Source organism: Pectobacterium wasabiae CFBP 3304 (assembly GCF_001742185.1).
GTDB lineage: Bacteria > Pseudomonadota > Gammaproteobacteria > Enterobacterales > Enterobacteriaceae > Pectobacterium > Pectobacterium wasabiae.
Map to the genome: position 1 here is coordinate 4,838,363 of NZ_CP015750.1, position 57,671 is coordinate 4,896,033.

Sequence of the window (57,671 nt, forward strand, 5' to 3'; positions counted from 1 at the left end):
AACTGGCTACTAAACTGAGCTACCCAGTGATGCCAGATCTGGACGTTTATACCCGTCTGGGCGGTTTGGTATGGCGCGCTGACAGCCACGCTGACAGAAGCGGCACTCATCTCAACAACGATGACACTGGCGTTTCTCCGCTGGCTGCTGTGGGTATTGAGTACGCTATCGACAAAAACTGGGCTACCCGTGTTGACTACCAGTGGGTAAGCAACATTGGTGACGCTGGTACCGTTGGTGCCCGTCCAGACAACCTGCTGATGAGCGTTGGCCTGTCTTACCGTTTCGGCCAAGATGACCGTGTTGCACCCGTTGTTGCTCCGGCTCCAACCCCAGCACCCGCTCCAGTTGTTGAAACCAAGCGTTTCACCCTGAAATCTGACGTTCTGTTCAACTTCAACAAAGCAACGCTGAAAGCAGAAGGCCAGCAATCACTGGATCAACTGTACACTCAACTGAGCTCTCTGGATCCGAAAGACGGTTCTGTTGTTGTTCTGGGCTTCACTGACCGTTTAGGTTCAGAGCAATACAACCAAGCTCTGTCTGAAAAACGTGCACAGAGCGTAGTGGATTACCTGGTTTCTAAAGGTATCCCTGCGAATAAAGTCTCTGCTCGTGGCTTGGGTAAATCTCAACCAGTTACCGGTTCTACCTGTGACAACGTGAAACCTCGTGCTGCGCTGATTGACTGCCTGGCACCGGATCGTCGCGTAGAGATCGAAGTTAAAGGCATCAAAGATGTTGTAACTCAGCCTCAGGCTTAAGTTATTAATAAAAAAAACCTCGCTCCGGCGAGGTTTTTTTATGAAGGTCATCCTTGTCCATCATACTGCGGGCCGTTGCTACGCAACGTTGAAAAATGCTCCCTGCGTTTTTTTATGCCTGTTTCTTTGCCAGATAGATGCCGCTCACTTTTCGTCTTTGTTCAGAATGGCTTTAAGATCCTGCTTGAGCAGCGACATCTGGCTGGCATATTTCTCTTTATGCTCGGCATCTTCAATTAACTGTACAATCGTTTCTGACAAGGTCACCCCACGCCTCTGAGCGAGAGCCGCAAGGCGCTGCCAGACTAAATATTCTAAATCGATTGATTTCTTGCGCGTATGTTGGTGCTCCGCATTAAAATGGCGTTTACGCCGTGCGCGGATCGTCTGCTTCATCCGATTTTCTAAGGTGGGATTCATACATTGCGCAATCCACTCCAACACTTTCACTGGCTGGTTTTCCATTTTCAGCAATGCCTGCACAGCATCATCCGCCGCACTTTGCTCCAGAAAACGCGTAACCGCTTCTCCCTCGCGATGCTTTTTCACCAGATATTTCCATTTCCACCCGCACTCAAGATTTTCTAGTTGTTGATATTTCATATTAAATTCTTCAGTGACCGCGTAACGTTACTTTCAGCATAACAGTTTTCCCTGATTTTGGCCGCTTTCTGGCAGTCCTCTCGCTGTTTTTAAGATGATTAGCCAAACATGATCCAACTTCAACGTGTGAAAGATGACGGAGAGATGACTCTCCTTATGCGTAGTCCGCATTATTCTTGTATAATCACGCTTTTCCTTTAGACGATTACATTGATACTTTGACCAGTAACCGACTCTCATGGCAGCATTTACTGCCTAATAATACGCCTTATCAAACGCTATTCACTCAGGCAGCTCAGCTTGCTCCTGCTGAATTCTCCGCTATTCAGTCGCGTCTGGCAGATAGCCTGACGCTCTTTTGCCACCCTCGTTCCCCTTCCCGCTTTATGCTGTTGAAAGCGCAAGAGAACGATGAATACATGGCATTGATCGCCCGGGCGCTGAGCGCCATCAGGCCAGACTCCGGGGCGATACATGGCAGTAAATACATCATTGAGGATCGTTATATCCGGGTCGAACCCGCCACACAGCCTGCGGATAATTTTGCCGCACAGCAATCCTGTGGCTATCAGGAATGGATCGAACCCGAACAACTCTTCGGCTGTCTGCGCAATTTCCACGATGAAATCACGCTGCATCCTGGACTGATTCATCAAGTTAATGGCGGCACGTTGATCCTGTCAGCCAGAGCATTGCTGGCCCAGCCTTTAATGTGGCTGCGTCTAAAGCAGGTTATGGCTGAGGGGCTCTATCGCTGGCAATCGCCAGACGAGCGCAAACCACTTCCCGTTGATGTGCCTCCGATCCCACTTGATATTCGTCTGATTATTCTCGGTGACCGGGAAAGTCTGGCGGATATTCATGATATGGAGCCAGAATTAGGCGAGCACGCAATTTACGGTGAGTTCGAAGCACAACTACAGTTGATTGAGACAGATGACATGGCGCGCTGGTGTACTTACATCAATGCGTTATGCAACGAAAATCAACTGCCGCTGCTGGATGCAGATGCCTGGCCGGCATTCGTGAACAGTGCAGTGCGTTACAGTGGCGATCAGGGCAATTTGCCATTATGCCCGCGCTGGCTAATCAGCCAGTTAAAATATGCGTCTCTGTACGCCAGAGATGGTCAGATTACAGAGCAGGCACTGGTCGATGCTATTGCCGCACGCCAATGGCGTGAGGGCTACCTGCGTGAACGTATGCAGGATGAAATAGAACTTGGCCAGATTTTGATCGAAACAGAAGGCGAAGTTGTCGGCCAGATTAACGGGCTCTCCGTATTGGAATTCCCCGGCTACCCCATTGCCTTTGGCGAACCGACACGTATCACCTGTGTCGTTCACGCCGGCGACGGTGAGTTCACTGATGTCGAACGCAAAGCCGAACTTGCTGGCAATTTACACGCTAAAGGCATGATGATCATGCAGGCGTTCCTGATTACCGAACTGGAACTTGATCAACAACTTCCTTTCTCAGCATCCATAGTCTTTGAGCAATCGTACAGCGAAGTTGATGGTGACAGTGCCTCACTGGCAGAGCTGTGTGCTCTGATCAGCGCCCTATCTTTACAACCAATCAATCAGCAGTTCGCCGTTACCGGTTCCGTCGATCAATTTGGTCATGTGCAACCAATTGGTGGCGTGAATGAGAAAATAGAAGGGTTCTTTGAGGTTTGCCAGCGTCGTGGATTAACGGGAACTCAAGGCGTGATTTTACCTGCGGCTAACCTACGCCATCTCTGTTTACAGGAGGATGTGGTTGAGGCGGTACGCGAAGGGAAATTCCATTTGTTCCCCGTAGAAACTGCACCGGAAGCGGTGACATTACTGACCAATTTAGCCTATGACGATGAGCAGCAGCCAAGTCTGTTAGCGGCGATCCGTGAGCGAATTGGACAACTTTTACCGCAGGAACGTAGACGTTTTCCTTGGTTTTTCCGTTAAACCAACTGGTTCAACCAGACGCAACAGACTTGCCCAGCGTACAGGTGTACGCTAACCTGCGTGCTTCATTAAAACAAGGCTTACAGAGACCATGGTAGATAAACGCGAATCCTATACAAAAGAAGACCTCCTTGCCTCCAGTCGTGGTGAACTGTTCGGTCCGCAAGGCCCCCAGTTGCCCGCCCCTAACATGCTAATGATGGACCGTGTCGTTAAAATGACGGAAGACGGCGGTAAATATGGCAAAGGCTATGTGGAAGCCGAATTGGATATCACGCCTGACCTGTGGTTCTTCGGTTGCCATTTCATCGGCGATCCGGTCATGCCAGGCTGCCTCGGTCTGGATGCTATGTGGCAACTGGTCGGCTTCTATCTGGGCTGGTTGGGTGGCGAAGGCAAAGGCCGCGCACTTGGCGTAGGTGAAGTTAAATTCACAGGACAAGTTCTGCCAACAGCGAAAAAAGTCACTTACCGCATTCACTTCAAACGCGTAATTAATCGCCGTTTAGTGATGGGAATTGCTGATGGCGAAGTGCTGGTTGATGGTCAGCAGATTTATACCGCTGACGAACTGAAAGTCGGTCTGTTTAAAGATACTAGTTCTTTCTAAGCGTCAGATAATATCGCGGGCGAAAAACTTTTCGCCCGCGATATCTCGTTCATATCTCCGATTGCATCCAAGCGTAACCTAAAGCACTCGACTTAGCATGATGGATTTTTAAGTTCGCTGGTAATCGACTGCCGCACGTCTTGTGGTATCTTCAACTCGGTTGCTAACGCATCCAGATAGCTTTTCTCCATGAAGTGATCGATATCAATGACCGCACAACTCAGGAAGTAGATCTCAAGCGCCTCTTCTTCATTCTTCACATCTTTCGCCAGCAAAATCGGGTCGAGCGGGTGTTCTATGGCTTCCTGTACCCAGCGATGCGCCTCGCTGCCTAATTGCAGTTGCTGAATATTCTCATCAATGCGCTGTTTCTCAGTGGCATCAATGTGTCCATCGCTCTTAGCAGCAAAAACCAGAGCCTGAATCAAACGTCGGGCACGAATATTATCAGTCGAGAATTGGGTACCAAACTGTGGATCGTCCTGATGCGTGTCACGAACACGTTTCTTATACTGGTTCCATAGCACCACACCCGCTGCTGCACTGCCACCAATGATCAGGGCATTTTTACCCAATGAACCTATGATTTTCCGAGTGGATTTATTTGACAATAAGACACCAGCCAAACCGCCCAGCGCGGCGGGCTTCAGCAGGTCGCCCAAATTACCGTTTTTCCCCCCTTGATGATGATTCCCCTGCTTGCTACCGGAGTTCAATAAGCCCTGAATCTGCTGCAGCCAATTATTCATTCTCATTCCTCAAGGAAAAGTGATATCGCGGATGGTGTTATCACTCATAGTAATGGTGCGGAAGGCGTTTGTTTGTCAGATTGAGTATAACAATGAAAAGTATGGAGCGCGTTTCTACGCCGCAGCACGATGAGACAGTCCGGCGTTGGTACGTTGATCATTCCGGTTGTCTTTACGTTGTTATGGCTCTCCGTTTTCGGCAACCGTGCGCTTTATCTGGCGATCAACGGCAATAGGGAAGCGCCGAGCAATACACTCACCTTCTCTGGCACAGGCCCCCATCGCCTATAAGGCTGAAATAAATGGCTGTTTTTCAAATAGTTAATACAGCATAATTTGTTTTTCCTTCATCGTATTTTTCCCAAATTTATGGGCTGTGCCGCATTCTTTGCTTCCACGATTTGCGCTTTATTTTTGAAACGGTATACTGCACACATCAAATTGAAATACAGTTTTAAAAAATGTATTTGTCCGCCACAGAAAAGGAACGAACATGAAAATTGCACTGATTAACGAGAACAGCCAGGCTGCCAAAAACGCCATCATCGCCGAGTCTCTGACCAAAGCGGTTGCACCATTGGGTCACACTGTACACAACTACGGCCAATATGCCGTTGAAGATGCAGCGCAACTGACTTACATCCAGAACGGTATTCTGGCAGCTATCCTGCTGAACTCTGGCGCGGCTGATTTCGTTGTGACCGGTTGCGGTACTGGCCAAGGCGCAATGCTGGCTTGTAACTCCTTCCCTGGCGTAATCTGCGGTCTGGTTGTTGACCCATCTGATGCTTACCTGTTCTCCCAGATCAACAACGGTAATGCAGTATCTCTTCCTTACGCTAAAGGCTTTGGCTGGGGCGCTGAACTGAACCTGGAAAATCTGTTTACCCAACTGTTCAAAGAAGAAGGCGGCAGAGGCTATCCGAGCGATCGCGTTGCTCCTCAACAGCGTAACAAGAAAATTTTGGATGCCGTAAAAGCTGTGACCTACAACGATCTGATCACCATCCTGAAAGGTCTTGATCAGGATCTGGTTAAAGGTGCCATTGCAGGTCCTAAATTCCAAGAATACTTCTTCGCTAACAGCAAAGACGAAGCATTGACCAGCTTTATCAAAACACTGCTGGCGTAATCGTCCAATCGCTGACAAAAAACCACAGACCATAAAGGGCTGTGGTTTTTTTATGCCAATTCCTCACTCATTTTGCCTGTATTTTGACAGTGCCGTTACACGGACTATCAGTTACCGTTCAATGCTTAGCCAGACGCACCGATAGCGCTAAATACTGCTTGACCGAAGCTGAGTGACTCCCTATAGTAGCGCCCCGTTGCCCCTTGTAGGCAACCCCCGGTGAGGTGTCCGAGAGGCTGAAGGAGCACGCCTGGAAAGTGTGTATACGTGAAAACGTATCAAGGGTTCGAATCCCTTCCTCACCGCCATACAATTAACAAAATCAATAAATTATCTATTATATTTGGTTTTGTCCTGCATAAAGTAATGCATAAAAGTTCGCTCCGGCGGACTTTTTTACTTTTTGGGATCCAACATTCCTTTCATGAGGCTGATGTTTTCCTGCACCAACTTCCCAACAGACAGATAAAGAAAAGCTCAGGGTATGGCTATAACCCTCTTCCTTCATTAGGTTTGACAACATCACTGTCTGGCGAATACTCCGCTCCTCGGTATGGGATGATTGACTACAATTCCCCACAGGAGACCTTAGGGACGGTTTTTCAGGAAAAAGTAAGCTTCTCCCCCTCACCTGTAGACACGGGCATAACCTTTAGATACATACGTAAGAGCTTTCCAGAATTATCACGAGAGTGATGATAATATTTACCCGTTATTTGTTCATTTGGTTAATTTATTAACTTTACTGAGACAGGAGTCAGCAATGATAGTAAGAACATGGCATGGCTGTGTGCCATTGCAGCATGCAGAAGGTTTTGCAACTCATCTTCAATTAACCGGTGTCAAACATTCGCAAGGCATAACAGGTAATCAGGGCGCTTTTGTTAAGCGAGTCACTCAGGGGAACTGGGAACATTTTTTCCTTGCGACTTATTGGACTGACATTGATGCAATTAAGGCTTTTGCTGGTGAAGATTATCATATCGCCGTAACCTACCCTGAAGATGATAAATTTTGCCTTTTATCTGATCCTTATGTTTTTCAACATGAAGTTCAGGCTATACAGTCGTTGTAAATTTAGTGATAAGCCACATAGGAAAAAATAACATCGCCTGATGCGGCAATGGTCGGCTGATGTTCTGGACGCTAATAGCAACAATATGGTTAGGCCGTTTGAGTTTGCACAGAAGGGATAAAATTAAGCTAAGGTCATGGATGACTGATACCATCAAGGTGATAATAACTGTTAGAACATAAAAGCAGTAAAAACATCAGACCACTCAAAGCACCTATCGTAAGTTATTATTGATTTTGATAATGAAACTCATTATCATGAAAATCAAAGATTATAAGATAAAAACACCTACACACCTTCAATCAGGCAAGGAGTTGCTGTTATGGAATTGAAACTTCGTTCATTTTTAAGTAACGAGAGTGGCGCTACTGCAATTGAATACGGCATTTTGGCAGCGTTGATAGCTACAGCAATGAGTTTTATCTTTGGTGATAGTGGTATTTTTATTAATGCGCTTAATGAGAAATTTGATGATACTCATCAAATTATCAGGTCATGTGGAAAAGATAAACCGAGTGTTTCCTGCTTCGCAGTCGAAAAGTGAGCTGAATGATAATATCACGGATGAATGAATTTATAATGGCATTCTCCGTGATATACGATTAATTAGCATTCCATTCAATAACGGTGACTTATTTCACACAACTAATTCCTAATATTTCCATAGATTGGCAGATAAATTTCAGAATCATTTGTGATTAAACCATAAAATTTTAAATTCATCCTTTGTATAATTAACCACTCTAATTCCTTAGAGTTAGTCGATTTTTCTCTAATACCCAAACGGCCAGTCCTATCATCAAAAAAAACAATGGATATTTATCATCGGATATCCCCCCTAATGATGGTAAAATATTTTCGAAATTATAATTTCTTCCTTCACAGGATTTTTTTAAAAAAATAAAAATGTCACTATCCGCATGAAGAGTCACATAGGGCCGAGAATTGACCATAATACCCGCTTTATCTGGGGGATTACCCGGACACGGCTGGCTGCTTCATTTTTGGTGAGCCAAATGGGTTCCAGTATCGCTAAAAGATCGGTTTTTGTTATTTCGCTAACGGCTTTTTGAGCGATGAACGGATAAGCATAGGTTTCCAGTGTTGAACGCCACTGTGCAATGTATTTTTTGTTCTTTAACTCACTGGCTTTGATTGCCAAAACATCTTCCTCACCGCCATAAAAGAAAACGCCCCTGACTTGCGTCAAGGGCATTTCCTTTTATGGCGATAGCACAGGAACATTCATTCCCATGCCACACCGACATCAGCCATAGGCATGGAGCGTGCGTTGACACAGCGCCGAGCGCACGCAGTCCTCTTTACCGAAAGAGACCACGCCAATCATGTCATCCTCAACAAAACGCTCCAGTGCGTCTCGCAGGCCGGATTTAACGCCAGCAGGCAAGTCGCACTGCGTCACATCGCCATTAACGATAACCGTGACATTCTCGCCTAAACGCGTCAGGAACATTTTCATTTGGTTCACCGTCACGTTTTGCGCTTCGTCCAAAATCACAACCGCATTTTCAAACGTCCGTCCACGCATATAGGCAAAAGGCGCAATTTCGACTTTGCCGATTTCCGGTCGTAAACAATACTGCATAAAGGACGATCCAAGCCGCCGCAAGAGTATGTCGTAAACTGGGCGGAAATAAGGCGCAAACTTCTCCGAAATATCTCCAGGTAAAAAACCAAGATCCTCGTCAGCCTGTAATACTGGCCGCGTGACAATAATGCGCTCAACCTCTTTATGGATTAGTGCCTCCGCCGCTTTCGCAGCGCTCAGATACGTTTTACCGCAGCCAGCTTCGCCTGTGGCAAAAATCAACTGTTTGTTTTCTATCGCAGACAAGTAATGTTCCTGGGCCGCGGTACGAGCTTGAATAACGGAATTATCACGATTCTCACGCGCCATTCCGATTGCTTCAATCCCACCCATCTGTACCAGAGAAGTGACCGATTCTTCCTCACGCTGACGATGGCTACGCGAATCACGGCGGATAACACGTTTTGCTTCACGCCGAGCTTTGATCACTGCTTTTTGTCTTCCCATAGTGGCACCTTACAGTTTGTTTCACTTACCGCACTGCCCTGCAGCGCGTGACGTTTAACTCACTAACGAGGTTAGGCTTCCTTATTAAGCCGATGGTGAACAGAGAATACACATGACCTACCCACGAATAGAATGAAAGACGAGCCGAGCATTCATGGATAGAAGAAGAAAATAAACGGGGAGTTTGGGCAAAAAGAGAGTGGCGCAATATTAAAAATAAGTGGGAGGAACATCCCTCGCATCGGCGAGTCAGAAGGATAGACTTTTGGCATCGACTATATAGTCCCAAAAAGGACATTACCATTCGCGTTCCTCACTGTGACAACAACTATTCCACTGAATAATGATTGCTCGCATCGTAGAACTACTGCTAACCAGTATCTAAAAATTAGTGCCGAATGATTTCAGTAGTATGACAGTGCAATAGTTTTCCCCTGCAATGCAAGCATTTTTTACACTATCATAACATTTACGTATATAGCCGTCATATTTCAAGTGGCATGTACGTTGGCCGCAACTCGACACGCCTCCTCGTCTCGTTGGAGTCGCTACACGCTGCGCTCAAATCGGCCTACTGCAAATTTGTCAGTCACCCGAATCACCTACCTGGGTAAGCTCATCGGGATGAAATGAGAGACACCCTGAAAGTCAAACTATTTAGGGTATAGTCAGTATCTTGCAGTTTGGCGATGTCAGCCTGAAAGCAGACACGCTATAGGCGTTAGAAATGCCGCTGCCAGTTCAGATATTGATCGTATTTTCGCAACGCACTGCGATAAATATTTTGCTCGATATCAGGAAGGTAATCACACACCCGCTGCTGTACCCCATCACGGTGCCCGGAAAAGGTTTCTGTAGGATAATTATTTGCGACCAGTAGCTCATCCAACCGCCGAAGACGAATGACATATTCACGCATCGTGCTATGACGAACTTCAGTTTGTTCGATAAGATATTGTGTGAAAGCTTTTATATCGAAATAGCTAGCATTGGTATTGCATAATATTTCGCTACAAAAGCGGCAAAGTGGGATTAATTCCTGTTGCAAGCTAGACCATATTTCGTCATCGATAAGCCTGTCGATGCTGCCAATCGATTTTTTATTGATAAGCTGGTTACGAAATACCAGTGAAACACGATCAAGCGTTTTATCACACTGGGAACAGTTGGTCTGTCTATGTTTGAAGTCTTTCAGATAACGGCTTAGGAGCTGTTTCTTCCGAATTGATGAGTGCATGAATCCATTCCATGACAATACATAATCTCAACGTGAAGCAATGGCATTTTTCATTACGCCAGAGAATCTGGTGTAATGAAAACAGGTAGTATTCGTCATTCAAATACTGATTTATCAATATTCAAAAATTACCATGATCCCGTAGCTTCAGTGACTGAAGATATATGTTGATAACAATATTCCTACGCGGCGCAATTAAACATCATTCATTAATTTCACGCGCAGGCGCTTTATCGCCTGACTGTGCAACTGACTGACCCTCGACTCTCCGACTTCAAGAACGGCACCGATCTCTTTCAGGTTCAACTCTTCCTGATAGTAGAGCGTCAACACCAACTTCTCACGCTCTGGCAGGCTTTCAATGGCATCCATCACACGATGGCGCAAATTGCCTTCCATCAGTTGGTGCAATGGATTCGCATCTTCATTGCCTTCCAGTAACGCTTCTGCGCTATCACCGTGTTCTTCACGCCATTCATCGTAAGAGAAAAGTTGGGTATTGTTCGTATCCAGCAATATCTGACGATAATCCTCAAGCGTGATATTCAGAGTCTGCGCAACCTCTTGCTCCGTTGGAGTACGACCGAGTTGCTGTTCAGCCTGTTGCATTGCTTGTGCCACTTCCCGCGCATTACGCCGAACGCTGCGTGGAGCCCAATCACGACTGCGTAATTCATCCAGCATTGAGCCACGAATTCGTTGAACCGCATAGGTAGTAAATGCCGTACCTTGCAACGAATCATAGCGTTCGACTGCACTGAGCAAGCCAATACCGCCAGCCTGTAGCAGATCGTCAAGTTCAACGCTCGCGGGGAGACGAACCTGTAAACGCAAGGCTTCATGGCGCACTAATGGAACATAGCGCTTCCAAAGGGAATTTTTATCCATTGTGCCTTCGGCGGTATACAAATCGCTCACAGTGACAAATACCTACGATGATAGTGTTATCGACACTATTATGCTTTTAGGTAGGGTAGCCAATCGCCTGAATAGGGGCGTAAAAGGAGGGTTATTTGGGATATGTGCTGATAGATATGGAAAAGAAGAACTGCCCGCTCAACGCAGGCAGTCAGTATTACGGCAGAAGCAATGCAGTTTTGTGCAGTATTTTTAGTAGCTTATTGAGTATTTCACCCGCTATTGCATCCAAATTACGTTGCCCTTTAAGGTAAATACCGTCAGTGTTTGGCACCCATCCCTGATACAGCGCATCACGTAATAAGGTACGTAATTCCATCGTTGAGCGACTGCCATCCAAATTAGGTAATAAGAAGCGCTCAGCATCATTCAAGGCTAGATTAACGGTTTCATGCCAGAGGTTATGAATTTTGATACCGAGACCTTGCTCATGCCGCTTTGCAACCAGATAAGCCAGAGAGGCTACCAATTTCGGCTTAGCCAAAGCCGCTGTTTTATCATAATGATCGTATGGCCCGGTATCTAATGTATACCGTAGTTGATTAAGACGAAACAGCAACTGCAACGAAGTCAAGACAACCTTCCGCATGTCAATATCATCACCGCTGTGCAGTATCTCTTTTACTTTTATAGTTAATATGTCGATATCTAGTGTAGCAGGCCACACCTCCGTCAGTGACTGAATCACAGCCAGAATCGTTTTGTCGCCAGTGAAAAATTCACTATTGTTGTGGCTCACTAAACGACGCATACCTTCCGGTGTGTTTTCCGTCAGCGGTACTTCTTCAAAGTATCCTGCCCAACGAAGACTCCCCAACAGCTCAAGGTCAGGGCTTATTCGCACCTGTTTTGCTCGCTCTTGATGGACCACAATACTTTTGCGGAAGTTCCGCCCTACAGCGAAATCCAGATATTGTTGGCACAATACGCGAGGTTGCCCTATTGCGACCAAACTATGATGTAGTTGGACATGCGGCCCATAAGTCACCGCTAATTCAGTGTAGGGCTCAGCATCTCCCACATGTTCTAACCCATTTTGCTGTAGCAAATCAGCAAATTCGAGCAGATAGCAGGGAGCGTTGAATGTTTCAAGGTATTCGTGAGTAATATAATGATCAGACTGTGCGCTGAGATGGTTAACAACACCGATTAACGCTGTTGACATAGGATTGTTGCTATCGATCCCTTTAGATAGCAAATTTAATACTGCCTTGGCACTGCTTAAACGAATCTCATCATCCTGCAACCCATGACTATGCAATAACATGGCATCACGAATAATATCTCCCGCCTTCCATCCTGGATAGGTATTGTAACTGACATAAGCGACGCCGTTAGGGGACAAATTTTCGCGCATAACGCGCAACATTCCACTACGCACTTCCGGTGGAATCCAACTAAATACACCATGGGCGATGATATAATCAAACTCACCAAATTCAGGGGTAATATCAGTCAGGCTCATAGTATGCAAATGTAAATTATTTATCCCAAGTGCAGTAACTAGTTCCTGCCCTTGCTCGATCTGCATCACTGATAGATCAACACCAACCACATATGCCTGCGGATACGCCAGTGCAAACGGCAGCAGGTTTCCTCCACCAGCACACCCTAATTCAAGCACTCTTGCCTGAGCCAGCGGAACACTCTCCAACCCAAAAAGCTGAGCAGCGGCGCGCAGGTGACCGGGAGAAGAGAAAGAAAAGGCGCTCGACTCATAAACCTTGCGGTCATAGGATTGTGCAATCGCTTGGTTTTGCAGTTCTACACTATCAGAAGTAAGCTCCACGGAGCTATCCGCTTGTGATATTACATTGCCAGACGGGTCTATTGAAGAATTTGGGATATTCAAATGCGCTCCTGTCGAACAGAGGGTGACGGCAAATTGACACTATACTGCATTTTACGATTATCAAATCACCAAATAATCATGCCAGGTAGGTTCTTTTCTTTACGTAAAAACATGCCTTCATCATATCAGGCGTCTTTAACTATACTCAATAATGGACACCAAAGGCCTTAAAAAGGAGTGTTTATCAGCCCTGTAAGATAAAACCTAGAAACGATAAAGCGAAGCAAAATCTATTGATGATCACGCCCACACAATGCTTTTTTAAGTTAGCAATAAATAATCCCCGAATACGAATATTCGGGGATTATATTATTTACAGGACGAAACAAATAAATACTCTACTTACTTCACCCTGAATTGCTCACTACATTAATCAGAGGATTAACGCAGCAGAGACAGGACGGTCTGTGGAACCTGGTTAGCCTGTGCCAACACAGAAGTACCTGCTTGTTGCAGGATCTGGTTTTTGCTCATGTTAGACACTTCAGTCGCAATATCCGCATCCTGGATACGGCTACGAGCGTTAGTCAGGTTATTTACCGTATTGTTCAGGTTAGTTACTGTGGATTCAAAACGGTTTTGAATCGCACCCAAATCACTACGTAATGAGTCAACTTTTGACAGTGCAGCATCCAGCGCTTTTAACGGATCTACAGTTTTAGCTGCTGCATATGTAGCGGTAGGTGTTGCACCGCCTACTGCTACCGTTGTAGCACCACCAGCCAAGTCTGCTGATTGATAGTTTTTACCTTGGTAAGAAACATATCCAGTAGTGCCATCACCGCCTAATTTCACCAGAGCATCATTCAAGGTAACAGTCGTTGCTCCACCGCCTAATGTATTATCTGTAACAGTAGTGGTACTTTTCACAACGTCTACAGCGCCAGCAGTAACCTTAGCGGCATACACATCGTTACCTACTTTCAGAGCATATTGAGCAGTACCGGCACCGTTGGCATCTAATACGTTATGAAGAGTAACATCCTTAGCTGTAAGCGCTTTATCGCCAGTCAGACCAAGTCCAGTGTTAAGTGAAGCTAGTGCATCAGTAAAATCAGGGGCTGTAGGTGCAGCTGTGCCATCACCAAGTTGAGTGACTGAATTACTTAATTTAGGAGAACTTGCAGATACAGAGAATCCACCCAAACCTAATGTTGAGCTGGTAATTTCCTGAAGATTGATAGTGATAGTTTCGTTATCGTTAGCACCAACCTGGATTTTCAACCCTTGGTCGCTAGCCAATACTTTCACGCCGTTGAACTGCGTTTGTGAAGATACACGGTCAATTTCATCTAAACGCTGTTGGATTTCACCTTGAACTGAATCCAAGTCAACATCTTGGTTAGAACCGTTAGCGGCCTGCACTGCCAGTTCACGGATACGCTGCAAGTTGTTGTTGATTTCGTTCAACGCGCCTTCAGTAGTCTGTGCAACAGAGATACCATCGTTAGCATTACGTGCAGCCTGAGTCAGGCCTTTGATGTTAGCGGTGAAACGGTTAGCGATAGCCTGACCCGCAGCATCGTCTTTAGCACTGTTGATACGGAAGCCAGAAGACAGACGCTCGATAGCTGTACCCAGTGCAGACTGAGATTTATTCAGGTTGTTTTGAGCCGTCAGAGACAGGCTGTTAGTATTGATAACTGCCATAATTATATTCCTTATTATGCATTTAAGTCGATTTCGGGTCGGTTTAAAGTTCGGGCTATTGCCCACGGCTTTTATCACCGTCCTAACCTGTATCGGCGTGCTTGAAAGAAGCTTTAATTATTTTTAGAAATTTCTTCGTAGAATGAAACCATGCGGCAAAGTAAAAATATTGCGTTCTTCATGAGAATCGTATTGCCCCAGTAATACTAAACTTTCTACTACGGCTGCCGATATACAGTTAATGACGTCTGGACCCCATCAAAGGAATTATTATGGCTAATATCAGCTTTACAGGCTCCACCAGCGGTTTTACTGCTGTTCTGGATCAGTTGACCGCATTCGAACAGTCACGCATCACCCCGGTTAACAACCAGAAAAAAACCTACCAAAGCCGTGATACGGCTTTCGATACGCTGAAAACCGCGCTGACCAAGCTGGAATCTGCTAACGAAGCCTTGGCCAAAGCAAATAGCATTAATAAAACGTCAATAACAAGTGGCGAAAGCAAAGCGTTTACCGCAACCACGTCCAGCAGTGCTTCTTCTGGCTCGTACAGCGTTGAAGTGGAAAATCTGGCAACAGCACACTCTTTACTTTCATCCGAATTTTCCAGCAGCAAAGACCCGCTTGGTACAGCCACTGACGGCGGCACACGCACCCTCACTATCAGCCAACCAGGTCAAGAAAAACCGTTGGAAATTCAACTGACGGACAAACAGACCTCATTAGAGGGCATCCGTGATGCGATCAACAAAACAAACGGTAGCGTAAGCGCTAGCATTATCAAAGCCGATGACAACACCTATTATTTAGCGCTTACTGCAAAAGATACGGGGACTCAAGCCAAAATGACCGTTAGTGTCACTGGTGATGCCCTATTAAATAGTAAACTGAACTATACCCCAGACGACGGTGCCGGCTCTGGCGCAATGAAACAGCAAACTGCTGCTGAAAATGCCGTGGTTAAATTAAATGGCATTACTATTACTCGCCAGAGTAATACCGTCACCGATGCCGTTGACGGCGTATCATTGACCCTAAAAGCTGAGAGTGTACCCGGTACAGCAGAAAAACTGACTGTTTCCACCGATACCGCTCCGATGAAGAAAGCGGTTCAAGAGTGGGTCGATGCCTATAATTCACTGCAGACGACTATTGGCAATGTGACACATTTTACAGCTACGGATCCTAATACCGCTACGCCAGACAGTAGCAATGGTGTGCTACTTGGCAACAGTACGGTACGTGGTATTCAGACCGCGTTGAAAACGCAAATCTCTAGCGCACAAAGCGGAATGAGTATCAGCACGCTAAATGAAATGGGTATTAAGCAAAACCCTAAAGATGGTAAGTTAGAAATTGATGCAAACAAATTGCAAACCGCACTGGCCGAAAAATCAAGCAGCGTAACAGAGTTTTTCGTCGGCGATGGTAAAAAAACCGGGTTTGCGACTCAAGTTAATACCTACCTAGATGGCGTCTTAGACACAAGTACGGGCGACAAAAAAGGCGCAATTCAAATCGCCAAAGACGGTATCGCCGATACATTAAAGACGATAGAAAAAACGAGAGTTCGCACCCAACTGAGTATTGATGACACCATCGCTCGCTACAAGAAACAGTTCAGCCAACTAGATAAGCTGGTTTCAGACATGAATAGCACAGGCGACTTCTTAACCAAGCAATTTGCCGCATTAACTAAAAGTCAATAAAAAGGGGGCTCGCGATGTATAGCAGAACCGGCACGCAAGCCTATGCCCAGGTTGGTGTAGAAAGTGCGGTAATGAGTGCAGACCCACACCAACTTATTGTTATGCTGTTTGATGGCGCAAAAAGTTCGATGGTGCGTGCCCGTATTTTACTGGAACAAGGTGACATTCCAGGTAAAGGGGCAGCCTTATCAAAAGCTATCAATATCATTAGCAATGGCCTAAAAGTTGGGCTAGATATGGAGAAGGGCGGCGAATTGTCGGAAAATTTGTCAGCGCTGTATGACTATATGACGCAACGCCTGATAATCGCTAACCTTCACAATGATGTGAAGGTAATAGAGGAAGTTGAAACTTTACTGGAAAACATTGCCAGCGCCTGGCGTCAAATAGGCCCTCATTATCAGCCGCCTCAGGAAAAATAGCATGAGCAGTCTCCATCAACTTTTTAAAGATTATCAGCAACTGCAAACACTAAGCCGTAAAATTCTTGCATTAGCATCAGGTGGTCAATGGGATGAATTGGTTGATCAGGAGATTGTTTACGTTCAATTGGTTGAAAATCTAACTAAAAGACCGCTCCCAACCGATCTTGACAGTGTTATGCAACTGCATTTTCGCCGAATTTTACGTGAAATTCTTGAGAATGAATCTCAAATCAAGGAACTGTTACGTAAAAGAATGGATGACCTCAGTTTGCTAATGAAAAACTCGCTTGCACAGCAAAACATTAATACTGCCTATGGTGAATTTTCCGAGTAACAGCGCCTACCGAGCGATTTAAGTAATCGATAATAATATAAATGCCTGCATGTGCAGGCATTTATATTGATAATGCTTTTTTCGGTAGTGAATCATCTTACACAGACATGTTCATCACTTCCTGGTACGCAGACACCAGTTTATTACGCACCTGAATACCCATCTGCATTGAAATAGATGACTTTTGCAAATCCACCATCACATCATTCAATGCGACACCCGGCACGCCCATGGTGAATTTTTCGCCTTGCGCGCGAGCTACCTGTTGCGTATCGCTAATCTTATTAATCGCCGCTTTCAACTCACTGGCAAAACCAGGTTCTACCGACGGCCTAGCTATTGGCGTACCCGAGGCTTGTAGAGCTTTAACCTGCATTTGTTGTAAAACGCCATCAATACCTTGAATCGACATATTACCTCGCTGAACCCTACTAATTAGGCTTTTTATATACATTTATGACAGCGATACCCTACCATACCCCACTTAGTCTAAATGAGGTAATTAGCGTGAAAAATGCCACCTTATCGACCCATCGATTTTTCTTTTACGGAAAATAATGACATGCCGGTAAACCTAGGCGAAATATTTATTGATTGCGCAATCAGGGAGTTCTGTTTTGTCACGTCACAACGTTAAGTATATCGTTCAACAACCAAGCAGAGATAGAGTATGAACGCCTCATTAACCGGCTCCGCTACCGGTAAAAATAGCTTTGGCGAAATACTCAACCGGTTACGCGCCAATCCGAAAATTCCGCTCTTGATCGCAGCCGCTGCGACAATTGCCATTGTCGTCGCGTTGACTCTATGGGCTAAGGGCCCTGATTATCGGGTTCTTTATAGCAATATAAATGACCGTGATGGCGGTGCGATTGTCAGCGAATTAACAAAGCTGAATATCCCTTATCGCTTTGCGGAGAATGGCGGAGCTATCATGATTCCCGCCGCGAATGTCTATGAGACCCGTCTGCGGCTTGCCCAGTTAGGGCTGCCAAAAGGCGGCGCAGTTGGCTTTGAATTGCTTGATAAGGAAAAGTTTGGCATCAGCCAATTCAGCGAGCAGATTAATTACCAACGTGCGCTGGAAGGTGAGCTATCCAGAACGATAGAAACACTCGGTCCCGTGCAAAATGCACGAGTTCACCTTGCCATACCTAAGCCGTCACTGTTCGTGCGTGAGCAAAAATCGCCCTCCTCTTCTGTCACCCTGACATTACAACCAGGCCGAGCATTAGACGAAGGGCAGATAAATTCTATCGTTTACATGGTCTCTAGCAGCGTTGCTGGCCTCCCGCCGGATAACGTCACTGTCGTCGATCAAACCGGACGCCTGTTAACTCAGGCAGGTGGCAGCGGCCGCGACATGAATGCGGCACAGCTTAAATATAGCAATGAAGTCGAGGCAATGTACCAGCGCCGGATAGAATCCATTATTGCGCCAATGGTCGGTATGGGGAACGTGCATGCTCAGGTCACTGCGCAAATCGATTTTTCCGCTCGTGAACAAACCGACGAGCAGTATCAACCCAATCAGCCACCGGATAAAGCAGCGGTTCGTTCTCAACAAACCAGCCAGAGCGAGCAGAAAGGAGGCCCGAACGTAGGAGGGGTTCCTGGTGCATTGACCAATCAGCCCGCACCAGCGCCGACAGCCCCTATCGCGACGCCGCCAAACAATGCAAACAATCAGGCTGGTACTGCTGGCCAGCAAAACCAGAACAATGCGGGCGGCACACAAGCAAATGCTAATGCCGTTATTCAGACATCAAATGTTCGTAATGATGCAACAACAAATTATGAAGTCGACAAAACGATCCTGCATACCAAACACAGCACTGGTGGTGTAAAACGCTTGTCTGCAGCCGTTATCGTTAATTATCAACCTCCTGGTGAGGATGGCAAACCTGTAGCCCTGACGGAAGAGCAGATCAAACAGATTGAAACGGTCGCGCGTGAAGCGATGGGCTTCTCGACTGAACGTGGTGATACCTTAAATGTTGTTAACACGCCATTTATGGACAGTACCGAAGGCTCTAGTGAACTCCCCTTCTGGCAAAAACAGGCATTTTTCGATCTCCTGATGGAAGCCGGGCGTTGGCTACTTGTTCTGATTGTTGCCTGGATCTTGTGGCGTAAGTTGGTTCGTCCACAGTTGCGGAAAAAAGAACTGCAACAAGAAGCGGCACTGGCTGCAGCCAGCCTGAATAAAGGCAATGATGATGATGTTGTTGTTAACCTCAGTACCTCTGAAATTGAACAACAACGAAAATCTCAGCAACGCGTCAGTGCAGAAATGCAAAGTAACCGCATACGTGAACTGGCGGAGAACGACCCACGCGTTGTCGCTCTGGTGATTCGTCAATGGATGAGTACTGAACTATGACCCTGACAGGAACAGAAAAAAGCGCCATCTTATTGATGACTATTGGCGAAGATCGTGCCGCCGAAGTGTTTACCCATCTTTCAGCCAAAGAGGTACAGCACCTCAGTTTGGCAATGGCCAATATGCGCCAGGTATCACACCAACAGTTGGTAGAGATACTTAAGGAATTTGAGGCTGATGCTGAGCAATACGCGGCGTTAAGTGTGAATGCTGGTGACTATCTTCGTTCAGTGCTTGTCAAAGCCCTCGGTGAAGAACGAGCCTCTAGCCTGCTGGAAGATATTCTTGAAAGCCGCGACACCTCAAGTGGAATGGAAACACTCAACTTTATGGAACCGCAAATTGCCGCGGACCTTATTCGCGACGAACATCCACAGATCATCGCCACAATTTTGGTGCATCTGAAGCGGGCGCAAGCTGCCGATATCCTAGCCCTGTTTGACGAACGCCTGCGACATGACGTCATGCTGCGTATCGCCACCTTCGGTGGTGTCCAGCCTTCCGCACTGGCAGAGTTGACAGACGTTCTGAATGGCTTGTTGGATGGTCAAAACCTTAAACGCAGCAAGATGGGTGGTGTTCGTACTGCGGCCGAGATTATCAACCTGATGAAAACCCAGCAGGAAGAAGCGGTTATCGACGCAGTACGTGAATTCGATGGTGAACTCGCGCAGAAAATCATCGACGAAATGTTCCTGTTCGAAAATCTGGTGGAAGTGGACGATCGCAGCATTCAGCGTCTTCTACAAGAAGTCGAGTCCGAATCTCTGCTGCTGGCACTGAAGGGCGCCGAAGAGCCTTTGCGCGAAAAATTCTTGCGCAATATGTCTCAGCGTGCAGCGGAAATTCTTCGCGACGACCTCACGACTCGCGGTCCTGTACGTATGTCGCAGGTCGAAAACGAACAGAAAGCGATACTGCTTATCGTTCGTCGACTGGCAGACAGCGGCGAGATGATTATCGGTGGCGGCGAGGATGCTTATGTCTAACGCCCCTAAAAACCTGGCCTGGCAACCTTGGCAGCTTAACGATCTGGCTGAGCCAGCGTCAAAGTCCGCCCCAACCTATCAGGTAAATGATGAGCCCGATGTGCCTGAAATGGAGCATTTCAGTGAAGAGAACATCCTCTTTTCCGCAGAGAATGAGATGGAGTCTCTGCGCGAAAGCACAATGCAACAGGCCAGAGAAACAGGCTTTGCACAAGGCCATCAACAAGGGTATGACGCAGGTTATCAGGAAGGTTTAGCTAAAGGGCAACAGCAGGGTTTGCAAAATGCTTTACAGCAACAGCAACCGATCATTGAACAGATGCAAAATATGGTCACTGAATTCCAACAGACGCTGGATACACTTGACAGTGTGATCCCTGCTCGCCTGATGCAACTCGCACTGACTGCAGCCAAACAGATTTTGGGACAACCTCCTGTATGTGATGGTAATGCCCTGCTTGGCCAAATACAGCAATTGATCCAACAAGAACCTATGTTTTCAGGTAAGACACAATTACGCGTTCATCCTTCAGATTTAGAACGCGTTGAACAATATTTGGGCCCAACACTTAGCTTACATGGCTGGAGATTGCTGGCTGATGGTCAACTCCACCCTGGAGGCTGTAAGGTCAGTGCAGAAGAAGGCGATCTGGATGCCAGCCTAGCGACACGTTGGCATGAACTTTGCCGTTTGGCTGCACCGGGAGAGCTATGATGACTTCGCGCCTTGGACGCTGGCTCTCTTCTCTCGATTCATTTGAGAAGCGTATTGATGACACACCATCGGTGCGTCGTTACGGCCGCTTAACCCGGGCAACAGGTTTGGTGTTGGAAGCAACAGGGTTGCATATGCCATTGGGCGCAACCTGCCTTATTGAACGGCAGAACGGTTCCCAGGTTGAAGAAATCGAAAGTGAGGTTGTCGGTTTCAACGGACAAAAACTCTTTCTCATGCCGCTTGAGGAAGTTGAAGGCATTACTCCTGGGGCTCGTGTTTACGCTCGTGTTGGCCAAGACAGTAGTAGCCAAGGAAAGCAATTGCCCTTAGGCCCTGAATTACTGGGGCGAGTGCTGGATGGTAGCGCGAAACCGCTGGATGGTTTACCCGCACCAGATACAGGCTACCGCGCACCGTTGATTACACCACCATTCAACCCATTACAGAGAACACCAATCGAAAGTGTTCTGGATGTAGGAGTTCGAGCCATTAATGCCTTGCTCACTGTGGGTCGAGGACAGCGAATGGGCTTGTTTGCTGGTTCGGGGGTAGGTAAAAGTGTGTTATTGGGTATGATGGCACGCTATACTCAGGCTGACGTCATTGTCGTTGGCCTTATCGGCGAACGTGGCCGGGAAGTAAAAGATTTTATCGAGAACATCCTTGGCACAGAAGGACGAGCGCGTTCTGTCGTTATTGCCGCCCCAGCGGATGTTTCTCCATTGTTGAGAATGCAGGGGGCAGCCTATGCCACACGTATTGCTGAAGATTTTCGCGATCGCGGGCATCACGTTCTGCTAATCATGGACTCGCTCACGCGTTATGCCATGGCACAGCGTGAAATTGCATTAGCTATTGGCGAACCACCGGCAACCAAGGGTTATCCGCCTTCTGTGTTCGCAAAATTACCCGCGCTGGTAGAGCGTGCGGGTAATGGTATTCACGGAGGTGGTTCAGTCACCGCCTTCTATACTGTTCTGACGGAAGGTGACGATCAGCAGGATCCTATCGCCGACTCTGCTCGGGCTATCTTGGACGGGCATATCGTGTTGTCCCGCCAGTTGGCTGAGTCTGGTCATTATCCAGCTATTGATATTGAAGCATCAATTAGCCGTGCGATGACAGCACTGATTGATGAAGGCCACTATGCTTCTGTAAGACAGTTTAAACAGTTATTATCCAGCTACCAACGTAACCGTGATTTAGTCAGCGTTGGGGCCTACGCTGCAGGCAGTGACCCTATGCTTGACAAGGCGATTCGGCTCTATCCTCACTTGGAAGCCTTCTTGCAGCAAGGAATGTTTGAACAAAGTAACTATGATGAATCCTGCCAGGCATTGCACACTATTTTCCCTCGTAACGAGTAGGAGAGCAGATGAAAACCCAGTCACCGCTGGTTACACTACGCGAACTGGCGCAGAAAGACGTTGAGAAAGCGGCAGGCCAGTTAGGTCAGGTGCGTCAAGCACATCAACAAGCCGAACAGCAGCTCAATATGCTGTTAAACTATCTGGATGACTATCGTCAAAAATTGAACTCGACGATGTCCGCAGGTATGGCGAATAATAGTTGGCAAAATTATCAGCAGTTCATCCGAACGTTGGACGGTGCAATTGAGCAACACAGACAACAACTCTCGCAGTGGACATCACGTTTAGATTTAGCGATGAAGAGTTGGCAAGAAAAACAGCAGCGATTGAACGCTTTTGAAAAATTGCAAGATCGTGAACTGACAAAACAGCTTGCTAAAGAAAATAAAATAGAACAAAAACAAATGGATGAATTTGCCCAACGGGCCTCACAGAGGAAAACAGAATCATGAATCTGTCCGCGTTACCTATAGCTACCACTGCCAGTGATACGAGCAGCTCTTCTATTTCTTTGCTGACACAAGGTGGACTGCCAAAAGATTTTGTTGATCTGTTGAGAGCACGTATATCACAAGTAGCCGATACATCGAGTACAAAGACGCTCGATAAAGTGGACGAAGATGTTCTGCTAAGCGCTTTAGGGAAAGATAATGCTTCTCTCAGCCGCGATGACTTAAATGCCCTACTTTCTTCATTTAGTTCTCTGACTGGTGCAAGCGTTACGGCGGGTAAGCAAAATCCAGAAATTGCAGAGCAGGCAAAATTGAAAGGTCTGGATAAAAAAGACAGCGACAATACTGCAGACGATGCAACTACAATGCAGGCACTACTCGCTATGTTGCAAACAGCACCACTGCCGACGGCGCAAACTACCACCGATAGTATCTCAGCGACTGCCGTTAATACGACAGGTCTGAATATTCCGGGACTCATTGAGGCGAAACGCCAGAGTGGATCTCCCGCATCTGCTGTACCAAGCAGTACGAGTGAAAGCGCTAAAAGCACACTGGCAAAACTGTTCGGCACAGCAATGATGCCGGATAACGGTGCTGATGTACCACGCGATCTGCAGCATGTCACCAAGCAAACCTCATCGACTGCGAACGAGTCTGCGGATGATATTGCAAAATTTTCTCTGGCAACACCGCATTCCCTTGCTGGCGATCGCAATGCGCTTGAGTCTGTCAACGGGGCGTCTCAAACAACATCACCAGTAGTTCAGGCTATGCACATTCAACCGGCAACAGTGGGAAGCACCGGCTCAGCACCTCAAGCAACAAGCGCACAACTGAACGCGCCGTTTGGCTCACCACAGTGGCAAGACGCGTTGGGCCAACAGATTGTTATGTTTAGCCGCAATGGTCAGCAGACGGCAGAATTGCGTTTGAATCCACAAGAATTGGGCGCTCTGCACATCAGTCTAAAAATCGACGATAACCAGGCCCAAATTCATTTGGTCTCTGCAAACAGCCAGGTTCGTTCAGCGCTGGAAGCTGCGCTACCACACTTACGTAATGCGATGGCTGAAAGCGGCATTAACCTTGGGCAGAGCAGCGTCGGCAGTGATTCATCAGCCTGGCAGCAGCAAATGGCTAGTAATAACAATGATGGTAATAACCATGGTTCGTCTTACCAGCAACAATTTGATCACTCGCCAGAAAGTACGAATGAATCATTAAACGTTCCAGAACAGCTAAAAGCAATGGCATCATCAGTCAACGGCGTTGATATCTTTGCTTGAAAGTGAAGTAAACGAATAAGTTAGCACGGTTTTCCCTGCCTATTCTCTGTATTGAAGATTGCAATAGGCAGGATAATCATCGACATTACGCATTTATTTATTGTTAATTTCATCCTGCAATAAATATCGATAAGTAACGGGAACTATCTTTGGCTATGTCTGATATGCAAGTTCGACCAGGACGTAAACGGTCTGTTTGGCTAATACTACTGATTATCGTTGCCCTCGCTTCGACTGCTGCTGCGGGCACCGCTTGGTGGCTATTAAGTCAGAAAAATGCGGCAACGGCTGAGCAGGAAGCACCGCCACCGCCAGAGCCTGTTTTCATGCCACTGGATACTTTTACCGTTAATCTCGTCAATGCAGATAATGATCCTGACCGTGTGTTATATGTTGGATTCACACTACGTTTGCCAGATGAAGCAACGCGCACGCGGTTTACGAACTACCTGCCTGAAGTTCGCAGCAGACTGTTATTATTACTTTCTCGTCAGGACGCTATCGCGCTTGCCAATGAGCAAGGCAAACAGAAGCTGATAGAGCAAATTAAGCAAGTGCTAAGCCCGCCATTAGTTCCTGGTCAACCTAACCAGGTCGTTACTGATGTTCTGTTCACGGCCTTTATACTGCGGTAACCATTATGGGCGATAGCATTCTTTCACAAGCAGAAATTGATGCACTATTAAATGGCGACAGCGGCAATAGTGACGCTGACGCAAGTGCTTCATCAAAAACGGATGGGGATGTCAAACCCTATGATCCGAATACTCAACGGCGCGTTATCCGTGAGCGTTTACAAGCATTAGAAATCATTAATGAACGTTTCGCACGCCAGTTCCGCATGGCGCTGTTTAACCTGTTGCGCCGTAGCCCGGATATTACTGTGGGTGGGATCAAGATCCAGCCTTATCACGAGTTTGCCAGGAACCTTCCGGTCCCAACAAACCTGAACTTGATTCACTTAAAGCCACTACGTGGCACCGCGCTATTCGTATTTTCGCCAAGTTTGGTGTTTATCGCCGTAGATAACCTCTTCGGCGGTGATGGCCGTTTTCCGACTAAGGTCGAAGGTCGCGAGTTTACTCATACTGAGCAGCGCGTGGTCAAGCGAATGTTACGCTTGGCTCTTGAGGCCTATGGTGAAGCTTGGAATGCGATTTACAAACTTGATATCGAATACGTGCGTTCAGAAATGCAGGTCAAGTTTACCAATATTACAACGTCTCCTAATGATATTGTCGTAACTACACCGTTTCATGTTGAAATCGGTTCATTAACTGGCGAATTTAATATCTGTATTCCTTTTTCAATGATTGAGCCGCTGCGCGAACTACTCGCAAATCCGCCATTGGAAAATTCACGTCAGGAAGATCAGAGCTGGCGAGATACCTTAGCTAAACAGGTACAACATTCCGAACTGGAATTAGTCGCAAATTTTGTTGATATCCCGCTGAGGCTGTCCAAGATTCTTAAGTTACAACCCGGCGATGTGTTACCGATCGACAAACCTGAAAAAATCGTTGCCCATGTTGACGGCGTGCCAGTACTGACCAGCCAATATGGTACATTGAACGGGCAATATGCTCTACGTGTTGAACATTTGATTAACCCTATATTGAATTCTCTGGATAACGAGGAACAGCCCCATGAGTGACACCAAGAAACCGTCCGACGACAAGGAATCAGTGGACGATCTGTGGGCTGATGCATTTAACGAGCAGCAGGCTGCAGAAAAACCGGCCGCGACAACGGAAGGGATTTTTAAATCGCTAGACGGTCATGACCCGCTGGGTGCTCTACAAGATATCGATCTGATATTGGACATCCCGGTCAAACTCACTGTAGAACTCGGCAGGACCAAAATGACAATAAAAGAACTCCTGCGTCTGACCCAGGGCTCTGTTGTTGCGCTTGATGGCTTAGCGGGTGAACCACTGGATATCCTGATCAACGGCTATTTGATCGCTCAGGGTGAAGTCGTCGTCGTCTCTGACAAGTATGGTGTCCGTATTACCGATATCATGACACCTTCCGAACGTATGCGCCGCCTGAGTCGTTAATGGTAACAGCTTCGGTATCATCTCCTACTTCGGTAGCAAGCCAGCAGTCGACTCTTGCTACCGAACCACCACTTACTGGCAGCATGCTACTGACACAGGTTGGTAGCGTGCTGGCCGGCATTTTATTATTTATTTTATTGATTGCCTGGCTTGCCCGTAAACTCGGTTTTGTGCCGCAAGCCAAGCAAAACAAGTTGCTAAAAGTCGTATCCAGTTGCCCTATCGGGCAACGTGAGCGTGTCGTTATTGTCGAAGTTGATAATACCTGGCTGGTGTTAGGTGTTACAGCTCAACAAATCACACCACTGCATACACTCCCAGTACAACCAATCAATGACAGTTCATCCGCTGGCGATAGCACGCCGGTAGATTTCAACCAACTGTTAAAGAAAATTTTAAAGCGTCCGGAAAAATCGGAATGAGTGCTTTGCCTAAATATTTTCGTATCACTACTTTGCTTCGTGCATTGCGCTACAGTTTAGCCATCAGTTTATTATTCATGGCGCCATCGGTATGGGCACAACTTCCTGGAATTGTGACTCAACCATTACCTAATGGCGGGCAAAGTTGGACGCTACCAGTACAGACGTTGGTTTTCCTCACGTCATTAACGTTTATTCCTGCCGCATTACTGATGATGACCAGTTTCACCCGAATCATCATCGTACTAAGTTTGTTACGTAATGCTTTGGGGACACCCACCGCGCCACCAAACCAAGTGTTGCTAGGATTGACGTTGTTCCTGACATTTTTTGTCATGTCGCCAGTATTAAACCGCGTTTATGACGAAGCCTACCTTCCATTCAGCCAGGATCAAATCAGTATGGAAGTCGCCATTGAACGCGGCGCGGAACCAGTGCGTGAGTTCATGCTGCGGCAAACGCGGGAAACCGATCTAGCACTGTTTACCAGACTGGCAGAAATTCCAGAGATTCAGGGGCCTGAAGCAGTACCTATGCGCGTACTTCTCCCTGCATTTGTAACAAGTGAGCTAAAAACAGCTTTCCAAATTGGTTTTACTGTCTTTATTCCTTTTCTTATCATCGACCTCGTTGTTGCCAGTGTACTGATGGCTCTGGGGATGATGATGGTTCCTCCGGCAACTATTTCTTTACCTTTTAAACTCATGCTTTTCGTATTAGTCGATGGTTGGCAACTGCTACTCGGTTCATTAGCACAAAGTTTTTATAGTTAGGGGATGCGACTATGACACCAGAATCGGTGATGGCACTGGGTTATGAAGCAATGAAAGTCGCATTGGCACTAGCGGCACCTCCCCTGCTAGCAGCGCTGCTCAGCGGGCTGACGATTAGCCTTTTGCAGGCAGCCACCCAAATAAACGAAATGACATTATCGTTTATCCCTAAAATCCTAACCGTATTCTTCACCTTAGTGATCGCAGGGCCTTGGATGTTAAACCTCATGCTGGACTATATGCGTACGCTATTCGGCCAGTTACCTAATATTATTGGGTAAACATGCTGACGTTTAACAGTTGGGACATGGCGAATTGGGTTAGCCAGTTTTTCTGGCCTTTTGTCCGAATTCTCGCACTGATCAGTACCGCACCAGTTTTTAACGAAAGAGCGATCGGTAACCGAGTGAAGATAGGCTTGGGAGTACTGATTACCCTGCTCGTTGCACCCTATTTACCTCTAAATACAACACCTATTTTTTCTGTCGCAGGCGTGTGGCTGCTAATACAGCAAATTCTCATCGGGATAACACTCGGCTTGTCAATGCAGTTGGCATTTGCCGCTATTCGCCATGCGGGTGAACTCATTGGTCTACAGATGGGACTTGCCTTTGCGACTTTTTTTGATCCGACTGGCGGCCCAAATATGCCAGTAATAGCGCGTTTCCTGAATATCCTCGCCATATTACTGTTTTTAACCTTTGATGGGCACCTCTGGTTGATCTCGCTATTGGCAGATAGCTTCCATACTCTGCCCATCAGTACCACTCCAATTAATAGCCATGCATTCCTCGCGCTTGCGCGTGCCGGCGGATTGATTTTTATTAACGGATTGATGCTGGCGCTGCCCATCATAACCCTGTTGCTGACTATCAACCTGGCGTTAGGCATGCTCAACCGTATGGCACCTCAACTTTCAATATTTGTTGTTGGCTTCCCAATTACCCTCACTGTCGGAATCATGACATTAGGTTTATTACTCCCGCTAATCCCACCATTCGCAGAACATTTATTCAGTGAGGTATTTGATTTACTCGCTGATATTCTTAGCCAATTATCAAGTTCCTAACAGCAAGGCGAGTTCAACAAATAACTACTCATCGAGCATGAACTTGAAATAGAGATTGATGGTCACAAAACCATTCCACTCGACGCTACCTTGTAACATCAATGACATACCTACCGTTTCGCATATCAATTCTGATACGGCCCTTTATTACATTTGATTTATTACGATCGTCGTTTTCATCGTCACATGATGAATGGTATGCCAGATCTTAGTCGATGGGGTGAGGAATAAATACATACGAACAGTCTATGTATAAAAGGGAATATAGAGAATAACTCAGAGTGATAGGAAATAAAAAACGGCATGTCACCATTCAGTATAATGAAAGAGTAACATGCCTAAAAAATACGCCCGGTTTAAGCGTATCCAAATTTGAATGCACAGAATATCACTCAGCTTCACCCATTAACGGTTCGTCTGAAACAATGACATGCCCTGCATACTCTGAAACGCGGTATAAGACGCCTGCAAAGAATCCCGTTGCATCATATAAGATGAAATTGCTTCGACCCAATTGGTATCCTGCAACGCTGACAACGTTGATCGGTTAGCCACATCACGATCTTTACCGATGAAATCTAGATTATCGATCTCGTTAAGTTGGATACCCAACTCCGAGCGGACAGCAGAAAAATTATTTATAGCATTGTTTAAACCACGATTGGCCGTTGCCAATTTTGCCTCAACATCAGCTTTTGTTGCATCATCGGCACCGGCAAGCGGTGTTTCGAGTGCTTTAATTGCGATATCCAGCGTTTCAAATAAATCAGACTGAATACTACCATCTGGCTCTTTTTTCGCATCGCCAGTTGCACCATTGAACACCGCAGAACCAATATGGCTAACATTCATATCTCGGGCCGCATCTACGCGCTGTGAGATAGCCTGGTTTCCACCTACATATTTAACGCCAGTTGCATCTTCAGTAAAGGGAACCTTATCAGTCTGATAACCAGCAAAGATATAATTACCATTACCATCGGTACTGTTCGCCAAATTCAACAATTCAGCCTTCATTCCGCGCAGCGCAATCGCATTTGATTTTCGATCATCGTCGCTCCTGATACCGCCACCGTTAATAACTTCCGTCAATGCGCTGGTAATGGTAGTAATACTTTTATCCAAGATTGAATCTTCTAATGACATACTTTGCTTAGCAAAAGTTCTCGCCAACGTGTATTGTCCATTCTCTGACTGAGCCTGACCAAGCATAATCACATTCGCTGCGGCTATTGGATCATCCGATGGGTTCACGACACGTTTACCGGTTGACAACTGCTCACCCGTTTTTTGCCATGTAGCCAGACCATTGGTAACGCCTTGCATATTTTGCTGGTATATCATGCTGGTACTTAAGCGCATGGTATCAATTCCTCTTTATCAAATGGTCAGTAGATTAGCCACGAGCCGCTAAAAGCGCATCAAATATGGATTGTGCTGTTTTGATGACCTGAGCATTTGCCATGTAGTATTGCTGATAACGCATCAGATCGCCGTATTCTTCATCCAGATTTACACCAGATACAGACTGCTGTTCTGCCGTTAGTTGCTTAACAACGTTTTGCTGCGATATGTTATTTATCTTCAGCGTGCTGGTCTGGTTGCCAATCGAGCCTGCTAGCCCTGCATATGCGCCGGAAATACTAGCTTTATTACCTACAATTTTTTCATTTTGCAACGCAAGTAACGCTTTGGCATTGGTGTTATCACTCACACCACCAAAAGGAATGGAATTACCATCTGCATCAAAAGCAGCGGCTGCCGCGATTTTATTAGAATCGGAAATAGCCACTTTCATATCAATAATGACATCATTTACTGGCTTAAGTAGGAAACTGTCATTCGTTGCGGGAGTCCCCGTCATGACCATCTTGATGCCATCAAAATTCAGGCTGTTATCAGAAGTATCGACCGTTGCTGTAAATTTCGAGTTGTCAGACAAACGGGTAACCTGCCAGTTACTACCATCATACTTAACCGTATAATTCGTTGCCTGCACGTCTTTGGTATCAGTATAAGATGGCGTTAGTACCGCATTGCCACCATTTTTTGAATCATTCAGAACAACAGATTTTCCAAATGAGAAGAAATCACCACCTTTGACACCATCACGGTCATAACCTTCCTGATGTTGAGCATTAAACGCATCAGCAAATGCCAGTGCTAACTGCCCTAACTGATTACGAGTCCCATCAAGCGTCTCCGAACGGAAAGAGATCAATCCACCTAATGAACCGCCAGTTAATGAGCCCTCATTCAACGTAACGACATCATCTGTTTGGTCTTTATAACCAATCGTAAGACGGGTCGGATCGTTGCTCGAACTTATTGCAACCAATTGATTGCTAGTTCCAGCCTGAACCAGACTCGTGCCATTCTTCAATGCAACGTTATAAACCGTTCCATCCTGAACAACGACATCAACACCCACTAATTTATTCAGTTGGTTGACCAAAACATCGCGCTGATCAAGCAAATCATTAGGCATGGTGCCACTATTTGCTCCCATTAGCTTCGTGATTTCGTTATTTAACGATGCGATCTGATCGGTATACGTATTAATCTGGCCAACAGTGCTTTGAATTTGTGTATTCAGACCACTATCCATGTCGCGCAAATATTTATCCGTGACTTTAAATTGGTTTACCAGCCCTTCGGCTTTACCCAGTACAGTTTGGCGAGTAGCGGAATCGCCCGAATTGCTGGTGAGGTTTTGCAGGTTCGAAAAGAAGCCCTGTATCGTTGATGAAAGGCTGGTGGTACTACTGGCCAGCAGATTATCAATCTTAGATATCTGCTCGTAGTAGGTAGAAACTGAACTACTTGTCGTTTGCGCAGAGCGCAACTGGTTGCTGATAAACTCATTATATTGGCGATCAACGCTAACAACATTAACACCGTTGCCTATATATCCAGCCGATGTGCTGCTACTAATCGCTTGTTCAATTATCGTATTTTGCCGACTATATCCAATAACAGCCTGGTTACTAATGTTGTTACTCACGGTGCTCAGCGCAACCTGGGCACCTTTTAAGCCGCTCATCGCGGTGTTGATTAAATTGGACATAGGGTGTTGTTCCTTTTACACAGGCTCTCTCGCCTTGCGCAGTTAACTAAATGCTGAAAGCAGCAAATCTGCTACATAAGTTAATTACTTTATCGGTCAGGAAGCACAAATCTTGAATAAAAAAATCAAAATAGCCGACTCAAATCATGAGTGTAGGCTTTAGCTACTTTCTCACCTGAACTCTTCATTTGCTGAATCATACTAACCAGTTTCTGAGCATATTGCGGATCTGTTGCATAGCCCGCTTTTTGCAACGCATGAGCGGCTTGCTCAGCCGTTCCTGCGCTCATCACTGCAGAATAGCGTGGGTTGTTAGTCAGTAATTTCACATAGTCGCCAATGGCTTCAATATAGGAATCGTAAACTCTGAAGCTGGCTTTTACTTTTTTGGCCACGCCTTGCTCGTACTCTGTTGTGGTTATCTCCGTTGTTGGCCCATTCCAACTACCGCCCGCCTTAATGCCGAACAAATTGTGGCTTGGCCGCCCATCTTCAGTAGGAATTTCACGTTGCCCCCAGCCAGATTCAAGCGCAGCCTGGGCGATGATAAGGTGATGAGGTATACCACTATGCTGGCTGGCAATCTGGGCGGGCAAGGCAATCTGCGATACAAAATTGCTATTAGATAATGGTAACGCTGAACCGGCACTTGGCAATTTAGGAAGCGCTTTGCGAACCATCTGCTCCATTGCCATGGTTGGCATACTTTTGAGCACATCACCATCAAATGTTAATGGAACCGAGGGAACAGTAGCTTTAGCTGCCGTAACATCAGTGGATTGTCGGCTCAACTGTTCAACCATGACATCTGCGAGCCCAAGCCCCTTGCCCTTAGTCGAAATCTCTTGAGCAATTTGTTGATCATACATTGAGGTATACAGACGCGTCTGATCGCTGCTGAAGAGCCCGTCCTGCGGAATAGCAGAACGCATGCTTTTCATCATCAATTGGACAAACACGCCTTCCATCTGTTGCGCAACCGCCCTGATGCCCTCTTTACTTTGAGGATTACCTGAAACTTCACGCTTCAACGTATTCAGGGACTGCGCATCATAGGCAGCATTATTCAGCGTCTGCATATCACTCATCAGATAATTTCCAGTTTGGCACGCAAACAACCAGCGCTTTGCATCGCCTGCAGAATAGACATCAGCTCCATCGGCGTCGCGCCCAGAGAATTCAATGCACGCACGACGTTGTTGAGGTTGGCGCTGGAGTTAACTCGCTGTAACGCACCGCCCGCTTGCTGAACAGAGATCTCTGTTTGCGGGGTCACAACCGTCTGACCGCCGCCAAATGGGGTATTAGGCTGACTGACATTAGCCTGCTGGTTAATCGTCACAGAGAGGTTACCCTGAGCGATAGCGCAGCTATCTAGTGTTACATCACGATTCATTACGACAGAACCGGTACGAGAATTGATCACGACCTTGGCATCCTGAATACCGACGTTGACCTCAATATTCTGGACATCGGCCAAAAAGCGAACCTGAGAACTATTGCCATGTGGAGCGAGGACCTGAATAGTGCGAGAGTCCAGCGGAGACGCTGTACCGCCATATCCAGAGCGATTGATCGCATCACTCACTTTCTGCGCCATTGAGAAATCGTCATTTTTCAGTTGCAGCATAATCGTATTTGACGCGCCAAATGTACTGGGCAACTCTCGTTCAATAACAGCACCGTTGCTGATTCGTCCACCGGCTAACTGGTTAACCTGAACACTGCTTCCGCCAGCGGAAGCCCCAGCACCGCCAACCAAAACGTTCCCCTGAGCCAAGGCGTATACTTGATTATCTACCCCTTTTAATGGGGTCATTAACAGCGTCCCGCCCCGCAGGCTCTTCGCATTACCGAGTGAAGATACAACGACATCAATATTCTGGCCTGATCTACCGAAAGCAGGGAGTTCCGCCGTTACCATCACCGCAGCAACGTTTTTCAATTGCATGTTGGTGCCGGCAGGCACAGTAATCCCCAACTGAGAGAGCATATTCGTTAAGCTTTGCGTGGTAAACGGTGTCTGCATGGTCTGGTCACCGGAACCATCCAACCCGACAACTAAACCGTAACCAATCAACGCATTACCGCGTACTCCCTGGATATTAACCAGATCGCGAATTCTCTCTGCCGACGCTGGAGAAATATTCAGCACCAGTAACGTCAGCAGTACTGTGAAAAATGATGCAATCCGCATGGCAGGCCTCTTAAACTTAGAACGGAGAAACATTGAGGAAAAACCGCTGCAACCAGCCCATGTTTTGCGCCTCGTTGATATAGCCATTACCGACATATTCAATACGCGCATCCGCAACCTGGGTTGATGGTACAGAGTTGTTACCGCTAATCGTTCTCGGATTTACTACCCCAGAGAAACGGATAAACTCAGTCCCCTGATTAATCGCAATTTGCTTTTCGCCAACGACATGTAGGTTGCCATTAGCAAGTACTTGACCGACCGTGACCGTAATCGTACCGCTAAACGTGTTATTCGCATTGGCACCACCTTTCCCTGAAAAATCGTTCGTCCCAGTAGCATCCAGCGATGCACGGTTATTACCTAGCGGCCCTTCGAGATAACGTGGCGTTGTCGCCACACCAAATGTTGATGCCCCATTACGGGCAGCATTCGCTGATGAGCTTTTACTGGCGCTAACATTTTCCTGCAATACGATCGTCAATGTGTCGCCAATATTGCGTGGGCGACGATCTTCAAACATCGGTTGGTAACCATAATTCATCGGCTGCACGGTCTGGAAAATAGAGCCATTAGGACCGGCTAATACTGGCGATCCCGGCTGAGCCGTCGTAGGCCCAGTGACAACTTTATCATGCGGAATATAGGCGCAACCGTTAAGTGCTAACATCGCGATCAATGCCAACAGACGGGGTCGGCGGAGTGGTTTGATAACCGACTTTGCATTCATTATCACTGCGGATATCGCCTTAAATTAATCTATTTCACATATTCACGGGGTAAATCAAAACCATATTTACCCCATTCACTGGGCTGCTTATGATCTTCATTACCCCGTTAAACACTGTCTATGTTGCCAACACCAAGCATCAGAGCAGCCGCTCTCATGACTGAAATTAGCGGGTTACGACATTACAGTTGAGTCAATTTCTGCAACATCTGGTCAGAAGAAGAAATCGCTTTACTGTTGATTTCGTAGGCACGCTGAGTTTGTATCATCGATACCAGCTCTTCAGCCACGTTGACATTGGAGGTTTCAACATATTTCTGAAACAGTAAACCCGCGCCATTCAAACCCGGGTTTGATTCATTCGGCGCACCTGAACTCGCAGTTTCCAGATACAGGTTTTCGCCCATACTCTCAAGACCGCTATCGTTAATAAAGGTCGTCAGCGTCAACTGGCCAATCTGATTTGTTGCCGCCTGTCCTTGCAATTTTACGCTGACAATACCGTCACGGCCAATATTCAGTTCAGTCGCATTCGCTGGAACGGTAATGGCAGGCTGAACCTGATAACCACTGGACGTCACTAACTGGCCGTTACCATCAAGCTGGAAGGCACCGTCACGCGTATAAGCAGTTGTACCGTCAGGCAACTGAACCTGAAAGAATCCCTGACCTTTAATAGCAACGTCCTTCGAGTTACCCGTCTCGGAAAACGTTCCTTGAGTATGGATACGCTCCGTTGACACAGGACGAACCCCGGTCCCTAATTGCAAACCGGACGGTAGCATGGTTTGCTCTGAAGACTGAGCTCCGGGCTGACGAATAGTTTGATACATCAAGTCTTCAAATACCGCACGCTGGCGTTTGAAACCGTTGGTACTGACGTTTGCCAAGTTATTGGAAATAACGTCCATATTGGTTTGCTGAGCATTCAAACCGGTTTTGGCAATCCACAAAGAACGGATCATTTATTCACTCCTGTGCGCACTCGGCGCTTAACCCATTGCTAATATCTGATTAGCGCGTTGTGCATTATCGTCGACGCTGCTAATGACTTTCATCTGCATTTCAAAGCGACGAGCATTAGCAATCATATCGACCATAGTATCGACCGTGTTCACATTACTGCCTTCAATCACACCCGGCATAATACGCACGGTAGGATCGTTTTGCAGCACATTACCACGTTGTTGCTGAGCCTGTTGCGTCAAGCGAAATAGCCCATCATCAGACCGCTCAACTTCTTGTCCGGTAGCCTTGACGAGCTTCAGACGACCTAACTGGGCAATGGTATTCGGCGGATCACCGGCATTAAGAGCAGAAATCGTACCATCAGGAGAAATACTGATCTGAGCCTGCGGGGGAATATCAATCGGCCCACCGTCGCCCATCACCACACGCCCTTGGATAGTCAACTGCCCATCAGCACTGATCTCCATATTACCATTACGGGTGTACGCCTCACCGCCATTAGCCGTTTGCACTGCCAGCCAACTCTCTTTCGGTAAAGCAACATCCATTGCACGACCAGTATAATTCATCACGCCTTCAGTCATATCAGCGCCAGGCGTTGAAGCGACAACCAACGTTCGGGTGGGCAGTGTCAACCCATTTACCGGTACAGCGCGCAATGCGGAAAGCTGTGCCCGGAAACCCGGCGTTGAGGCGTTCGCCAAGTTGTTCGCAGTAATCGCCTGCTTTTCCAATGACTGACTCGCGCCACCCATTGCCGTATAAATCGCGTGATCCATGCAATGTCCCCGTTAGGATAATTAACGCAGGCTAACCAGCGTTTGCAGAATGGAATCCTGTGTTTTGATGGTCTGCGCGTTCGACTGGTAATTACGCTGCGCCACAATCATATTGACCAGTTCTTTACTTAGGTCAACGTTCGAACTTTCGGTGGATTTGCCGATCAGCTTACCTAAACTGCCCGTGCCCGCAAGACCAACAACAGCCTGACCAGAACTTGCCGTTTCAGACCACGCGTTATCACCTTCAGGTGACAAACCTTCTGGGTTGGCAAAACTAGCAAGAAGAATCTGCCCTAGAGCTTGCTTCTGGCCGTTGCTGTAGCTGCCCTCGATTATACCATTGTCGTTAATAGCAAAACCCGTTAGCGACCCTGGAGCAAAACCATTCTGAATTGGGCTTTTGTAGCTATATTCTGTGTTTTGTTGCACGCTACCAGTCAGATCGAGAGCAAAGTTGTTCGTTGCAGCCCCATTTGTGCCAACAATCTGGATCGTAAAAGGCGTATGCCCTGTTAACGCGCCATTCGCAGAAAAATTCAGCGTCCCTGCGGGTTGGTACGTGGCAGGAGTGATTGAGTCATCCTTGGCGTAAGTACTCCATGTATTGTTCGCCGTTTTAACAAAATACAGGGTGAAGTTGTGCACGTTACCCTGACTGTCATAGGTTGTTAGCGCTGTCTTGCTGTTATAAGTGCCTTCGGCACCAGGCGTTGTGGCCCAAGAGCCTGTTGGAACGGCGTCAGAAGATTTCAGGTTAGCTTTCAAGGTAGCTGCTGTTGTCGCACGCGACAGCATATCGCCATCAGGAACAGTCAACGGTACGGGATCGGCACCCGTTTGAACAACGGGCGGCGTACCCGCAACTGGGTAGCCCGTCAACTGCATGCCTTGTGCGTTGACGATATTACGGCCGTTCAGCATAAACTGACCATTACGGCTGTAATAAGTAGAACCATTGGTGTCTTGCAGACGGTAAAAACCACCGCCGCTAATCGCGATGTCTAGATCCCGCGAGGACGACGTCACAGTACCATTACCGAAATCCTGCAATACCGATGCGACTTTCACACCCATACCGACTTTAGAACCGGCAAACATATCGGCAAATGTGACAGTCCCGGATTTAAATCCCACTGTTGCTGAGTTAGCGATGTTATTACCGATAACATCCAGGTTATTAGATGCAGCGTTTAAACCACTGACCGCCTGAGAAAAACCCATGTCGCTCTCCAGATAAATTGATTAAATCGTATTCCAGATAGTGAGTCTCACTGGAATACTATGAAATTTATACCGTTACAGAATCTGTCTGACATCATCCATGGTGGCTCTGCCGCGCAGACCTAAATCCAGCAATGCACCGCTATCACCGCGAACAACACTATTTACAACCGCATAGCTCAATGGCTGGACAACCTGCTGCGCCCCACCAGTGCTGGCAGCAACTGTGAAGGTATAAGCGCCATCAGGTGCAACCGAACCATCAGAAAGTTTACTATCCCAGTTGAATGAGTGAACTCCAGCAGAAAGCGTCCCCAATTCGACAGTACGAACAGCTTTGCCTGTCGCATCATTGATGGTGACGGTGACAGCTTCAGCCGCTTTTTCCAGCTCAACACCAAAAGGAGTACTCGTTTCCTTACCAACAAGGATTTCTTTTCCTGGAACCATAACGCTGCGACCAATCAGCGTTGTTGCTTGCGTGGATTGGTTATTATTGATCTGACCGGAGATAGAACCCAGAGTGGTGTTCAACTTTTCAATACCGCTGACCGTATTGAGCTGAGCAAGTTGGCTTACCAGTTGATCGTTACTCATCGGATTCGTCGGGTCTTGATTCTTCAACTGAGCAACAAGAAGCGTCAAAAACTGATTTTGAAGATCGGCGCTGCTATTCTTCTCTATCGCCGTTGTCGACGATGTACTCTGTGTTCTAGCTGCTGAGGAAGTATCATTAGTTGTTATAGACATTATTTCGTCTCCCGATTATTGCCCGATCGTTAACGTCTTCATCATCATCGACTTTGTCGTATTCAAAACTTCGACGTTTGCCTGATAACTACGCGATGCAGAAATGGTGTTCACCATTTCTGCTACTGGGTCAACATTCGGCATGCGAACGTATCCCTGTCCATCAGCCAGTGGGTTGCCCGGTTCGTAAACCAGACGCGCAGGCGATGGATCTTCGATAACATTAGCAACGCGCACACCGCCAGTTGACTGCCCAGGAGCTGCATTCACTTCGAATACAACCTGTTTGGCACGATAAGGCTCACCATCTGGGCCCGTTACACTGTCTGCGTTAGCCAGATTACTGGCGCTCACATTCAGACGCTGAGATTGCGCAGAGAGCGCTGAGCCTGAAATCTCGAATATATTTAATAACGACATGAATCTTTACCTTCTCATCGCGCTACGATCATGAGCCTGACTGCAAGACCGACATCATGCCTCTAATCTGCCCGCCCAGAACGGTCAGACTGGTTTGATATTTCAGGCTGTTATCGGCAAAATTAGTGCGTTCCCGGTCCATATCGACCGTATTACCATCTAATGCAGGCTGATCCGGTACGCGATAGAGCAAATCAAGCTCTGGCGGCTGAAAATTCTGTGCCGGTATATGCCGTACAGATGTGGTTTTCAGCGCGATACCCGTACCGTTCACCCGCCCTTGCTCCATCGTTTTACTGAGCTGGCTGGCAAAATCAATATCCCTGGCCTGATAGCCAGGCGTATCCGCATTAGCAATATTCGCGGCCAGAATTTCCTGCCGCTGGGCACGCAAGTTCAACGCTTCCTGCTGAAACCGCAATGAGGCGTTTAATTTATCAAGCATGCTCCCTCCGCAAGTTAGAATTTGGAGTGGGTAGGATAATTCTCATTATGGCTATACCATCGAACGAATAGGCACCAAATGCAGTGCTATTTATTGCCTTAACCTTACACTGACATCGTTACACTTATGCTCGACATAATCAGAATCAGGAGAGCTGAACTGGAATGAAAACAATACATTATTATCTCTGCCTGGTGCCGTCCTGTTTTTTCATCTTGTGCGCCCCTATCAATGCGAACGACCTTCCAGCACAGATCAATCAATTTTTCGCCTCACGCTTTCAGGGAAGCACGAATACCGTTAACGTTGTGATAAAATCGCCAGAATCGCAATGGCCACAGTGCGAAGCGCCCCAAATCACGCAGCCCGGGAATACGAGAGCGTGGGGGAATGTTAGCCTGTCTGTACGTTGTGAGCAGCAGCGCCGTTTCATTCAAACCGAGGTTCAGGTAACAGGGAACTATGTCACCAGCTCACGGCCTATAAATCGTGGGACAACACTGACAGAAAAAGACATTAGTTTGACGAAAGGCAGGCTCGATTTATTACCGTTGCGCCCTATACTGACGTTACAAGGTGCACAGGGCGCAGTCCTTTTACGCGATCTCACACCTGGTCAGGTTATTACTTCCGCCATGATCAGACGCGCCTGGGTCGTAAAGGCAGGTCAGCCTGTGCAAATTATCGCCCAAGGTGACGGCTTCACGATTAATGGCGAAGGGAAAGCAATGAACAACGCAGCAGCCGGACAGGCCGTCAGAGTCAGAACGGCAAATGGACAAATAATCAGCGGAATTACGAACGAAGATGGGATTATTCTGATCTCACAGTAATTAATTAAAGATTTTCTCATGTTTGCCGATGATAACTACAGAGTCATTACTGACGACGTTTTAAAATTGAACACCGATGTGACAAACATTTCGTAACACGTTGGTGATTAACTATTTATCCTCAAATCAGAGGGATGTATTATGAGTATTGATCGCACACAATCACTGAAGCCGGTCAGTCAAATTCAGCAACGAGAATCTGGCGATATTGCTAAAACCAAACACAAACCGGCTGAAACTCAGTCTGAAGTCAGCGCAACACAGGTAAAACTGAGCGATGCGCAGGCAAAATTGATGCAGCCAGGTACTCAGGATATAGATATGGCCCGCGTTGAAACCCTAAAACAGGCAATTCGTGATGGCTCACTGAAAATTGATGCAGGAAAAATTGCGGATGCGTTACTTAAAGAAACGCAGGATTTTTTAGCAGGTAATTAACACGTATGGAAAATCTACAATCGATCCTAGAACAACTGCTGAATAACCTGCATGACCTTGATACTGTTATGTCTGAAGAGCAAACGCTGCTTTGCGCAGGCCATATTAATAATATTGCTTTGCAACAGGTGACAGAGAATAAGACATCTTTGCTGGCAACGATGCAATACTTGGAAAATCGACGTCACGAAACTGAGTCTATTCTCAAACTGCAGGCACCTTATGATGGTATCGTTCAACTATCAGCCTACTGGCAGCAAGTGCAAGAACTCACCAGACGCTTAAACGATCAGAACAAGCATAATGGCCTTCTGCTTAGCCGACATATTGCGTATACGAACGAAGCGATTGATATACTGAAACCCCGCCATGGTCAGGGGCTGTATGGCCCTGATGGTCAGTCGAAAGGCGTAACCGTTGGTGGCAGAAAAATCACGTTCTAAAAGTCTCTGCCATTTAGCAGAGACTCCTCGCCGTTCAAAATAGCCAACTGTTTCAAATTCTTACTCAATTAAAAATCATTTATAGTTTACAGCAATATCGATTGTACGGACGATAAACGTATGATTAAGACGCCCACTTCCCTCAATGTAGTATACAAAACGAAACTCATTATTAGCCGCTAACCCATCAAATGCTTGAGTTTGTCCATCACCACTTCCGTTTAAGTCAACACAACGCTGCGGCGATTGTGAACAAAGTTTAACAACCAATCCAGTAGGTATCACTGAATCAATCGCATATCGCCAATATATTGTCGTAATAGTCTCGTCCGGCTTAAGCTCTATGCTAGGAGCAAAAGCCGACGTCGTAATCATTTCACCACGGTAATCAAGTTTTATTCCAGGCTGACTCCCGTTCCAACTACCCGGTGTTGCAATAGCAGAAAGCGGAAGAGCTAGCACTATTGTTGCGACTAGATAACCTATCACCTTTCTCATTATTGAGCTTCCCCGATGACCGATGTCATCCGAATTTGGCGATGATCGCTGATTTCCAAATTAGAAAGTACAGCCATGTTTGGCAGACTACGATGCAGGAATCGGGCAAGTAAAGCTCGTAAGGCATGGTTCACAAGCAGAACAGGTGGAGCACCCAACATTTCCTGCCGCTGTAGTGCTTGCTTCGCCTGTTCAAGCAGTCGGTCCGCAAGCCCCGGTTCAAGGCCACCGCCCCCCTGAAGGGCCTGTAGAAGAAGGCGTTCCAGCGAACCCTCCAGACCGATAACCTGAAGTTCGCTGTCTCCTGGGAACCACTGTTGAGTGATAGCACGTCCCAGAGCAACCCTCACCACCGTGGTGAGTTCATAAGGGTCTGGTTGCACGGGCGCATGCTCAGCCAACGTTTCCATAATAGTACGCATATCTCTGATAGAAACCTTCTCGCTGAGCAGGTTTTGCAAAACTTTGTGCAAGGTGGTTAACGTCACAACGCCTGGGATGAAGTCTTCTGTCAACTTTGGCATTTCTTGAGCAACACGCTCCATCAATTGTTGGGCTTCTTGTCGGCCAAACAATTCACTAGCATGTAGTGCAATTAAGTGATTCAAATGTGTTGCAATCACTGTACTTGCCTCTACTACAGTGAACCCCTGAACTTGAGCCTGGTCTTTCAGCGCATTATCAATCCAGACCGCTGGTAACCCAAATGCTGGATCTTGTGTAGCCTCTCCAGACAAGGAACCAACCGCATTCCCTGGATTAATAGCCATCCAACGGCCGGGATGAGCCTCACCGCTCCCTACTTCAACACCCTTCATTAATATGCGGTAACTGGCAGGCTGAAGCTCCAGGTTATCCCGGATATGAACCACTGGCGGCAAGTATCCCATTTCCTGAGCAAATTTCTTCCTGATACTACGGATTCGGCCCAATAGTTCGCCATCTTGCTGCGCGTCAACCATGGGGATCAATCGGTAACCTACTTCCATGCCCAATGGATCTTCAAGCTGCACATCAGACCAACTGGCTTCAATAACCTGGTGCTTCTCCATTGATGCCGGTATAGACTGCGCCGCGGGCTCTTTTGTCTGTTCACCACGCATCCACCAAGCAAGCCCCAGCAAAGACGCAGTAAATAACAGAAAGACAAAATTAGGCATTCCGGGAACCAACCCAATAAGCCCAATCACTGCCGCACTCAGCACCATAACCCGCGGATTATTGAAGAGTTGAGTGACCATCTGTTGACCGACATCCTGATCGGTACTCACGCGAGTAACAATAACACCCGCAGCGGTAGAAATAATCAGAGCAGGGATCTGAGCAACCAGGCCATCACCAATAGTAAGCAGCGTATAGCTTTCCGCCGCCTGCCCTACAGCCATTCCGTGCTGCACGACGCCGACGATCAATCCACCGACAATGTTGATGACCATGATAATCAGTCCAGCGACAGCATCGCCACGCACAAACTTACTGGCACCATCCATTGAACCATAAAAATCTGACTCCTGAGTTACCTCAGAGCGACGTTTTTTCGCCTCTTCTTCACCAATTATCCCAGCATTAAGATCGGCATCGATCGCCATCTGTTTGCCTGGCATGCCATCCAACACAAAGCGGGCACCAACTTCAGCGATACGCCCGGCACCTTTGGTGATAACCATGAAGTTGATTAAGACAAGAATGATAAAGACCACAATACCAATAGCGAAATTCCCGCCTACAAGGAAGTGTCCAAATGCTTCGACAACTTTCCCTGCTGCTGCAGTCCCCGTATGCCCCTCCAATAAAATGATACGTGTAGAGGCGACGTTGAGTGACAAGCGAAGTAGCGTAGAAAACAGCAGGATCGTAGGGAACGCAGCAAACTCCAGCGTCCGTTGTGTAAACATCGCAACCAGCAATACCATGATTGATAGTGCGATGTTAAAGGTAAATAGCAGATCCAGAATGAATGGCGGCAGCGGCAATACCATCATGGAAAGTATCAGCAGGATCAGTATAGGTCCGGCTAATATTTGCCATTGGGTACCTTTCATATTACTCGGTAAACGAAGAAAAGCGGCCAAATTAGCCATCAGTAGTATTCTCTTTAGCAAAATCCAGTGCATCAGGCACTGGCAGATGTTTCGGTTTTCTAGGAATTAATCCACCTTCCCGCTTCCAGCGTTTCAGTTGATAAACCCAAGCTAAGACTTCTGCAACAGCAGCATACAACGCAGCAGGTATGTGCTCTCCGACCTCTGAATGACGAAATAGCGCTCGCGCCAACGGCGGCGCTTCTAAAATAGGAACGCGATGATCGATCCCCAGTTCACGAATACGCAAAGCGATTTCACCAGCCCCTTTGGCCAACACTTTAGGCGCATTCATTTTTTTATCATCATATCGCAATGCTACCGCATAATGTGTTGGGTTAGTGACTATCACATCAGCCTTAGGAACATCAGCCATCATTCTACGTTGGGCCATTGCTCTTTGCTGCTGACGAATGCGCCCTTTGACGTGAGGGTCACCCTCGCTCTGTTTATGCTCGTCACGAATTTCCTGCTTCGTCATTCGTAATTTTTTGATATGGCTCCAAATTTGCCAGAACACATCAAACGCAACCATGGGAATGAGGCCCATAATGATGAGAAAGCCACACATTACGGCCAATTCTAACGCATCACCTAGGGCCGCAATCGGCGCTTCGGACACCAAATGCAATATTTTCGGCCAATTATGGATCAGGAACAAGGTACTAATGATCCCGACCATAGCTGATTTCAGTATCGCCTTGAAAAGTTCAGCCAGTGATTGGGCAGAAAATAAACGCTTTAACCCGGAAATAGGATCGAGTTTTTTGAAATCAACTTTTAATGACTTCGTGCTAAATAATATCCCACCCAGCAGCATCGGAGCAGACAACGCCACCAACACCGACCCAAGCATAATTGGTATCAACGCGGATGCCGCCTGATGTATCAATGAACCTACATGCCGTAGCATTTGGGTATCATCACCAATCATCGCGTAATCAAAATTTAATGACTGTGCGACAATTATGGCCAATCGGCCAGCCATAGCATCGCCACCCATCCACAAGATAGCCAAGCCTACGACCATCATCAGAACAGAGGTCAACTCTCGAGAGCGTGGAACCTGGCCTTCTTCTCGTGCCTTTTCCTCCTTTTGGGGAGTGGGGGCCTCTGTTTTTTCCAGATCGCTATCTTCAGCCACTATGGCGTTCCTGTTACAACTTTTGGGATAGGAGTTTGCTGCTTAGCATGACAAATATGGGAAAAATTTATGGCTGGAACAACGAGAAAAACTAACGCTTCTTTAACGAATAGTAAGAATGAAAGGAAAAGAGGAAAATCGAATTTAGCTATTTATGGCCATAAATCTGGCCATAAATAACCGGAGCAGAGGCACTCTAACCTTCTAAAAAAGAAAATGATTCCTTTTCTTAAAGCAAAGCTCATTAGAACCCGAGACTATCCAGAAGGTCATCAACCTGATCTTGGTTGGCTACAATACCTGCTGCACCTTTGTCCAACTGTGGCCCATTCAGAAGACCATCATTCGCACGCTTAGGTGCATCTGGTTTTTCTGGGATATTTTCCAGCAACACCATCAGCAATTGTTTTTCGATCTCCTGAACAACATCCATCATACGCTTGATTACCTGACCGGTAAGGTCCTGGAAATCCTGCGCCATCATAATTTCCAACAATTGGGCGTTGGTAAACGAGGTATGCTGTGGTACATCTTCAAGATAGCTACGCGTATCTGTTACCAATTCTCGTGCATCAGCCAGTTCGATTGGATTTTCAAACCATTCATCCCAACGAACCTTCAGAGATTTAGCATCAGCTTCTAATTGGTTCTGACGCGGCTGTGCAGCCTCTACGCAGTTCAGAGCTCGCTCCGCTGCTTGCGCAGTCATCTGGACAACATAGTCAAGACGATCGCGGGCATCAGGAATAGCCTCTGCGGCTTCTGCTATTGCATTATCCAGACCCAGTTCTTTCAAACTGTCGCGCAGCATACGAGTTAATTGGCCGATACGCGAAATGATCTCGGTAGCTGAAGCTGTGTCGTTCACAGACGGCATATGTGGCGTCATAAGATCCCCTTACATACCCAGTTTTTCGAAAATCTTATTCAGCTTTTCTTCAAGGGTGGCTGCAGTAAATGGTTTAACTACATAGCCGCTAGCACCTGCTTGTGCTGCAGCGATAATGTTCTCTTTCTTAGCTTCCGCCGTTACCATCAGCACGGGAAGGCTGGAAAGCGCACCGTCAGCACGAATAGTCTGTAACAGTTCCAGTCCATCCATGTTGGGCATATTCCAGTCAGAAATGACGAAATCAAAAGCACTAGCGCGAAGCTTATTCAGTGCATCTGCGCCATCCTCTGCCTCTTCTACGTTATTAAATCCCAGTTCCTTCAGCAGATTACGGACAATTCGGCGCATCGTCGAAAAATCATCCACTACCAGAAATCTGAGTTCTTTATCGGCCATACCTACTCCTAAAATATTTATTGCTCACCGAGAGCTGCTTATATACGTAATGCCTGTCCGGCAGAGATTTGTGCCAACATACGCTGGCTCACCTGGTGCAAATCCACCACTTCATCAACGCCACCCATAGCAATCGCTTCACGTGGCATCCCAAAAACCACACAACTTGCTTCATTTTGGGCCAGAGTATAAGCGCCGGCCTGATGGAGTTCCAACATGCCGGCTGCCCCATCATTCCCCATCCCAGTAAGGATTACCCCTACGGCATTTCGCCCGGCGTATTGTGCAACCGAACGGAATAACACATCAACTGATGGACGATGCCGATTAACTGGAGGCCCATCATTTAAACGTACTTGATAGTTTGCCCCACTACGAGCCAGTTCAAGGTGGCGAGCTCCAGGAGCAATATATGCATGCCCAGGAAGCACACGTTCCCCATCTTCTGCTTCTTTCACCGTAATCTGGCATAGCTTGTTCAAGCGCTCAGCGAATGACTTCGTAAAGCCAGGTGGCATGTGCTGTGTAATCAATAGCGCAGGACTTGTTGGCGGCAGGGGCTGTAATACATGTCGTATTGCTTCCGTCCCCCCTGTGGATGCACCAATCGCGATCAGCTTCTCACTACTGAGCAGCGGCATATGCTGAATAATTTTTGTCGGCTCTGCTGCGGTGCTACGTTGCGGCAAACGCGCTTTCGCAGCCATACGAATTTTTTCCGCAATCAGTTCGCTGTATGCCAACATCCCTTCGCGGATACCCAGTTGCGGCTTGGTGACAAAATCAATAGCGCCAAGTTCCAGCGCGCGAAGCGTAATTTCTGAACCCTTTCCCGTCAGCGACGACACCATTACAACAGGCATCGGACGCAGACGCATAAGTTTTTCAAGAAAATCCAGCCCATCCATACGCGGCATTTCAACATCCAGTGTTAATACCTGAGGATTGAATTTTTTAATCAAATCACGAGCAACTAATGGATCTGGTGCGGTCGCGACAACTTCCATATCGGGATGGCTATTAATTATTTCAGTCATGATCTGGCGCATCAGGGCAGAATCATCAACACATAATACTCTTATTTTGCTCATTATCTTTCCTTAGCCAGTCCATATACAGTTTGCCCACGCAAATAGAATTCTCGACTAATCTGGCTGAAATTCTCTGAATGCCCAGCAAATAACAACCCACCCGGTTTAAGCATCGGGACAAATCGACGGAGAATACGCTCTTGGGTTTCTTTATCGAAATAAATCATTACATTGCGACAAAAAATAGCATCGAATGGTGCAGGGACGGACCAATCAGGAGCGAGTAGATTGAGTTGCTGGAAATGCACCATAGACGCAAGTTCCGGGCGGGCTCGAACTAAACCGCTATGCGGCCCGGTGCCGCGTAAAAAAAACTTCTGTAGCTGCTGTGGAGAAAGAGAGCGCAACTCCTCCTGACGGTAGATGCCAGCGGTTGCCTTTTCTAACACTTGAGTATCAATATCACTGGCCCACACCTGACATCCGCTCGCTTTATTACCTAAGACCTCAGCAAGTGTCATCGCCAATGAATAAGGTTCTTCCCCTGTGGAAGCGGCGGTACTCCAGATGGTATAGCCATTTGGACGTTTTCTGGCATGTTCTGCCAATATAGGAAAATGGTGAGCTTCGCGAAAAAACGCCGTCAGATTAGTCGTTAATGCATTAACAAAGGCTTGCCATTCCGCACTGTTAGGATCCGACTCCAAGAGCGCTAAATATTGGCCAAAATCATTGATTCCAAGTAAACGGAGACGTCTAACCAAACGGTTATAAACCATTTCGCGTTTGTGATCGGCCAAGACAATTCCAGCGCGCTGATATATTAATTGGCTGATCCGTCGGAAATGAGTATCCGACAGAGGCAACCGATCAACCATCTGTGTCAGAATAGAGGCAGATTCGGGGCGATTTTGCGATGGTGTGCTTTTCATATCAAACCGCTCGAATAGTGTTTTTTGCTATGGTGTTTTTCAATCTGAACTTTCCTTTACAGCTAACGCAGGTTTTTATTGTCATTCGTCAATTGCTCATCGCATTGCGATTAAAACTGACACTGTATTGGTAATACACACCACAAGTTCTGAAAGCAGAACGCGTAGTATGTCTGTTCTACCAAAGCCACATGCTGTCGGGTGGCGTTGTCCCTTTCATCACAGCCGTGCTACCTGCTTGCTTTGCTCTCTGGCTTTAATACCAAAGTCAACCTCACCCCATCATATCCATAACATAAGTTACAGATTGAACAATACCATGAATTACTCTGCTTCAAAGCACCAAGTGCTATATCACCGTGAATCCAAAATATGCGCAGATAAATTACGACAAGTAAACAATCACCCAGCCACCAACATATAAGCAACTGGGGGATTAGTAGCGGTATTCCTATATTTTAGACTTACTTATAGCCTACACCAAAGTTTTATCAGAACGTCTCCCAGTTATCAGTTGAGGAACCGTCTTTCGCTTTCTGCCCACCCTTCACTGATGGGGCCAACAATGCAGGCTTTTGACCCGTTGTCGCTGGTGTCGCTCTTCTAAACGAACCCGTATCTTCGGACAAGCGGAACACAGCGACAGCCTGGTTCAACACTTTAACTTGTTCTTCCAAAGCAACTGCTGCTGCTGCAGACTCTTCAACCAAGGAAGCGTTCTGTTGCGTTACGCGATCCATTTCAGTAACAGCCTGACCAACCTGATCGATGCCTTTACTTTGCTCATCAGAAGCCGAGGCAATCTCACCCATGATATCTGTTACACGAGTGACTGCACTGACGATTTCACCCATCGTCTCGCCAGCACTTTCAACCAGTACAGAACCTTCATCGACTCGGCCGACAGAATCGTCAATCAGACTTTTAATTTCTTTCGCAGCCTGAGCACTACGCTGTGCTAAATTGCGAACTTCCCCTGCAACAACCGCAAACCCGCGACCCTGCTCCCCTGCTCTGGCAGCTTCAACCGCCGCATTCAGCGCAAGGATGTTGGTTTGGAAAGCAATACCATCAATTACACTAGTAATATCGGCAATTTTTTGCGAACTTCCAGCAATATTGTGCATGGTTTTGACAACATTATCGACAACCTTGCCGCCCTTCTGCGCCGTCTCCGACGCATTTAGTGCCAACTGGCTGGCTTGACGGGCATTTTCCGCATTCTGTTTCACCGTTGCCGTCAGTTGTTCCATGCTGGCAGCCGTTTCTTCTAATGAGGCAGCTTGCTGTTCAGTACGTGAGGAAAGATCGTTATTCCCGGCACTAATTTCTGTCGCGCCAGTGTAGATAGCATCAGCACCTTGTCGGACTGCACTCACCGTTGAAACAAACTCACTTTGCATATGGCGAATACTATCAGCGAGAATCCCCATTTCATTGCTGCTATGAAAATTGGTTGTTTTTGTCAAATCACCTTTCGCAATATGACGAATATGTTCAACAATATTATTTAGCGGCCTAATCAATAGTTGCTGAATACCAATCCAGGAAATCAGGGCTAACGCAAAAACCAACACGATAATGAAGCCAAGTATCCAAAGCGCCGAATCATAAGCTTCATCATTTTTAGCTATGCCAGCCTGATAAAGCTTGTCGCTTTCGGCTTTATAGGTGTAATACGCTTTTTCAAAGTTGTCCTGAAAACGCTGTGTCGGCTGATCAATAAATTTCTTAAATTCTCCCGCATTCAAAAACTGAATTAACTCAATCAACGCACCATTCAGGGCCACATAATTCTCTTTTACATCCCGAGTAACACTTTCACTCTGACGCGCATCCTGCGGCACTTTCTCATATCGTGAGAAAAAATCGTTTGCTACAGACAGTTGCTTCTGAGCAGAAGCTAAAAGTTCTTTACCCCCGACCCCAGCGCCCGTACCGCTGGCATCAAGGGCAAAACGTGTTCCCGCGCGGTTAAGTGTATTGCGCGTCTGTAATAAATATGACCATGCTGAATCCAGCTCAGAACGCTTCTGGTTAATAACCTGAGTTGAACTGAAGATATCCTTATCATTTTTTAATGCACTAAAAAATAAACCACCAGAAATAAGCTGAAGGGCTCCAAACAACACCAACACAAGCATCAAACCTGTGACAACTTTCATACGGTTAAACATACAACGCCTTTTGAGTAAAGCAACCACCGGTAGTATCGGCATTATTCTGGATATCTTTACGAATTTCTGAACTGACAAGGATATGGCTAAGGAAGGTTTTCGGGGCTACTCTCGTAGCCCCTGAAGGCCGATAGATTAGGCTTTCAATACACTATCAACCAGCGCCATTTCTTCGCTGCTCAACAGTTTTTCGATATCAACCAAAATCAGCATTCTCTCACCCAGAGAACCCAAACCAGTCAGGTACTCTGTTGACAGGGTTACGGCAAACTCTGGTGCTGGTCGAATTTGATCCGCTGTCAATGACAATACATCAGACACACCATCTACAACGATGCCGACAACACGCTGACCAAGGTTCAGAACAATGACAACCGTGTTGTCATCGTATTCAACATCTTGCTTGGCAAATTTAATACGCAAGTCAACGATCGGAACAATAACACCACGTAGATTGGTCACACCTTTAATGAAAGAAGGCGTGTTGGCGATACGCGTTACCTGGTCATAACCGCGAATTTCTTGTACTTTTAAAATATCAACGCCGTACTCTTCGTCACCCAGCGTAAAAATCAGGAATTCCTGTCCTACGGTTTCGCCAGTTAATTTGGTGACGCTTGCAAGTCCAGTCATGTTTTCCACCCTTTATTAACGATCTGTTTTATTAAGCAGCAGTTTCAACCACACGCTTTTCACGATTAAGCGCTTGTAACGCCGAAACATCCACAATCAGCGCAACGCTACCATCACCAAGAATGGTAGCGGCTGAAACGCCTGGTACCTTGCGATAATTACTTTCCAAGTTTTTGACGACAACCTGATGTTGCCCAATCAACTGATCGACCAACAAGGCATAACGTCGCCCCGCACTCTGCAAAATAACAACTATACCCTGGGTAGCATCCGTTTTAGCGCCATCCACATCAAAGATGTGGAATAGTTCAACGAGAGGTAAATATTCACCACGGACTTGTAGTACGCGCTCACCACCAGCTAACGGGTACAGGTCTTCCGACTGAGGTTGCAAAGATTCCATCACAGCGTTAAGCGGCAGAATAAAGACCTCGTTGTTAACTTTAACGGACATGCCATCAAGGATGGCCAACGTTAATGGCAACAAAATTCTTATCGTTGTGCCTTTTCCAGCCTGGAAGTGGATTTCAACATGTCCGCCCATTTCCTGGATATTTCGCTTAACGACGTCCATGCCGACACCACGACCAGAAACGTCCGTAACCTTCTCAGCAGTCGAGAAACCAGGGGCAAAAATCAGCATCCCCACATCTTCATCAGACATTGCATCGCTCACTGCTAACCCTTGAGACAAGGCTTTAGCAAGAATTCTTTCGCGATTTAGCCCAGCCCCATCGTCGATAACCTCAATGCAGATGTTACCGCCCTGATGTTCCGCAGAAAGCGTCAGATTACCCACAGCATGCTTACCTGCAGCAACGCGTTTATCTGGAGACTCAATACCGTGATCGAGGCTGTTACGCACCAAGTGTGTCAGAGGATCGATAATACGTTCGATCAAACTCTTATCCAACTCAGTCGAACTCCCCATCAGCGTTAGCTCGACCTGCTTATCCAATTTGGCAGCCAAATCACGCACCAAACGAGGGAAACGGCTAAATACATACTCCATTGGCATCATACGGATGGACATAACCGACTCTTGCAGATCGCGAGCGTTACGTTCCAACTGCCCCATACTGTTGAGCAGATCGCCGTGCGCCACAGGGTCGAGCTCGCTTGAACGCTGTGCCAGCATAGATTGCGTAATCACTAACTCACCAACGAGGTTGATAAGTTGGTCAACCTTCTCAACCGCTACACGAATACTGGTATCACCGGTTTTTGCTTTATTTTTTCCATTTTCCGGAGCAGATTGCGGTTTTGCTACAACGGGTGCAGGCGCTGCTGTGACTAGCGCGACTGGCGCTTCAACAGCAGCCGATATTTCCACGACTTCAGCGGCAACGGGTTGGCTGGCTACGGCAGGCTTGAAGCTGATTTGCTCGGGTTCAAGAACAAAGCACAACACAGCGCTAATATCGTCTTCACTTTCAGACGTAACTAATGTCACTTCCACGCTAGTGTCAGTCTGGTGAGGATCTTTAACGGTCCCCAGATTGCCAAGTTCTTCCAGCATCTGAGGTATTTCCTGAGATTTCAGGCCGGTTAATGCGATACGCATTTCACCTTTACCTACATCATTAGATGTTGGGCTAACAGAGTGCAGTGCGGCATCAGGCTGAGTCGTGTCGCCATCGGCTTTAGACTCCAGAGCGAGCTGGCGCAGGGCCTGACAGATATACTCAAAGCTTTCAGCATTGGGTTCCTGTGCGGTTTTATAAGCGTCCAACTGATCCTGCATGATGTCTTTTGTTTCCAGAAACAGGTTGATGATATCAGTGCTAAGACGCATTTCGCCGCGTCTTGCCCCATCGAGTAGATTCTCTAAAAGGTGCGTAGTTTCCTGCAATACCTTAAAACCGAATGTGCCAGCGCCCCCTTTGATGGAGTGAGCGGCTCGGAAAATTGCATTCAATTGTTCGGTATCAGGCTCTGAAGGATCCAACAACAATAAGTGTTGTTCCATATCTGCCAGTAATTCATCTGCTTCATCAAAGAAAGTTTGATAGAAAGCACTCATGTCCATGCTCACGTGGTCACCTCAGCTGTGAATCGCGGCTTATTGAGAAGGCGTCGCCTGGCTATCCGGCGCAGCAGGCAACGCAGTAGTTGGCTGTTGGCGCTCTGGAGCAGGAACTCCATTTGTTGGTTGCGGCAATGCTTCGCCACTTCCACTCGTATTGTTATCATTATTTTCGGCAGTCGGCGTGGTAGGTTTAGGCTTATCCAACCCCATATTTTGTAAATTTTCTGCTTTGTCTATATTTACAGCAGTGCTTTCTGCATTTTCTTCTTCAATATCTTTCTGAGCTTGTTTGCTCAATACCAGAAGACTGATGCGTCGATTAATCGCATCATTCCCACTTGTCGCCTGTTTGAGGCTCATTGTCGCAGCCATACCCACAACGCGCAAAACTTTTCCATCAGACAAACCACCAAAAGTAAGCTCCCGGCGTGATGCATTGGCACGATCTGCAGATAACTCCCAGTTACTATAGCCGCGCTCCCCTGTCGTATACTGAACATCATCGGTATGACCTGAAATGCTCAGTTTATTGGGAAAATCATTCAGAATAGGCGCTATCGCACGCAGGATATCCCGCATATAAGGCTCAACCTGCGCGCTCCCGGTTTTAAACATTGGACGGTTTTGGCTATCAATGATTTGGATACGCAACCCTTCCTCAATCATTTCAATCAGCAAATGTGGACGGAGTGCGCGTAATCGGGGATCTGCCTCAATTAACTGATCCAAGCGCTCACGCAATTTATTGAGTCGAGCCTCATCCAGTTTCTTTTCTACGTTATCCGTTTTGATGGTCTTTTTCACTTCACCATCTTGTTGAGTTGGATCATTTCCCCCACCAGGAATCGGGCTGGAACTATCGCTTGATTTAGAGCCAGAAGTTAATGCAACTTTTAGTGGGGTACGAAAATACTCCGCGATTTGAGCCAACTGCATAGGCGTAGAAATTGCGATAAGCCACATAACCAAAAACAACGCCATCATTGCTGTCATAAAGTCAGCGTAGGCAATCTTCCAAGAGCCACCATGGTGCCCCCCATGCCCAGATTTGCGCTTTTTGCGAATAATGGGATGCTGATGTTTCATGCGTTACTATCCGACGCTTGCTGGGTCGGCGATTTTACACGACGAATATGCTCTTCCAATTCCGTGAAAGAAGGGCGCTCCGTTGAGTACAGCGTTTTACGCCCAAATTCGACCGCAATTTGCGGGGCATAACCATTAAGGCTCGACAGCAAAGTAACTTTAACGCACTGTAATACTTTGATTTTTTCTGCATTTTTCTGGCGTAGTAAGGCTGCTAATGGAGAGACAAAACCATAAGCGAGGAGGATACCAAGAAAAGTTCCCACCATAGCATGTGCAATCATCATCCCTAACTCAGCAGCAGGCCGATCAACATAGGCTAATGAGTGAACAACGCCCATAACGGCAGCGACAATACCAAACGCCGGGAGGCCGTCCCCCATCATCGTCAAACTGCTCGCAGGGATTTCACTTTCGTGTTCAATCGTTTCGATCTCTTCGTCCATCAACGTTTCAATCTCAAACGCATTCATATTACCACTGACCATCAAACGCAAATAATCGGTGATAAACTCAACAATGTTACTGTCAGAAAGGATATTCGGATAACTTGAGAAGATTTCGCTCTCACGAGGATTATCAATATCAAACTCTAGCGAAAGCATCCCTTGCTGGCGAGACTTAGCCATCACTCGAAAGAGTAAGGCCATGAGATCCATATACAGTGCTTTGTTGTATTTAGAACCTTTAAATAAAAGAGGTAACGCACGTACTGTTGCTTTTATCGCCTTTCCATTATTACCGACAATGAAAGCACCTAGCGCTGCGCCACCGATGATCAGTAGCTCCGAAGGCTGATAAAGAGCCCCCAAAGCCCCACCGACCATGAGATAACCGCCGAGTATCGAGGCCACAATTACGATATAACCCAATATAACCAGCACAAGAAATCCTTATATAAAAAAGGTGGCGGAAGGTGAGATAAAACTGCGGAACCGTAGCCAAGACGTTCCTGAGGAAGAAATCTATCACTGCTTTCACAACCAACAGTGATAGATTCACAAATCGCGCTACAGGCTCAGACTGCGTGTTTTACCTGTTCATCCAGCAGTTGAGGTATTATATCGGCAAGGTTTTGCGAAAGTTTACGCCTTTTTACCGCTCTAGAAGGTGGTTGGCACAAACTACAAACAAAACTGTTTTTAGGTTGATGGGCGTGAGTAATAAACATCCCTTTACAGCAATTGCATGACGACAGTTGCAGCATACCGCTGTCAACAAACCGAACTAATGTCCAAGCCCGAGTCAATGCCAACAGTGGAGAATCGCTCTGCGGAGCACACTGTTCTAGGTACAATCGATAAGATTTAATAACTGCTTCAACACCGCTGCACTGCCCATTCTTGATTAAAAAACTGTACGCGTTGTAAAACATTGATGAATGAATATTCTGTTCCCAGGTCATAAACCAATCCGTTGAAAAAGGTAACATTCCCTTTGGTGGCGGACTTCCTCTAAGTTCTTTATACAGTTTGATCAAACGCCCGCGGCTTAACTGAGTCTCACTTTCTAACATCTGTAAACGAGCACCGAGCGAAATGAGCTCCATCGCCAACTGGATATCTTTCGCTTCCTGAACAATACTTTTCTCCGCCATTACTTATGCCCTTTTCTTAGGCAGGTTTTCTTCTTTCGAAGTTAACTGTTGTAATAAGTGGCTCGACAACAAAATCCCAGTATGAATTTGCTGTAAATCATCCACACGTGATTCCTGAGTCAAGATTTTGATTGTATTGTGATCGTTAAAACGGAAATGGCATATTAGTTGGTTAGTTTCTGCCAACTTCACCATCTGCGGCAGAGTCAGTTGCATCAAGATATCTGCCATTTCGTCATTGATTCCCAGACGAAACATCGCAGAAGCTTTTTCATCATTAATTAAGCGTTGCGCCAGTAACAAATAAGACAGATTAATGTCATAAATGTGTTTGAGTAATTCAGAGGTACCCATATTTCCCATCCCGACAGGCTATGTTTAAAACATAAGTTAGGTGATAGACCATATCGCCCAGTTCGAAAATCACTCTCCATTGATGGCATAAAAAACTATCGGTGCCAGATACTGCAAGTTACTACTTCATCATTTCTTATTTGGGCAATCACGACTTGCCAACTTCAGTCAACTTTAACGCATCACGCGGAGAATTCGTCCATCCGTTGCTTTCCAAGTCCTTCGCTGAAGACTCGCTCCGACCAAAAGCATAGGATTAATCCTAAAGCAGCGCAACTGTACCGCCTAATCCGTAGCACACACAACGCGACCGAAGGAAAATTTTAGCAATTATGTGATCAACATCACAAAAATGAAAGCACTATGAGTCAACCCGTATCTGATCAGGTCACTTTTATGCATATTTTTGCACCAAAAACGCGCACTAAACGTCACAAAAAAAAGCATTGAAAATAATAAAAAAGAAACAATTTGGCTGCTATATAAATGATAGATATACAAAAAACCCGCTATACCCAACATACGTACCGTTATGTAAGTCTATACCTTTCATGAGAAACTTACACTTTTTCCCCGAAAAACTCTTAACGATATGTTTTGATGCAAAATTCACCTATTTTTCGCCAAAATGTAGTTACAACGATGACAAAGCATATGAATATTAAAAACAAAAAAACGATCTAATCAATTGATATTAAATGAAATAATAAACTATCAGGGCCGATTGTAAAAGCTGCGGTATGGCGTTATACAAATCATTTCCCGATCACATTTTTGTAACCCGGTTAACCAGCCAAATGCCTGAACACACTAAGACAAGTGCAAAGATATATTTCCACTCCAGGATGCTTTCATTGAGAAACAACGCTGACAACAGAGTACCAGATACCGGAATGAGAAAGTTAAATGGCGCAACCATACCGACCCGATTATATTTCAGCAATTGGCTCCATAATGAAAAAGCGATTGAAGAGAGTAAAATAAGGTAACCTAGCATCAGCACAGCTTTCCAATCGGGTATGACGAGCGATCCACCGCTACCATATCCTGACACGATTAAAATAACTCCGCCAATCGCTAATTGATAACCCGTCATAATAGTTGGATCCATCGTTTGTGATATCCGCTTGCCATATATGGTCGATGCCGATAAAATAAACGCAGCAATAACAACGAATCCATCACCTAGCAGCGTAAAACCGATGCTCATTTCATTACTGCTAATATTAACGGCCATTACACCAGCGAAACCTAATATACAGCCAATTAGCTTATTGCCGTTTAATTTGTCATTCTGGTATAAATAATGAGCAAGTAGTACACTGAAGAAAGTACTGGTTGCATTCATTATTGAACCTTTAACGCCGGTGGTATAAGCCAGACCTATATAGAAAAAAACATACTGCAATGATGTTTGAAACGTCCCCAAGATTGTCAGTTGGGCTAACTGCTTACGTTGAAAGCGCCCAATAGACCGACCACTTAACACCGCAAGCACCAACAGTAACAGTCCCGCAAGCGCGAAACGGTAGCCTGCAAAAACAAGTTTCCCTGGAATATCATTATCCGCAATATGAAACAGCTCATAGCCATTTTTAATGGCCGGATAAGCACTCCCCCATAGTAAACAACATAATGTGGCGATAAAAAAAACAATTTTTTTATCAGAAAAAAAATGCTTCCGCTTTTCCAAGAAAAATCCCTCCGAAGATAAAGCCTACATAATAGCGTTGAACCCTAGACAAATAAAGTTAGAAGGTCAGTCGTCCTTTATTTTTCATTATCAATTTGTATGATTTCACACCACGAAATTTTATTTTCTTTTTAAAGCATTAAAAACGTGATCGAGATCGCATTGAATTTGATTAAGGTTTCTCAATATATGCCGATTATCTTTTACATTGGTTGTTTAGCTAATGGATTATCATTAATGTAGAC

The 57,671-nt window shown here is 46.4% G+C and carries 60 protein-coding genes, 1 tRNA gene and 1 pseudogene (1 of these 62 cut by a window edge); 27 read left to right on the forward strand and 35 right to left on the reverse strand.

What is annotated here, in order from left to right; translation table 11 throughout:
- On the forward strand, window positions 1–764 hold the 3' portion of the coding sequence (gene ompA, locus A7983_RS21995) for a porin OmpA (protein WP_005970614.1). 322 nt of this gene lie to the left of the window's left edge; 764 of the gene's 1,086 nt are visible here — the last part of the coding sequence; the start codon falls outside the window, past its left edge; the stop codon is at window positions 762–764.
- A 144-nt stretch (window positions 765–908) separates the two neighbouring features.
- Here the strand turns inward: ompA and matP are convergent, their stop codons facing one another.
- Window positions 909–1,367, reverse strand: coding sequence for a macrodomain Ter protein MatP (gene matP / locus A7983_RS22000; protein ID WP_005970616.1), 459 nt, complete (start codon window positions 1,365–1,367; stop codon window positions 909–911).
- A 176-nt stretch (window positions 1,368–1,543) separates the two neighbouring features.
- Between matP and A7983_RS22005 the strand changes: the two genes are divergently transcribed.
- Both A7983_RS22005 and fabA read left to right on the forward strand, forming a co-directional pair.
- A complete protein-coding gene (locus A7983_RS22005) occupies window positions 1,544–3,313 on the forward strand; it encodes an AAA family ATPase (protein ID WP_005970618.1) in 1,770 nt (589 codons plus the stop codon).
- A gap of 91 nt (window positions 3,314–3,404) precedes the next feature.
- Window positions 3,405–3,923, forward strand: a complete 519-nt coding sequence (gene fabA / locus A7983_RS22010) for a bifunctional 3-hydroxydecanoyl-ACP dehydratase/trans-2-decenoyl-ACP isomerase (protein WP_005970620.1) — start codon at window positions 3,405–3,407, stop codon at window positions 3,921–3,923.
- Between the two features lie 92 nt (window positions 3,924–4,015).
- Here fabA and A7983_RS22015 read toward each other — a convergent pair whose 3' ends face one another.
- A complete protein-coding gene (locus tag A7983_RS22015) occupies window positions 4,016–4,672 on the reverse strand; it encodes a tellurite resistance TerB family protein (protein WP_005970622.1) in 657 nt (218 codons plus the stop codon).
- A 129-nt stretch (window positions 4,673–4,801) separates the two neighbouring features.
- Here A7983_RS22015 and A7983_RS24775 point away from each other — a divergent pair, with 129 nt between their 5' ends.
- From A7983_RS24775 to A7983_RS22035, 5 genes are all read left to right on the forward strand, one after another.
- The gene (locus A7983_RS24775) at window positions 4,802–4,963 is read left to right on the forward strand and encodes a BCCT family transporter (RefSeq protein WP_152413539.1); all 162 of its coding nucleotides are present in this window, start codon (window positions 4,802–4,804) and stop codon (window positions 4,961–4,963) included.
- A gap of 202 nt (window positions 4,964–5,165) precedes the next feature.
- Window positions 5,166–5,804 (forward strand): RpiB/LacA/LacB family sugar-phosphate isomerase, encoded by a 639-nt coding sequence (locus A7983_RS22020; RefSeq protein ID WP_005970625.1) that lies wholly within the window; start codon window positions 5,166–5,168, stop codon window positions 5,802–5,804.
- A 218-nt stretch (window positions 5,805–6,022) separates the two neighbouring features.
- Window positions 6,023–6,112 (forward strand) — tRNA-Ser (locus A7983_RS22025).
- A gap of 455 nt (window positions 6,113–6,567) precedes the next feature.
- Complete coding sequence (locus tag A7983_RS22030; RefSeq protein ID WP_005970627.1) at window positions 6,568–6,879, forward strand: hypothetical protein; 312 nt, start codon at window positions 6,568–6,570, stop codon at window positions 6,877–6,879.
- Window positions 6,880–7,201: 322 nt separating this feature from the next.
- A complete protein-coding gene (locus A7983_RS22035; protein WP_005970629.1) occupies window positions 7,202–7,423 on the forward strand; it encodes a Flp family type IVb pilin in 222 nt (73 codons plus the stop codon).
- 435 nt (window positions 7,424–7,858) lie between these two features.
- Here A7983_RS22035 and A7983_RS22040 read toward each other — a convergent pair.
- The 6 genes and pseudogenes from A7983_RS22040 to A7983_RS22065 form a co-directional block, all read right to left on the reverse strand.
- Window positions 7,859–8,050, reverse strand: a pseudogene (locus A7983_RS22040) (phage integrase central domain-containing protein); the annotation flags it as partial.
- 96 nt (window positions 8,051–8,146) lie between these two features.
- A complete protein-coding gene (gene phoH, locus A7983_RS22045) occupies window positions 8,147–8,935 on the reverse strand; it encodes a phosphate starvation-inducible protein PhoH (protein ID WP_005970633.1) in 789 nt (262 codons plus the stop codon).
- Between the two features lie 721 nt (window positions 8,936–9,656).
- Window positions 9,657–10,172, reverse strand: a complete 516-nt coding sequence (gene fliZ / locus A7983_RS22050; protein ID WP_005970635.1) for a flagella biosynthesis regulatory protein FliZ — start codon at window positions 10,170–10,172, stop codon at window positions 9,657–9,659.
- 195 nt (window positions 10,173–10,367) lie between these two features.
- Window positions 10,368–11,090, reverse strand: a complete 723-nt coding sequence (locus A7983_RS22055) for an RNA polymerase sigma factor FliA (RefSeq protein WP_005970637.1) — start codon at window positions 11,088–11,090, stop codon at window positions 10,368–10,370.
- 157 nt (window positions 11,091–11,247) lie between these two features.
- A complete protein-coding gene (locus A7983_RS22060) occupies window positions 11,248–12,942 on the reverse strand; it encodes a class I SAM-dependent methyltransferase (protein WP_005970638.1) in 1,695 nt (564 codons plus the stop codon).
- A gap of 381 nt (window positions 12,943–13,323) precedes the next feature.
- Entirely contained in the window at window positions 13,324–14,595 is a 1,272-nt protein-coding gene (locus tag A7983_RS22065) for a FliC/FljB family flagellin (protein ID WP_167354035.1), read from the reverse strand.
- A 269-nt stretch (window positions 14,596–14,864) separates the two neighbouring features.
- Here A7983_RS22065 and fliD point away from each other — a divergent pair, with 269 nt between their 5' ends.
- Genes fliD through fliT form a run of 3 tightly spaced genes read left to right on the forward strand, consistent with a single transcriptional unit; the run spans window position 14,865 to window position 17,063 of the window.
- Entirely contained in the window at window positions 14,865–16,304 is a 1,440-nt protein-coding gene (gene fliD / locus A7983_RS22070) for a flagellar filament capping protein FliD (RefSeq protein ID WP_005970642.1), read from the forward strand.
- Window positions 16,305–16,318: 14 nt separating this feature from the next.
- A complete protein-coding gene (fliS, locus tag A7983_RS22075) occupies window positions 16,319–16,726 on the forward strand; it encodes a flagellar export chaperone FliS (protein ID WP_005970644.1) in 408 nt (135 codons plus the stop codon).
- Between the two features lies 1 nt (window position 16,727).
- Window positions 16,728–17,063 carry a flagella biosynthesis regulatory protein FliT gene (gene fliT / locus A7983_RS22080; RefSeq protein ID WP_005970647.1) on the forward strand — a complete coding sequence of 112 codons (336 nt, stop codon included), beginning with the start codon at window positions 16,728–16,730 and terminating at the stop codon, window positions 17,061–17,063.
- Window positions 17,064–17,160: 97 nt separating this feature from the next.
- Here the strand turns inward: fliT and fliE are convergent, their stop codons facing one another.
- Window positions 17,161–17,475 carry a flagellar hook-basal body complex protein FliE gene (gene fliE, locus A7983_RS22085; protein ID WP_005970649.1) on the reverse strand — a complete coding sequence of 105 codons (315 nt, stop codon included), beginning with the start codon at window positions 17,473–17,475 and terminating at the stop codon, window positions 17,161–17,163.
- A gap of 258 nt (window positions 17,476–17,733) precedes the next feature.
- Here fliE and fliF point away from each other — a divergent pair, with 258 nt between their 5' ends.
- The 13 genes from fliF (at window position 17,734) to fliR (ending at window position 28,588) form a co-directional block, all read left to right on the forward strand.
- The gene (gene fliF / locus A7983_RS22090; RefSeq protein WP_005970651.1) at window positions 17,734–19,446 is read left to right on the forward strand and encodes a flagellar basal-body MS-ring/collar protein FliF; all 1,713 of its coding nucleotides are present in this window, start codon (window positions 17,734–17,736) and stop codon (window positions 19,444–19,446) included.
- Window positions 19,443–20,435, forward strand: a complete 993-nt coding sequence (fliG, locus tag A7983_RS22095) for a flagellar motor switch protein FliG (RefSeq protein WP_005970652.1) — start codon at window positions 19,443–19,445, stop codon at window positions 20,433–20,435. The genes fliF and fliG overlap by 4 nt, the downstream gene beginning before the upstream one ends.
- Window positions 20,428–21,150, forward strand: a complete 723-nt coding sequence (fliH, locus tag A7983_RS22100; protein WP_005970654.1) for a flagellar assembly protein FliH — start codon at window positions 20,428–20,430, stop codon at window positions 21,148–21,150. The genes fliG and fliH overlap by 8 nt, the downstream gene beginning before the upstream one ends.
- Window positions 21,150–22,520 (forward strand): flagellar protein export ATPase FliI, encoded by a 1,371-nt coding sequence (gene fliI, locus A7983_RS22105; protein ID WP_005970656.1) that lies wholly within the window; start codon window positions 21,150–21,152, stop codon window positions 22,518–22,520. The genes fliH and fliI overlap by 1 nt, the downstream gene beginning before the upstream one ends.
- Window positions 22,521–22,528: 8 nt before the next feature.
- Entirely contained in the window at window positions 22,529–22,975 is a 447-nt protein-coding gene (gene fliJ, locus A7983_RS22110) for a flagellar export protein FliJ (RefSeq protein ID WP_005970658.1), read from the forward strand.
- Entirely contained in the window at window positions 22,972–24,264 is a 1,293-nt protein-coding gene (locus tag A7983_RS22115) for a flagellar hook-length control protein FliK (RefSeq protein WP_005970660.1), read from the forward strand. The genes fliJ and A7983_RS22115 overlap by 4 nt, the downstream gene beginning before the upstream one ends.
- 155 nt (window positions 24,265–24,419) lie before the next feature.
- On the forward strand, window positions 24,420–24,899 hold the full coding sequence (gene fliL / locus A7983_RS22120; protein ID WP_005970662.1) for a flagellar basal body-associated protein FliL: 480 nt from the start codon (window positions 24,420–24,422) through the stop codon (window positions 24,897–24,899).
- 5 nt (window positions 24,900–24,904) lie between these two features.
- Window positions 24,905–25,918, forward strand: a complete 1,014-nt coding sequence (gene fliM / locus A7983_RS22125; RefSeq protein WP_005970664.1) for a flagellar motor switch protein FliM — start codon at window positions 24,905–24,907, stop codon at window positions 25,916–25,918.
- Window positions 25,911–26,324, forward strand: a complete 414-nt coding sequence (gene fliN, locus A7983_RS22130; protein WP_005970667.1) for a flagellar motor switch protein FliN — start codon at window positions 25,911–25,913, stop codon at window positions 26,322–26,324. The genes fliM and fliN overlap by 8 nt, the downstream gene beginning before the upstream one ends.
- On the forward strand, window positions 26,324–26,746 hold the full coding sequence (fliO, locus tag A7983_RS22135; RefSeq protein WP_005970669.1) for a flagellar biosynthetic protein FliO: 423 nt from the start codon (window positions 26,324–26,326) through the stop codon (window positions 26,744–26,746). Before fliN ends, fliO begins: the two co-directional genes overlap by 1 nt.
- Before the next feature lie 77 nt (window positions 26,747–26,823).
- Window positions 26,824–27,519 carry a flagellar type III secretion system pore protein FliP gene (gene fliP / locus A7983_RS22140; protein WP_172645140.1) on the forward strand — a complete coding sequence of 232 codons (696 nt, stop codon included), beginning with the start codon at window positions 26,824–26,826 and terminating at the stop codon, window positions 27,517–27,519.
- Window positions 27,520–27,530: 11 nt separating this feature from the next.
- Entirely contained in the window at window positions 27,531–27,800 is a 270-nt protein-coding gene (fliQ, locus tag A7983_RS22145; RefSeq protein WP_005970673.1) for a flagellar biosynthesis protein FliQ, read from the forward strand.
- Between the two features lie 2 nt (window positions 27,801–27,802).
- Window positions 27,803–28,588: a flagellar biosynthetic protein FliR gene (gene fliR, locus A7983_RS22150; protein WP_005970674.1), complete on the forward strand. Its 786-nt coding sequence runs from the start codon at window positions 27,803–27,805 to the stop codon at window positions 28,586–28,588.
- A gap of 405 nt (window positions 28,589–28,993) precedes the next feature.
- On the opposite strand, the gene flgL is transcribed toward fliR, so the two are convergent.
- The 11 genes from flgL to flgB all read right to left on the reverse strand — a co-directional run bounded on the left by flgL (window position 28,994) and on the right by flgB (window position 39,169).
- Window positions 28,994–29,950: a flagellar hook-associated protein FlgL gene (gene flgL / locus A7983_RS22155; RefSeq protein ID WP_005970676.1), complete on the reverse strand. Its 957-nt coding sequence runs from the start codon at window positions 29,948–29,950 to the stop codon at window positions 28,994–28,996.
- Between the two features lie 34 nt (window positions 29,951–29,984).
- Window positions 29,985–31,655, reverse strand: coding sequence for a flagellar hook-associated protein FlgK (flgK, locus tag A7983_RS22160; RefSeq protein WP_005970677.1), 1,671 nt, complete (start codon window positions 31,653–31,655; stop codon window positions 29,985–29,987).
- A 125-nt stretch (window positions 31,656–31,780) separates the two neighbouring features.
- Entirely contained in the window at window positions 31,781–32,743 is a 963-nt protein-coding gene (flgJ, locus tag A7983_RS22165; protein WP_005970679.1) for a flagellar assembly peptidoglycan hydrolase FlgJ, read from the reverse strand.
- The gene (locus tag A7983_RS22170) at window positions 32,743–33,852 is read right to left on the reverse strand and encodes a flagellar basal body P-ring protein FlgI (protein WP_005970681.1); all 1,110 of its coding nucleotides are present in this window, start codon (window positions 33,850–33,852) and stop codon (window positions 32,743–32,745) included. Before A7983_RS22170 ends, flgJ begins: the two co-directional genes overlap by 1 nt.
- Before the next feature lie 16 nt (window positions 33,853–33,868).
- A complete protein-coding gene (gene flgH / locus A7983_RS22175; protein WP_005970684.1) occupies window positions 33,869–34,582 on the reverse strand; it encodes a flagellar basal body L-ring protein FlgH in 714 nt (237 codons plus the stop codon).
- A gap of 182 nt (window positions 34,583–34,764) precedes the next feature.
- Window positions 34,765–35,547 (reverse strand): flagellar basal-body rod protein FlgG, encoded by a 783-nt coding sequence (gene flgG / locus A7983_RS22180; RefSeq protein WP_005970686.1) that lies wholly within the window; start codon window positions 35,545–35,547, stop codon window positions 34,765–34,767.
- A gap of 27 nt (window positions 35,548–35,574) precedes the next feature.
- A complete protein-coding gene (locus A7983_RS22185) occupies window positions 35,575–36,330 on the reverse strand; it encodes a flagellar basal body rod protein FlgF (RefSeq protein ID WP_005970689.1) in 756 nt (251 codons plus the stop codon).
- Window positions 36,331–36,351: 21 nt separating this feature from the next.
- Window positions 36,352–37,554 carry a flagellar hook protein FlgE gene (flgE, locus tag A7983_RS22190; RefSeq protein ID WP_005970691.1) on the reverse strand — a complete coding sequence of 401 codons (1,203 nt, stop codon included), beginning with the start codon at window positions 37,552–37,554 and terminating at the stop codon, window positions 36,352–36,354.
- Between the two features lie 75 nt (window positions 37,555–37,629).
- A complete protein-coding gene (gene flgD / locus A7983_RS22195; protein ID WP_005970693.1) occupies window positions 37,630–38,304 on the reverse strand; it encodes a flagellar hook assembly protein FlgD in 675 nt (224 codons plus the stop codon).
- A 15-nt stretch (window positions 38,305–38,319) separates the two neighbouring features.
- Window positions 38,320–38,724 carry a flagellar basal body rod protein FlgC gene (gene flgC, locus A7983_RS22200; protein WP_005970694.1) on the reverse strand — a complete coding sequence of 135 codons (405 nt, stop codon included), beginning with the start codon at window positions 38,722–38,724 and terminating at the stop codon, window positions 38,320–38,322.
- 28 nt (window positions 38,725–38,752) lie between these two features.
- Window positions 38,753–39,169 carry a flagellar basal body rod protein FlgB gene (flgB, locus tag A7983_RS22205; RefSeq protein WP_005970696.1) on the reverse strand — a complete coding sequence of 139 codons (417 nt, stop codon included), beginning with the start codon at window positions 39,167–39,169 and terminating at the stop codon, window positions 38,753–38,755.
- Between the two features lie 164 nt (window positions 39,170–39,333).
- Between flgB and flgA the strand changes: the two genes are divergently transcribed.
- From flgA to A7983_RS22220, 3 genes are all read left to right on the forward strand, one after another.
- Window positions 39,334–40,002, forward strand: coding sequence for a flagellar basal body P-ring formation chaperone FlgA (gene flgA, locus A7983_RS22210; RefSeq protein ID WP_005970699.1), 669 nt, complete (start codon window positions 39,334–39,336; stop codon window positions 40,000–40,002).
- A 141-nt stretch (window positions 40,003–40,143) separates the two neighbouring features.
- Window positions 40,144–40,440, forward strand: coding sequence for a flagellar biosynthesis anti-sigma factor FlgM (gene flgM / locus A7983_RS22215; RefSeq protein WP_005970701.1), 297 nt, complete (start codon window positions 40,144–40,146; stop codon window positions 40,438–40,440).
- A gap of 5 nt (window positions 40,441–40,445) precedes the next feature.
- A complete protein-coding gene (locus A7983_RS22220) occupies window positions 40,446–40,883 on the forward strand; it encodes a flagella synthesis protein FlgN (protein ID WP_005970703.1) in 438 nt (145 codons plus the stop codon).
- A gap of 75 nt (window positions 40,884–40,958) precedes the next feature.
- Here A7983_RS22220 and A7983_RS22225 read toward each other — a convergent pair whose 3' ends face one another.
- The 15 genes from A7983_RS22225 to A7983_RS22295 form a co-directional block, all read right to left on the reverse strand.
- Window positions 40,959–41,381 carry a flagellar protein FlhE gene (locus tag A7983_RS22225; protein ID WP_005970705.1) on the reverse strand — a complete coding sequence of 141 codons (423 nt, stop codon included), beginning with the start codon at window positions 41,379–41,381 and terminating at the stop codon, window positions 40,959–40,961.
- Window positions 41,381–43,462 (reverse strand): flagellar biosynthesis protein FlhA, encoded by a 2,082-nt coding sequence (flhA, locus tag A7983_RS22230; RefSeq protein ID WP_005970707.1) that lies wholly within the window; start codon window positions 43,460–43,462, stop codon window positions 41,381–41,383. The genes A7983_RS22225 and flhA overlap by 1 nt, the downstream gene beginning before the upstream one ends.
- Window positions 43,455–44,606, reverse strand: a complete 1,152-nt coding sequence (gene flhB, locus A7983_RS22235) for a flagellar biosynthesis protein FlhB (protein ID WP_005970709.1) — start codon at window positions 44,604–44,606, stop codon at window positions 43,455–43,457. Before flhB ends, flhA begins: the two co-directional genes overlap by 8 nt.
- A 244-nt stretch (window positions 44,607–44,850) precedes the next feature.
- Complete coding sequence (gene cheZ, locus A7983_RS22240) at window positions 44,851–45,495, reverse strand: protein phosphatase CheZ (protein WP_005970711.1); 645 nt, start codon at window positions 45,493–45,495, stop codon at window positions 44,851–44,853.
- Between the two features lie 9 nt (window positions 45,496–45,504).
- Window positions 45,505–45,894 (reverse strand): chemotaxis response regulator CheY, encoded by a 390-nt coding sequence (gene cheY / locus A7983_RS22245; protein ID WP_005970714.1) that lies wholly within the window; start codon window positions 45,892–45,894, stop codon window positions 45,505–45,507.
- Between the two features lie 38 nt (window positions 45,895–45,932).
- A complete protein-coding gene (locus tag A7983_RS22250) occupies window positions 45,933–46,985 on the reverse strand; it encodes a protein-glutamate methylesterase/protein-glutamine glutaminase (RefSeq protein ID WP_005970716.1) in 1,053 nt (350 codons plus the stop codon).
- Window positions 46,985–47,857, reverse strand: a complete 873-nt coding sequence (gene cheR, locus A7983_RS22255; protein ID WP_005970718.1) for a protein-glutamate O-methyltransferase CheR — start codon at window positions 47,855–47,857, stop codon at window positions 46,985–46,987. The genes A7983_RS22250 and cheR overlap by 1 nt, the downstream gene beginning before the upstream one ends.
- A 491-nt stretch (window positions 47,858–48,348) precedes the next feature.
- Window positions 48,349–50,034 (reverse strand): methyl-accepting chemotaxis protein, encoded by a 1,686-nt coding sequence (locus A7983_RS22260; protein ID WP_005970721.1) that lies wholly within the window; start codon window positions 50,032–50,034, stop codon window positions 48,349–48,351.
- 135 nt (window positions 50,035–50,169) lie between these two features.
- Window positions 50,170–50,667 carry a chemotaxis protein CheW gene (gene cheW / locus A7983_RS22265; RefSeq protein ID WP_005970723.1) on the reverse strand — a complete coding sequence of 166 codons (498 nt, stop codon included), beginning with the start codon at window positions 50,665–50,667 and terminating at the stop codon, window positions 50,170–50,172.
- Between the two features lie 31 nt (window positions 50,668–50,698).
- Window positions 50,699–52,690: a chemotaxis protein CheA gene (cheA, locus tag A7983_RS22270; RefSeq protein WP_005970724.1), complete on the reverse strand. Its 1,992-nt coding sequence runs from the start codon at window positions 52,688–52,690 to the stop codon at window positions 50,699–50,701.
- A 39-nt stretch (window positions 52,691–52,729) separates the two neighbouring features.
- The gene (motB, locus tag A7983_RS22275; protein WP_005970726.1) at window positions 52,730–53,782 is read right to left on the reverse strand and encodes a flagellar motor protein MotB; all 1,053 of its coding nucleotides are present in this window, start codon (window positions 53,780–53,782) and stop codon (window positions 52,730–52,732) included.
- Window positions 53,779–54,666, reverse strand: coding sequence for a flagellar motor stator protein MotA (gene motA / locus A7983_RS22280; RefSeq protein ID WP_005970728.1), 888 nt, complete (start codon window positions 54,664–54,666; stop codon window positions 53,779–53,781). The genes motB and motA overlap by 4 nt, the downstream gene beginning before the upstream one ends.
- A 134-nt stretch (window positions 54,667–54,800) precedes the next feature.
- Window positions 54,801–55,379, reverse strand: coding sequence for a flagellar transcriptional regulator FlhC (flhC, locus tag A7983_RS22285; protein WP_005970730.1), 579 nt, complete (start codon window positions 55,377–55,379; stop codon window positions 54,801–54,803).
- Between the two features lie 3 nt (window positions 55,380–55,382).
- Window positions 55,383–55,733: a flagellar transcriptional regulator FlhD gene (gene flhD, locus A7983_RS22290; RefSeq protein ID WP_005970732.1), complete on the reverse strand. Its 351-nt coding sequence runs from the start codon at window positions 55,731–55,733 to the stop codon at window positions 55,383–55,385.
- A 766-nt stretch (window positions 55,734–56,499) separates the two neighbouring features.
- A complete protein-coding gene (locus A7983_RS22295; RefSeq protein WP_005970734.1) occupies window positions 56,500–57,426 on the reverse strand; it encodes a DMT family transporter in 927 nt (308 codons plus the stop codon).
- Window positions 57,427–57,671: the final 245 nt, after the last annotated feature.

Bases quoted from the DNA above. Each gene is read 5' to 3' on its own strand.
- fliL (WP_005970662.1), top strand. From the start codon at position 24,420: ATGTCTGATATGCAAGTTCGACCAGGACGTAAACGGTCTGTTTGGCTA.
- fliZ (WP_005970635.1), bottom strand. From the start codon at position 10,172: ATGCACTCATCAATTCGGAAGAAACAGCTCCTAAGCCGTTATCTGAAA.
- cheZ (WP_005970711.1), bottom strand. From the start codon at position 45,495: ATGACGCCACATATGCCGTCTGTGAACGACACAGCTTCAGCTACCGAG.
- flgE (WP_005970691.1), bottom strand. From the start codon at position 37,554: ATGGGTTTTTCTCAGGCGGTCAGTGGTTTAAACGCTGCATCTAATAAC.
- A7983_RS22225 (WP_005970705.1), bottom strand. From the start codon at position 41,381: ATGAGAAAGGTGATAGGTTATCTAGTCGCAACAATAGTGCTAGCTCTT.
- flhA (WP_005970707.1), bottom strand. From the start codon at position 43,462: ATGGCTAATTTGGCCGCTTTTCTTCGTTTACCGAGTAATATGAAAGGT.
- flgK (WP_005970677.1), bottom strand. From the start codon at position 31,655: ATGTCCAATTTAATCAACACCGCGATGAGCGGCTTAAAAGGTGCCCAG.
- A7983_RS22020 (WP_005970625.1), top strand. From the start codon at position 5,166: ATGAAAATTGCACTGATTAACGAGAACAGCCAGGCTGCCAAAAACGCC.
- fliM (WP_005970664.1), top strand. From the start codon at position 24,905: ATGGGCGATAGCATTCTTTCACAAGCAGAAATTGATGCACTATTAAAT.
- fliD (WP_005970642.1), top strand. From the start codon at position 14,865: ATGGCTAATATCAGCTTTACAGGCTCCACCAGCGGTTTTACTGCTGTT.
- fliO (WP_005970669.1), top strand. From the start codon at position 26,324: ATGGTAACAGCTTCGGTATCATCTCCTACTTCGGTAGCAAGCCAGCAG.
- fliR (WP_005970674.1), top strand. From the start codon at position 27,803: ATGCTGACGTTTAACAGTTGGGACATGGCGAATTGGGTTAGCCAGTTT.
- A7983_RS22115 (WP_005970660.1), top strand. From the start codon at position 22,972: ATGAATCTGTCCGCGTTACCTATAGCTACCACTGCCAGTGATACGAGC.
- fliS (WP_005970644.1), top strand. From the start codon at position 16,319: ATGTATAGCAGAACCGGCACGCAAGCCTATGCCCAGGTTGGTGTAGAA.
- cheR (WP_005970718.1), bottom strand. From the start codon at position 47,857: ATGAAAAGCACACCATCGCAAAATCGCCCCGAATCTGCCTCTATTCTG.
- fliE (WP_005970649.1), bottom strand. From the start codon at position 17,475: ATGTCGATTCAAGGTATTGATGGCGTTTTACAACAAATGCAGGTTAAA.
- fliP (WP_172645140.1), top strand. From the start codon at position 26,824: ATGGCGCCATCGGTATGGGCACAACTTCCTGGAATTGTGACTCAACCA.
- matP (WP_005970616.1), bottom strand. From the start codon at position 1,367: ATGAAATATCAACAACTAGAAAATCTTGAGTGCGGGTGGAAATGGAAA.
- A7983_RS22250 (WP_005970716.1), bottom strand. From the start codon at position 46,985: ATGAGCAAAATAAGAGTATTATGTGTTGATGATTCTGCCCTGATGCGC.
- fliG (WP_005970652.1), top strand. From the start codon at position 19,443: ATGACCCTGACAGGAACAGAAAAAAGCGCCATCTTATTGATGACTATT.
- A7983_RS22185 (WP_005970689.1), bottom strand. From the start codon at position 36,330: ATGGATCACGCGATTTATACGGCAATGGGTGGCGCGAGTCAGTCATTG.
- flgD (WP_005970693.1), bottom strand. From the start codon at position 38,304: ATGTCTATAACAACTAATGATACTTCCTCAGCAGCTAGAACACAGAGT.
- fliN (WP_005970667.1), top strand. From the start codon at position 25,911: ATGAGTGACACCAAGAAACCGTCCGACGACAAGGAATCAGTGGACGAT.
- fliI (WP_005970656.1), top strand. From the start codon at position 21,150: ATGACTTCGCGCCTTGGACGCTGGCTCTCTTCTCTCGATTCATTTGAG.
- cheY (WP_005970714.1), bottom strand. From the start codon at position 45,894: ATGGCCGATAAAGAACTCAGATTTCTGGTAGTGGATGATTTTTCGACG.
- flgC (WP_005970694.1), bottom strand. From the start codon at position 38,724: ATGTCGTTATTAAATATATTCGAGATTTCAGGCTCAGCGCTCTCTGCG.
- fliF (WP_005970651.1), top strand. From the start codon at position 17,734: ATGAACGCCTCATTAACCGGCTCCGCTACCGGTAAAAATAGCTTTGGC.
- A7983_RS22015 (WP_005970622.1), bottom strand. From the start codon at position 4,672: ATGAATAATTGGCTGCAGCAGATTCAGGGCTTATTGAACTCCGGTAGC.
- A7983_RS24775 (WP_152413539.1), top strand. From the start codon at position 4,802: ATGAGACAGTCCGGCGTTGGTACGTTGATCATTCCGGTTGTCTTTACG.
- A7983_RS22220 (WP_005970703.1), top strand. From the start codon at position 40,446: ATGGAAAATCTACAATCGATCCTAGAACAACTGCTGAATAACCTGCAT.
- fliQ (WP_005970673.1), top strand. From the start codon at position 27,531: ATGACACCAGAATCGGTGATGGCACTGGGTTATGAAGCAATGAAAGTC.
- fliJ (WP_005970658.1), top strand. From the start codon at position 22,529: ATGAAAACCCAGTCACCGCTGGTTACACTACGCGAACTGGCGCAGAAA.
- flgJ (WP_005970679.1), bottom strand. From the start codon at position 32,743: ATGAGTGATATGCAGACGCTGAATAATGCTGCCTATGATGCGCAGTCC.
- A7983_RS22260 (WP_005970721.1), bottom strand. From the start codon at position 50,034: ATGTTTAACCGTATGAAAGTTGTCACAGGTTTGATGCTTGTGTTGGTG.
- flhC (WP_005970730.1), bottom strand. From the start codon at position 55,379: ATGGCGGAGAAAAGTATTGTTCAGGAAGCGAAAGATATCCAGTTGGCG.
- fabA (WP_005970620.1), top strand. From the start codon at position 3,405: ATGGTAGATAAACGCGAATCCTATACAAAAGAAGACCTCCTTGCCTCC.
- flgL (WP_005970676.1), bottom strand. From the start codon at position 29,950: ATGCGCTTAAGTACCAGCATGATATACCAGCAAAATATGCAAGGCGTT.
- flgH (WP_005970684.1), bottom strand. From the start codon at position 34,582: ATGAATGCAAAGTCGGTTATCAAACCACTCCGCCGACCCCGTCTGTTG.
- A7983_RS22030 (WP_005970627.1), top strand. From the start codon at position 6,568: ATGATAGTAAGAACATGGCATGGCTGTGTGCCATTGCAGCATGCAGAA.
- phoH (WP_005970633.1), bottom strand. From the start codon at position 8,935: ATGGGAAGACAAAAAGCAGTGATCAAAGCTCGGCGTGAAGCAAAACGT.
- cheA (WP_005970724.1), bottom strand. From the start codon at position 52,690: ATGAGTGCTTTCTATCAAACTTTCTTTGATGAAGCAGATGAATTACTG.
- flgG (WP_005970686.1), bottom strand. From the start codon at position 35,547: ATGATCCGTTCTTTGTGGATTGCCAAAACCGGTTTGAATGCTCAGCAA.
- fliH (WP_005970654.1), top strand. From the start codon at position 20,428: ATGTCTAACGCCCCTAAAAACCTGGCCTGGCAACCTTGGCAGCTTAAC.
- cheW (WP_005970723.1), bottom strand. From the start codon at position 50,667: ATGACTGGACTTGCAAGCGTCACCAAATTAACTGGCGAAACCGTAGGA.
- flgB (WP_005970696.1), bottom strand. From the start codon at position 39,169: ATGCTTGATAAATTAAACGCCTCATTGCGGTTTCAGCAGGAAGCGTTG.
- motB (WP_005970726.1), bottom strand. From the start codon at position 53,782: ATGAAACATCAGCATCCCATTATTCGCAAAAAGCGCAAATCTGGGCAT.
- A7983_RS22170 (WP_005970681.1), bottom strand. From the start codon at position 33,852: ATGCGGATTGCATCATTTTTCACAGTACTGCTGACGTTACTGGTGCTG.
- flgM (WP_005970701.1), top strand. From the start codon at position 40,144: ATGAGTATTGATCGCACACAATCACTGAAGCCGGTCAGTCAAATTCAG.
- A7983_RS22035 (WP_005970629.1), top strand. From the start codon at position 7,202: ATGGAATTGAAACTTCGTTCATTTTTAAGTAACGAGAGTGGCGCTACT.
- fliT (WP_005970647.1), top strand. From the start codon at position 16,728: ATGAGCAGTCTCCATCAACTTTTTAAAGATTATCAGCAACTGCAAACA.
- flhD (WP_005970732.1), bottom strand. From the start codon at position 55,733: ATGGGTACCTCTGAATTACTCAAACACATTTATGACATTAATCTGTCT.
- flgA (WP_005970699.1), top strand. From the start codon at position 39,334: ATGAAAACAATACATTATTATCTCTGCCTGGTGCCGTCCTGTTTTTTC.